General features: G+C 67.9%; 54 protein-coding genes and 2 pseudogenes (2 of these 56 only partly in view). 24 read left to right on the top strand and 32 right to left on the bottom strand.

Annotated features, from left to right (window positions below; genetic code table 11):
• A protein-coding gene (locus tag ACZ5PO_RS26595) for an oxidoreductase (RefSeq protein ID WP_464185077.1) crosses the window boundary here: on the bottom strand, window positions 1-402 show its beginning. It extends 465 nt beyond the left edge of the window; the window shows 402 of its 867 coding nt (coding positions 1-402); it begins with the start codon at window positions 400-402; its stop codon lies beyond the left edge, outside the window.
• A 113-nt stretch (window positions 403-515) separates the two neighbouring features.
• Between ACZ5PO_RS26595 and ACZ5PO_RS26590 the strand changes: the two genes are divergently transcribed.
• Complete coding sequence (locus tag ACZ5PO_RS26590; RefSeq protein WP_464185076.1) at window positions 516-1,409, top strand: LysR family transcriptional regulator; 894 nt, start codon at window positions 516-518, stop codon at window positions 1,407-1,409.
• A 177-nt stretch (window positions 1,410-1,586) separates the two neighbouring features.
• On the opposite strand, the gene ACZ5PO_RS26585 is transcribed toward ACZ5PO_RS26590, so the two are convergent.
• Complete coding sequence (locus ACZ5PO_RS26585) at window positions 1,587-2,474, bottom strand: helix-turn-helix transcriptional regulator (RefSeq protein WP_464185074.1); 888 nt, start codon at window positions 2,472-2,474, stop codon at window positions 1,587-1,589.
• A gap of 347 nt (window positions 2,475-2,821) precedes the next feature.
• Here ACZ5PO_RS26585 and ACZ5PO_RS26580 point away from each other — a divergent pair, with 347 nt between their 5' ends.
• Complete coding sequence (locus ACZ5PO_RS26580; RefSeq protein WP_464185073.1) at window positions 2,822-3,733, top strand: PaaI family thioesterase; 912 nt, start codon at window positions 2,822-2,824, stop codon at window positions 3,731-3,733.
• Between the two features lie 63 nt (window positions 3,734-3,796).
• Here ACZ5PO_RS26580 and ACZ5PO_RS26575 read toward each other — a convergent pair whose 3' ends face one another.
• The 4 genes from ACZ5PO_RS26575 to cutA all read right to left on the bottom strand — a co-directional run bounded on the left by ACZ5PO_RS26575 (window position 3,797) and on the right by cutA (window position 5,391).
• On the bottom strand, window positions 3,797-4,123 hold the full coding sequence (locus ACZ5PO_RS26575; RefSeq protein ID WP_464185072.1) for a hypothetical protein: 327 nt from the start codon (window positions 4,121-4,123) through the stop codon (window positions 3,797-3,799).
• A 187-nt stretch (window positions 4,124-4,310) separates the two neighbouring features.
• Entirely contained in the window at window positions 4,311-4,595 is a 285-nt protein-coding gene (locus ACZ5PO_RS26570; protein ID WP_464185071.1) for a putative quinol monooxygenase, read from the bottom strand.
• Window positions 4,596-4,857: 262 nt separating this feature from the next.
• Entirely contained in the window at window positions 4,858-4,986 is a 129-nt protein-coding gene (locus tag ACZ5PO_RS26565; protein ID WP_464185070.1) for a hypothetical protein, read from the bottom strand.
• 78 nt (window positions 4,987-5,064) lie between these two features.
• Complete coding sequence (cutA, locus tag ACZ5PO_RS26560; RefSeq protein ID WP_464185068.1) at window positions 5,065-5,391, bottom strand: divalent-cation tolerance protein CutA; 327 nt, start codon at window positions 5,389-5,391, stop codon at window positions 5,065-5,067.
• A 179-nt stretch (window positions 5,392-5,570) separates the two neighbouring features.
• Here cutA and ACZ5PO_RS26555 point away from each other — a divergent pair, with 179 nt between their 5' ends.
• The 3 genes from ACZ5PO_RS26555 to ACZ5PO_RS26545 are packed head-to-tail and all read left to right on the top strand — an operon-like array spanning window position 5,571 to window position 7,775.
• Window positions 5,571-6,344 (top strand): NAD kinase, encoded by a 774-nt coding sequence (locus tag ACZ5PO_RS26555; protein WP_464185067.1) that lies wholly within the window; start codon window positions 5,571-5,573, stop codon window positions 6,342-6,344.
• A gap of 49 nt (window positions 6,345-6,393) precedes the next feature.
• The gene (locus ACZ5PO_RS26550) at window positions 6,394-6,888 is read left to right on the top strand and encodes a MaoC family dehydratase (RefSeq protein WP_464185066.1); all 495 of its coding nucleotides are present in this window, start codon (window positions 6,394-6,396) and stop codon (window positions 6,886-6,888) included.
• A gap of 8 nt (window positions 6,889-6,896) precedes the next feature.
• A complete protein-coding gene (locus ACZ5PO_RS26545; RefSeq protein ID WP_464185065.1) occupies window positions 6,897-7,775 on the top strand; it encodes an HpcH/HpaI aldolase/citrate lyase family protein in 879 nt (292 codons plus the stop codon).
• A gap of 42 nt (window positions 7,776-7,817) precedes the next feature.
• Here ACZ5PO_RS26545 and ACZ5PO_RS26540 read toward each other — a convergent pair whose 3' ends face one another.
• Both ACZ5PO_RS26540 and ACZ5PO_RS26535 read right to left on the bottom strand, forming a co-directional pair.
• Complete coding sequence (locus ACZ5PO_RS26540; RefSeq protein WP_464185064.1) at window positions 7,818-8,441, bottom strand: flavin reductase family protein; 624 nt, start codon at window positions 8,439-8,441, stop codon at window positions 7,818-7,820.
• Between the two features lie 4 nt (window positions 8,442-8,445).
• The gene (locus tag ACZ5PO_RS26535; RefSeq protein WP_464185062.1) at window positions 8,446-9,015 is read right to left on the bottom strand and encodes a nitroreductase family protein; all 570 of its coding nucleotides are present in this window, start codon (window positions 9,013-9,015) and stop codon (window positions 8,446-8,448) included.
• 500 nt (window positions 9,016-9,515) lie between these two features.
• Here ACZ5PO_RS26535 and ACZ5PO_RS26530 point away from each other — a divergent pair, with 500 nt between their 5' ends.
• From ACZ5PO_RS26530 to ACZ5PO_RS26515, 4 genes are all read left to right on the top strand, one after another.
• On the top strand, window positions 9,516-11,942 hold the full coding sequence (locus ACZ5PO_RS26530) for a YfhO family protein (RefSeq protein WP_464185060.1): 2,427 nt from the start codon (window positions 9,516-9,518) through the stop codon (window positions 11,940-11,942).
• 134 nt (window positions 11,943-12,076) lie between these two features.
• Window positions 12,077-12,940: a hypothetical protein gene (locus ACZ5PO_RS26525; RefSeq protein WP_464197053.1), complete on the top strand. Its 864-nt coding sequence runs from the start codon at window positions 12,077-12,079 to the stop codon at window positions 12,938-12,940.
• A gap of 79 nt (window positions 12,941-13,019) precedes the next feature.
• Complete coding sequence (locus ACZ5PO_RS26520) at window positions 13,020-14,009, top strand: helix-turn-helix domain-containing protein (RefSeq protein ID WP_464185057.1); 990 nt, start codon at window positions 13,020-13,022, stop codon at window positions 14,007-14,009.
• A gap of 123 nt (window positions 14,010-14,132) precedes the next feature.
• On the top strand, window positions 14,133-15,098 hold the full coding sequence (locus ACZ5PO_RS26515; protein ID WP_464185056.1) for a polysaccharide deacetylase family protein: 966 nt from the start codon (window positions 14,133-14,135) through the stop codon (window positions 15,096-15,098).
• Between the two features lie 103 nt (window positions 15,099-15,201).
• On the opposite strand, the gene thrS is transcribed toward ACZ5PO_RS26515, so the two are convergent.
• On the bottom strand, window positions 15,202-17,229 hold the full coding sequence (gene thrS / locus ACZ5PO_RS26510; RefSeq protein ID WP_464185055.1) for a threonine--tRNA ligase: 2,028 nt from the start codon (window positions 17,227-17,229) through the stop codon (window positions 15,202-15,204).
• A 267-nt stretch (window positions 17,230-17,496) separates the two neighbouring features.
• On the opposite strand from thrS, the gene ACZ5PO_RS26505 reads away from it, so the two are divergent.
• Window positions 17,497-18,099, top strand: coding sequence for an HD domain-containing protein (locus tag ACZ5PO_RS26505; protein WP_464185053.1), 603 nt, complete (start codon window positions 17,497-17,499; stop codon window positions 18,097-18,099).
• A gap of 89 nt (window positions 18,100-18,188) precedes the next feature.
• Here ACZ5PO_RS26505 and yidD read toward each other — a convergent pair.
• Window positions 18,189-18,482, bottom strand: a pseudogene (gene yidD, locus ACZ5PO_RS26500) (membrane protein insertion efficiency factor YidD); the annotation flags it as partial.
• Window positions 18,483-18,668: 186 nt separating this feature from the next.
• Between yidD and ACZ5PO_RS26495 the strand changes: the two are divergent.
• Entirely contained in the window at window positions 18,669-19,523 is an 855-nt protein-coding gene (locus ACZ5PO_RS26495; RefSeq protein WP_464185052.1) for a MipA/OmpV family protein, read from the top strand.
• 71 nt (window positions 19,524-19,594) lie between these two features.
• Here ACZ5PO_RS26495 and ACZ5PO_RS26490 read toward each other — a convergent pair whose 3' ends face one another.
• Window positions 19,595-20,047, bottom strand: a complete 453-nt coding sequence (locus tag ACZ5PO_RS26490; protein WP_464185051.1) for an iron-sulfur cluster assembly scaffold protein — start codon at window positions 20,045-20,047, stop codon at window positions 19,595-19,597.
• Window positions 20,048-20,293: 246 nt separating this feature from the next.
• Here ACZ5PO_RS26490 and folE point away from each other — a divergent pair, with 246 nt between their 5' ends.
• The 3 genes from folE to ACZ5PO_RS26475 all read left to right on the top strand — a co-directional run bounded on the left by folE (window position 20,294) and on the right by ACZ5PO_RS26475 (window position 22,823).
• Entirely contained in the window at window positions 20,294-20,947 is a 654-nt protein-coding gene (gene folE, locus ACZ5PO_RS26485) for a GTP cyclohydrolase I FolE (RefSeq protein WP_464185050.1), read from the top strand.
• A gap of 231 nt (window positions 20,948-21,178) precedes the next feature.
• Window positions 21,179-21,601: a phosphoribosyl-AMP cyclohydrolase gene (gene hisI / locus ACZ5PO_RS26480; protein WP_464185047.1), complete on the top strand. Its 423-nt coding sequence runs from the start codon at window positions 21,179-21,181 to the stop codon at window positions 21,599-21,601.
• 178 nt (window positions 21,602-21,779) lie between these two features.
• On the top strand, window positions 21,780-22,823 hold the full coding sequence (locus ACZ5PO_RS26475; RefSeq protein WP_464185046.1) for a patatin-like phospholipase family protein: 1,044 nt from the start codon (window positions 21,780-21,782) through the stop codon (window positions 22,821-22,823).
• A gap of 185 nt (window positions 22,824-23,008) precedes the next feature.
• On the opposite strand, the gene ACZ5PO_RS26470 is transcribed toward ACZ5PO_RS26475, so the two are convergent.
• Entirely contained in the window at window positions 23,009-23,443 is a 435-nt protein-coding gene (locus ACZ5PO_RS26470; RefSeq protein WP_464185045.1) for a CBS domain-containing protein, read from the bottom strand.
• 335 nt (window positions 23,444-23,778) lie between these two features.
• Complete coding sequence (locus ACZ5PO_RS26465) at window positions 23,779-24,633, bottom strand: rhomboid family intramembrane serine protease (RefSeq protein WP_464185044.1); 855 nt, start codon at window positions 24,631-24,633, stop codon at window positions 23,779-23,781.
• A gap of 267 nt (window positions 24,634-24,900) precedes the next feature.
• Here ACZ5PO_RS26465 and ACZ5PO_RS26460 point away from each other — a divergent pair, with 267 nt between their 5' ends.
• The gene (locus tag ACZ5PO_RS26460) at window positions 24,901-25,533 is read left to right on the top strand and encodes a transglutaminase-like cysteine peptidase (RefSeq protein WP_464185042.1); all 633 of its coding nucleotides are present in this window, start codon (window positions 24,901-24,903) and stop codon (window positions 25,531-25,533) included.
• A gap of 127 nt (window positions 25,534-25,660) precedes the next feature.
• On the opposite strand, the gene ACZ5PO_RS26455 is transcribed toward ACZ5PO_RS26460, so the two are convergent.
• A complete protein-coding gene (locus ACZ5PO_RS26455; RefSeq protein ID WP_464185040.1) occupies window positions 25,661-26,194 on the bottom strand; it encodes a gamma carbonic anhydrase family protein in 534 nt (177 codons plus the stop codon).
• 224 nt (window positions 26,195-26,418) lie between these two features.
• Between ACZ5PO_RS26455 and ACZ5PO_RS26450 the strand changes: the two genes are divergently transcribed.
• Entirely contained in the window at window positions 26,419-26,577 is a 159-nt protein-coding gene (locus ACZ5PO_RS26450) for a hypothetical protein (protein ID WP_464185039.1), read from the top strand.
• A gap of 78 nt (window positions 26,578-26,655) precedes the next feature.
• Here the strand turns inward: ACZ5PO_RS26450 and ACZ5PO_RS26445 are convergent, their stop codons facing one another.
• Together ACZ5PO_RS26445 and cysE are read right to left on the bottom strand one after the other, a co-directional pair.
• On the bottom strand, window positions 26,656-26,871 hold the full coding sequence (locus ACZ5PO_RS26445; RefSeq protein ID WP_188610219.1) for a DUF3126 family protein: 216 nt from the start codon (window positions 26,869-26,871) through the stop codon (window positions 26,656-26,658).
• 160 nt (window positions 26,872-27,031) lie between these two features.
• Window positions 27,032-27,880 (bottom strand): serine O-acetyltransferase, encoded by an 849-nt coding sequence (cysE, locus tag ACZ5PO_RS26440; RefSeq protein ID WP_464185037.1) that lies wholly within the window; start codon window positions 27,878-27,880, stop codon window positions 27,032-27,034.
• A gap of 112 nt (window positions 27,881-27,992) precedes the next feature.
• On the opposite strand from cysE, the gene ACZ5PO_RS26435 reads away from it, so the two are divergent.
• Complete coding sequence (locus tag ACZ5PO_RS26435; protein ID WP_464185036.1) at window positions 27,993-28,796, top strand: enoyl-CoA hydratase; 804 nt, start codon at window positions 27,993-27,995, stop codon at window positions 28,794-28,796.
• Window positions 28,797-28,826: 30 nt separating this feature from the next.
• On the opposite strand, the gene recJ is transcribed toward ACZ5PO_RS26435, so the two are convergent.
• The 8 genes and pseudogenes from recJ to ACZ5PO_RS26395 all read right to left on the bottom strand — a co-directional run bounded on the left by recJ (window position 28,827) and on the right by ACZ5PO_RS26395 (window position 40,119).
• Window positions 28,827-30,740 carry a single-stranded-DNA-specific exonuclease RecJ gene (gene recJ / locus ACZ5PO_RS26430; RefSeq protein ID WP_464185035.1) on the bottom strand — a complete coding sequence of 638 codons (1,914 nt, stop codon included), beginning with the start codon at window positions 30,738-30,740 and terminating at the stop codon, window positions 28,827-28,829.
• Between the two features lie 215 nt (window positions 30,741-30,955).
• Window positions 30,956-34,144, bottom strand: coding sequence for an autotransporter family protein (locus ACZ5PO_RS26425; RefSeq protein WP_464185034.1), 3,189 nt, complete (start codon window positions 34,142-34,144; stop codon window positions 30,956-30,958).
• 517 nt (window positions 34,145-34,661) lie between these two features.
• Window positions 34,662-35,111 carry an N-acetyltransferase family protein gene (locus tag ACZ5PO_RS26420; RefSeq protein WP_464185033.1) on the bottom strand — a complete coding sequence of 150 codons (450 nt, stop codon included), beginning with the start codon at window positions 35,109-35,111 and terminating at the stop codon, window positions 34,662-34,664.
• A 78-nt stretch (window positions 35,112-35,189) separates the two neighbouring features.
• The gene (gene glpX / locus ACZ5PO_RS26415; RefSeq protein ID WP_464185032.1) at window positions 35,190-36,185 is read right to left on the bottom strand and encodes a class II fructose-bisphosphatase; all 996 of its coding nucleotides are present in this window, start codon (window positions 36,183-36,185) and stop codon (window positions 35,190-35,192) included.
• A 222-nt stretch (window positions 36,186-36,407) separates the two neighbouring features.
• Complete coding sequence (locus ACZ5PO_RS26410; RefSeq protein ID WP_464185031.1) at window positions 36,408-37,730, bottom strand: homoserine dehydrogenase; 1,323 nt, start codon at window positions 37,728-37,730, stop codon at window positions 36,408-36,410.
• Window positions 37,731-37,841: 111 nt separating this feature from the next.
• Complete coding sequence (locus ACZ5PO_RS26405) at window positions 37,842-38,066, bottom strand: hypothetical protein (RefSeq protein WP_464185029.1); 225 nt, start codon at window positions 38,064-38,066, stop codon at window positions 37,842-37,844.
• 356 nt (window positions 38,067-38,422) lie between these two features.
• Window positions 38,423-39,639, bottom strand: a pseudogene (locus tag ACZ5PO_RS26400) (LL-diaminopimelate aminotransferase).
• 144 nt (window positions 39,640-39,783) lie between these two features.
• Entirely contained in the window at window positions 39,784-40,119 is a 336-nt protein-coding gene (locus ACZ5PO_RS26395; RefSeq protein ID WP_464185028.1) for a hypothetical protein, read from the bottom strand.
• Between the two features lie 257 nt (window positions 40,120-40,376).
• Here ACZ5PO_RS26395 and ACZ5PO_RS26390 point away from each other — a divergent pair, with 257 nt between their 5' ends.
• Entirely contained in the window at window positions 40,377-42,206 is a 1,830-nt protein-coding gene (locus tag ACZ5PO_RS26390; RefSeq protein WP_464185027.1) for a PHA/PHB synthase family protein, read from the top strand.
• Between the two features lie 265 nt (window positions 42,207-42,471).
• Here the strand turns inward: ACZ5PO_RS26390 and argC are convergent, their stop codons facing one another.
• The 3 genes from argC to ACZ5PO_RS26375 form a co-directional block, all read right to left on the bottom strand.
• Entirely contained in the window at window positions 42,472-43,452 is a 981-nt protein-coding gene (gene argC / locus ACZ5PO_RS26385; protein ID WP_464185026.1) for an N-acetyl-gamma-glutamyl-phosphate reductase, read from the bottom strand.
• Between the two features lie 153 nt (window positions 43,453-43,605).
• The gene (speB, locus tag ACZ5PO_RS26380; protein WP_464185025.1) at window positions 43,606-44,565 is read right to left on the bottom strand and encodes an agmatinase; all 960 of its coding nucleotides are present in this window, start codon (window positions 44,563-44,565) and stop codon (window positions 43,606-43,608) included.
• A 9-nt stretch (window positions 44,566-44,574) separates the two neighbouring features.
• Window positions 44,575-45,519, bottom strand: a complete 945-nt coding sequence (locus ACZ5PO_RS26375; protein WP_464185024.1) for a hypothetical protein — start codon at window positions 45,517-45,519, stop codon at window positions 44,575-44,577.
• 146 nt (window positions 45,520-45,665) lie between these two features.
• Between ACZ5PO_RS26375 and ACZ5PO_RS26370 the strand changes: the two genes are divergently transcribed.
• Both ACZ5PO_RS26370 and ACZ5PO_RS26365 read left to right on the top strand, forming a co-directional pair.
• Window positions 45,666-45,959: a hypothetical protein gene (locus ACZ5PO_RS26370; protein ID WP_464185023.1), complete on the top strand. Its 294-nt coding sequence runs from the start codon at window positions 45,666-45,668 to the stop codon at window positions 45,957-45,959.
• 25 nt (window positions 45,960-45,984) lie between these two features.
• Window positions 45,985-46,284, top strand: coding sequence for a hypothetical protein (locus tag ACZ5PO_RS26365; protein WP_464185022.1), 300 nt, complete (start codon window positions 45,985-45,987; stop codon window positions 46,282-46,284).
• 129 nt (window positions 46,285-46,413) lie between these two features.
• Here the strand turns inward: ACZ5PO_RS26365 and ACZ5PO_RS26360 are convergent, their stop codons facing one another.
• Entirely contained in the window at window positions 46,414-47,061 is a 648-nt protein-coding gene (locus ACZ5PO_RS26360; protein WP_464185021.1) for a TetR/AcrR family transcriptional regulator, read from the bottom strand.
• A gap of 86 nt (window positions 47,062-47,147) precedes the next feature.
• On the opposite strand from ACZ5PO_RS26360, the gene ACZ5PO_RS26355 reads away from it, so the two are divergent.
• A complete protein-coding gene (locus ACZ5PO_RS26355) occupies window positions 47,148-47,987 on the top strand; it encodes an N-acyl homoserine lactonase family protein (protein WP_464185020.1) in 840 nt (279 codons plus the stop codon).
• 65 nt (window positions 47,988-48,052) lie between these two features.
• On the opposite strand, the gene rpsI is transcribed toward ACZ5PO_RS26355, so the two are convergent.
• The 3 genes from rpsI to ACZ5PO_RS26340 all read right to left on the bottom strand — a co-directional run bounded on the left by rpsI (window position 48,053) and on the right by ACZ5PO_RS26340 (window position 49,634).
• A complete protein-coding gene (gene rpsI / locus ACZ5PO_RS26350; RefSeq protein WP_464185018.1) occupies window positions 48,053-48,535 on the bottom strand; it encodes a 30S ribosomal protein S9 in 483 nt (160 codons plus the stop codon).
• A gap of 2 nt (window positions 48,536-48,537) precedes the next feature.
• On the bottom strand, window positions 48,538-49,002 hold the full coding sequence (gene rplM / locus ACZ5PO_RS26345; RefSeq protein WP_464185016.1) for a 50S ribosomal protein L13: 465 nt from the start codon (window positions 49,000-49,002) through the stop codon (window positions 48,538-48,540).
• Window positions 49,003-49,202: 200 nt separating this feature from the next.
• A complete protein-coding gene (locus ACZ5PO_RS26340) occupies window positions 49,203-49,634 on the bottom strand; it encodes a PaaI family thioesterase (RefSeq protein ID WP_464185015.1) in 432 nt (143 codons plus the stop codon).
• Between the two features lie 157 nt (window positions 49,635-49,791).
• Between ACZ5PO_RS26340 and ACZ5PO_RS26335 the strand changes: the two genes are divergently transcribed.
• Entirely contained in the window at window positions 49,792-50,604 is an 813-nt protein-coding gene (locus ACZ5PO_RS26335; RefSeq protein ID WP_464185014.1) for an enoyl-CoA hydratase, read from the top strand.
• A gap of 302 nt (window positions 50,605-50,906) precedes the next feature.
• On the opposite strand, the gene ACZ5PO_RS26330 is transcribed toward ACZ5PO_RS26335, so the two are convergent.
• Entirely contained in the window at window positions 50,907-52,775 is a 1,869-nt protein-coding gene (locus ACZ5PO_RS26330) for a chloride channel protein (protein WP_464185013.1), read from the bottom strand.
• A 181-nt stretch (window positions 52,776-52,956) separates the two neighbouring features.
• Between ACZ5PO_RS26330 and ACZ5PO_RS26325 the strand changes: the two genes are divergently transcribed.
• Together ACZ5PO_RS26325 and ACZ5PO_RS26320 are read left to right on the top strand one after the other, a co-directional pair.
• Complete coding sequence (locus ACZ5PO_RS26325) at window positions 52,957-53,559, top strand: CoA-binding protein (RefSeq protein WP_464185011.1); 603 nt, start codon at window positions 52,957-52,959, stop codon at window positions 53,557-53,559.
• A gap of 113 nt (window positions 53,560-53,672) precedes the next feature.
• On the top strand, window positions 53,673-54,692 hold the 5' portion of the coding sequence (locus ACZ5PO_RS26320; protein ID WP_464185009.1) for an FAD-dependent oxidoreductase. The gene runs 225 nt beyond the window's last position; the window shows 1,020 of its 1,245 coding nt (coding positions 1-1,020); its start codon is at window positions 53,673-53,675; its stop codon lies beyond the right edge, outside the window.

Below are 54,692 nucleotides of genomic sequence, written 5' to 3'. Positions count from 1 at the left end.
CGACGTGATGTTGACGATGTGCCCGGAGCGGCGCGCGCGCATGTGCGGCAGGACGGCCTTGGTCACGCCGACGGCGCCGAAGACGTTCACGTCGAACTGGCGGCGCAGATCCTCGAGGCTCGATTCCTCGAGCGTCCCCTCGTGCCCGTAGCCGGCATTGTTGACCAGGATGTCGATCGGGCCGACCTCGCGTTCGATGCGATCGACCGTCGGTCGGATCTTCGCGTCGTCGGTCACGTCGAGGATCACGCCGAACGACCGGCCCGGGGCCAGCGCCGCGAACGCCTTCCGCTGGTCGTCGTTGCGCAGCGTGCCGACGACGCGATCACCGGCAGCCAGTGCCGCGTCGGCGATGGCCCGGCCGAAGCCGGAGCTCACGCCCGTGATGAACCAGGTTTTCATGGGAAATCCTTTGTTGCATTCCGGCGGCTTCCGCCGTCGTCCAAGATGTAGCGCGGCTCGATTGCTGAGATAACAGGCTGGATCATTCGCGAGGTATTGAGTAAAATTCAGCAATGGTGCGCATTGAGCCCAACGATCTCGCCACCTTTCTCGCCATCGCCCGACACCGGAGTTTTCGGAAGGCGGCGGATGAGATGGGCGTCACGTCGTCCGCCCTCAGCCATGCCCTTCGCGCCCTGGAAGAGCATCTGGGCGTGCGGCTCCTCAACCGGACGACGCGTAGCGTCGCCCTCACCGAAGCCGGCGAACGGCTCCGGGCCCGCATTGCACCGGCCTTTCGCGATATCGCCGACGCGCTGGACGACCTCAACACCTTCCGGGATACGCCGGCCGGCACGTTGCGCATCAACGCCGCAAGGGCATCGACGCAGATCGTTCTTCTGCCGACGGTGACGCGGTTCCTCGCAGCCTACCCCGCCGTAACCGTCGACATCGTCGTCAACAACGCCTTCGTCGACATGGTATCGGAGGGCTTCGATGCCGGTGTCCGCTTCGGCGAGGTCATCGCCCACGACATGATCGCCGTGCCGCTCGGCCCGCCTCAGCGTTCCGCCTACGTCGCCTCGCCCGATTTTCTCCGACGCTATCCGAAACCCACGATGCCCGCGGAGCTCAAGGGCCTGCCCTGCATCCGCTTCCGCTTCGAAAGCGGTCGGTACTACGCCTGGGAGTTCGAGCGCGACGGCGTCGAGCTGTCGGTCGAGGTCGATGGGCCGCTCACGCTCGGAGAGCAGGATCTGGCGATCCAGGCGGCGCTCGATGGCGCGGGGATTGCCTTTGCCTTCGAAGCGCAGGTCGAGGAGCTCCTCGCCCAAGGGCGGCTGGTGCGGATCCTCGAGGACTGGTGCCCCTCCTATCCCGGGTTCTATCTCTACTATCCGAGCCGGCGTCAGTTGCCCGCAACCCTGAGGGCCTTTGTCGATTTTGCCAGGACGGCGAGGGTCTAAAGCACGATCTCAAGAAGTGGACACCGGTTTTTGGAACCGAAGGTCCGCGTCAGCGAATAGATCATGCCGAGAGAACGCCATAGAGCGGGATGATTCGAAGAAAAATCATCCCGCTCTAGACCTCGAACGGATGACCCTTGATCCGCGCCGTTGGCCTCCGCCTTCGACGGGCGGCCGTCAGCGCAGGCCGCTGGGCTGGACGCCGAAGCGCTTGCGGAATGCGGTCGACAGGTACGCCGGCGTGTAGCCTACCTCATAGGCGGCCTCGGCCACGGTGAGCTCGCCGCTGGCAATGATCTTGTAGGCCATCTGCAGCCGCTGCTCCTGCAGCACGGCCTGCACCGTGCCCCCGAAGGCGCGGCGGAAACCGCTGTTCAGCTTGCGCACGTTGAGCCCCACCCGTCTGGCCAGTTCTTCCACGCCCGGCGGCTCCCGCAGGGCCCCGAACAGGATGTCGCGGGCCGCCTGCACCTGCTCCAGCTCCGACGCGCGCAACCGCGTCGCCAGCCGCTGCCGCTGAAGCTCGGGCGCAAACTGCTCCAGCGCGAGCGCGACGAGCTCCAGGGCCTTGCCCAGGCGATATAGGCGGTGGGTTGGCCGTTGCGCCACCGACGAGGCAATCTGGGTCGCGGCCGAACGGGTCGCGGCGTCGAGGGCGCCGGTGAAGACCATGGCGCTTCCGCCGGCGCCGTGGCCCAGGTCGCCGATCCAGTCCGACAGATCCACGCCGATCTCGGCGCGCACCACCTCCGGGTCGACGTGCACGATGGCATAGCGGTCGGGCACGGCGTCGTCGAACTCCTGGTAGCGGCGGTGCTCGCCGCGGCTCAGAATCATGACCACTGCGGGCGCCTGCACCGAAACCGGCGGGCGGTCGTCGATGCGCAGCGTGGTGCCCCCGGACAGCTTGACGACGATCTTGAGGCCTTCGCCCAACGGCGTCTCGACATGACGCCGCGGACGACACGCGATCTCGCCCGCGGCAACGACAAGCCGGCCGTCGAGGTGGACCGACACCTCGCGCGAACGATGGGGAGGTAATTCTTCCGGCTGAGCGGCGAGCATGAACTTTGGTAGTGCTGAGCGCAGCTGAATGAAAGCCCTTTGATATTTTATTGGAACGATTCAAATTCCATATCTATATTCGACGATGTGAACACTGTACTCGGCGCCGTTCCGGCGGGGAGGTCGGCGACGACTGCTCGTCGCACCGATAGGCCGTCCGGCGCGACCGCAGCGCCGGACGCCGGTTGCCGCTCCCGCGGAAATAAGCCAGTACGTCGGGCACGCTGGAGCGGCCTCGCCATCCTGGCATGGTCCGTGCGCCCGCGTGGGCGTCCGGCTGCCGAACCGCTGACCGGCGCGGTGCGATCACGCCCCTGGGCGGGAGTTGCTGAAGGACCGAGCACGCGATGACAACGTCCGAGACCGCCATCCCCGAGGCCCTGACACCGGAGCGGATCGAGCGGTTGCAGCGCCACATCGCCGAGGGCACGCCCCATGCCAGGGCGATCGGCCTCGCCCTTGAAAAAGCCGCGCGCGGCCACGCCTGGCTCACCCTGCCCTATCAGCCCATGTTCGTCGGCGACAATCGCACCGGTGTCATGCACGGCGGCGTCATCACCGCGCTGCTGGATCATACCGCCGGCGCCGCCGTGCAGGTGACGCAGCCGGTGCAGGCGGCGATCGCCACGCTGGACCTGCGCATCGACTATATGAAGCCGGCAACAAGCGGGGTCGCGGTCCACGCCCACGCCCACTGCTACAAGATGACCAAGAACATCGCCTTCGTCCGGGCCATCGCCTACCAGAACGGCGAGGACGACCTCATCGCCAACGCGGTGGCCACCTTCATGCTGTCCGCCAACCGCACGGTCATGGGTCGAGACGCTCCAGCGACGCTCCCCGCTCCGTCGCCGCGCACCGCGCCATCGGGCGACACCCTCGATCTCATGCCCTATGCGCGGTTTCTGGGCGTCGAGGTCGAGCAGGACGGCCCGACCGTCACCTCGATCCTGCGCTTCGGGCCTCACCTGATCGGCAATCCCGTGCTGCCGGCCCTGCACGGCGGCGCCATCGGTGCCTTCCTCGAGACGGCCGCCATGCTGCAGGTCGCGGCCGAGATGGGCGGAGGCCGCTCCCCCAAGCCGATCGGCATCACCGTCAACTACCTGCGCTCGGGCCGGCCCGTCGATACCTTCGCCCGCACCACGATCACCAAGGAGGGCCGGCGCGTCGCCGCCATCGCCGTGGAAGCCTGGCAGGACGACCCGCAAAAGCCGATCGCCAGCGCCTACGGCCATTTTCTGCTCAAGCCCGATTGAACCCGGACCGCGTGGGATCACCCGCAATGCAGTGGGGATGCTACGGCCGCGACTCACCCGGCATCAGGGCGACACTTTGCGGGCGTCGCGCGCCATGGTCAGGCAGACCAGCAGTTCCACGTAGCTGTTGGGCGCATCGCTGCTGCCGGCCGTCCGCCGACACGTCTCGCGATCGGCCGGGCTGAAGCTGCCCCATTGCTTGGTGATGCTGGCCTTGGCGGCGCGCTCGTCGTTCATGCACCCGCTGGGCACGCCATTCGCCGTGTTGCCCGAGTCGGCGGCCGTGCGGCAGGTCTCCCGCAGATTGAACGAAGGAACGCCCACGGGTGCCGCCAGCGCGCCCGCCGCGCCCAGGCAGAGCGCCATCACGCCTAAAATCAGAGATTTCACGCCGGCCTCCTCGACCCTTGGAGTCGCCCGACGAAATCTTGCTCGCATTCCCGCCGAATTTGCGGCGGAAACGGTATGACGCGACCGGGTGGACCCACCCGATCGCCGGCAGCGCACCAGATCCAACAACCTGGAATGGGATTGTTCGGGCCGATGAGCCGACCCGATCGGGACGAAGCTCGAGGACTCAGGCTTCCTGGAGGATGAGCACCTGAGGCGGTCCATCCATGAATTGCCCCATCTCCTTGCCGAGCGCCCGGAAATGGTCGGTCTTGCGATGCTCGTCGATCGCCGCCTGGTCCTTGTAGCGCTCGATGAACACGTAAGTCGCGGGTTCGGGCGAGCGGTGCAGGCGGTAATATTCGCAGCCCGGCTCATTGGCGGCGACCTTGTCCTGCAGCTCCTTGGCCACCTTCTCGAAGCCCGCCTCCTGGCCTGGCTTCACCTTGATCGTGGCGACAATCGATACCATGCGCGTTTCCTCCATCTTGCCGAGACCGTGAGCCATAGCGCAAGGCTGGAGCGAAAGCGACGGGGCCGCGAGCAGCGCGGTGATGCGCCAAACGAAAGGCCCTCCCTCGGCCTAGACCGAAGAAGGGCCAGCTCATACGCGAGCAGAATGTCGAGGCGGGGCTGGGGGGGCTTTGGTGCCTCGACATTTGCTCAACGGCCGAGGCGGCCCATGGTTCCAATGCGCCGAAAAATTTTATGCGGCGTGGGCAGGCAGCCATTCCTCAGTGAAGACCGCCGAGCGCCCAGATCAGGATCAGGATCGGAATCGGCACGCCGAGGAGCCACAGCAGACCGTAGCGGAACATGAGCGAGTCCTTCCTCCACACAACTACATGTGTGTGGAGAACCACGCCGCCGCGCCCAGGTTCCGCAGCGTGGGCGCGGCGCGGTCAGCCGTCTCTATCAGCTCTCTCGCTCAGCCGTCGCGATCAGCCGTCGCGATCAGCCGTCTCTTGGGCGATCCAGGCAGCCGTCGCATCGTCGGCGGTCGCCTCCAGGACCATGATCGCCGGCGTTTCGTAGGGGTGCACCGCCTTGAGCGCCGCCACGAGCGCGTCGCGCCGGGCCGCCCGCGTCTTGAGGACGACCACCGCCTCGCGGCCCTCCTCGATCTCGCCCTGCCAGGCGTAGACCGATTGCATGCCCGGAATGATGTGGACGCAGGCGGCCAGCCGGCGGCTCACCAGGTCGCGCGCCACGTCCGCCGCCAGCCGCTCATCGGGAAAGGTCGTGTAGACGAGAAGCGGCTTGTCCATTTATGTCTCCATCGCGACCCGACGGGGCTCGAGCGCTTCTCGTGCGATTGGGCGGATTCATCCAATCGCACGAGAAGCGCTCCGGAATCAAAGAGTTGGGAGCATATCCTGCAATCGGACGATCGCATCCGACGGCAAGACGTGCTCCAGACGGAGCCCACCGGGCGCCAAGGCAGGCCATGCACCAGCGGTATCCGACCATCGGCTTCGTTTCCAGCGACACGCCCGAGGCGCGCGCTTCGCTGGAGCGGCTTGAGGCCCGCTACGGCGGCATCGACCCGGTCGAGGCGAGCGTCGTCGTCGCGCTCGGCGGCGACGGCCTGATGCTGCAGACGCTGCATCGCTTCATGGATTCGCGGAAGCCGATCTACGGCATGCATCGGGGCACCGTCGGCTTCCTGATGAACGACTATTGCGAAGACAATTTGATCGAGCGGCTCGATGCCGCCCAGCGCAGCATCATCCATCCGCTGCTGATGACCGCCCGTGACGGCGACGGCGGGGCGCACCAGGCACGGGCCATCAACGAAGTGGCGCTGCTGCGCCAATCCTACCAGGCCGCCAAGCTCAGGATCACCGTGGACGGCAAGGTGCGGCTGGAGGAACTGACCGCCGACGGCGTGCTCGTCGCCACCCCGGCCGGCTCCACCGCCTACAACCTCTCGGCCAACGGGCCGATCCTGCCGCTCAATGCGCCGCTGCTGGCGCTCACGCCGATGGCGCCGTTCCGGCCGCGGCGCTGGCGCGGCGCACTGCTGCCGGACTACGCGCGGATCGGCATCGACGTGCTGGAGGCGGACAAGCGGCCGGTGTCGGCCGTCGCCGACGCCGCCGAGGTCCGCGCCGTCGCCCGGGTCGACGTGCAGATGGACCACAGCACCGATCTGGTGCTGCTGCACGACCCGGGCCACAGCCTCGACGAGCGCATTCTGCGCGAGCAATTCGGCTACTGACGCCGCGACAGCAGCCCTGGCAATATCACTGAGCGAGGAGACGACGCCCATGGCAGAGACGGCCAAAGCCCACGCACCGCATCCGCGCGGCGGGCTCTATTTCGAGGATTTCACCGTCGGCCAGGTGTTCCAGCATCGCCTGACCCGCACCGTCACCCAGATGGACAACATGCTGTTCTCCAACATGACGCTCAACCCCCAGCCGCTACACATCGATGCGCACTTCTGCGCCACCGAGACGGACTGGGGGCAGCCGATCATGAACTCGCTGTTCACGCTCGGGCTGATGATCGGCATCTCGGTCAACGACACCACGGTCGGCACCACCATCGGCAATCTGGGCATGTCGGACGTGAAGTTCCCGGCGCCGCTGTTCGAGGGCGACACCATCCGGGTGACCAGCGAGATCGCGGCGACCCGCGAGTCGCGCTCGCGCCCCACCGCCGGCATCGTCGACTTCATCCACCGCGCCTACAAGCAGGACGGCACGCTGGTGGCCGAGTGCCGGCGCCAGGCCTTCATGCTCAAGCGCCCGACCGCCTGAGACGCCCCATGCGCTCCTATCTGTTCGTGCCGGGCGACAGCCCCCGGAAAATGGCCAAGGCGATGGAGTCCGGCGCCGACGCGCTGATCCTCGATCTGGAGGATTCGGTCGCCGCCGGCGAGAAGGACAAGGCCCGCGTGGTGACGCGCGACGTGCTGAAGGAGGCGCGCGGCGCCGCGGGCGGGCCGCGCCTCTTCGTCCGCGTCAACGCGCTCGACACCGGCCTGACCGACCTCGACCTCGCGGCGGTCATGGCCGAGGGGCCGTATGGCATCGTCCTGCCCAAGTCGGGCGGCGGCGCCGATATCTCCCATCTCGGCGCCAAGCTCGCGGTGCACGAGGCCGAGAACGATCTCGCCGACGGCGCCACCCGCATCCTGCCGGTCGCCACCGAGACCGGCGCCAGCATCTTCGCGCTCGGCACCTACGCCGGCTCGAGCCGGCGGCTGCTCGGCCTCTCCTGGGGCGCCGAGGATCTGTCCGCCGACATCGGCGCGCAGACCAACAAGCGTGACGACGGCCAGTTCTCCGAGCCTTTTCGCCTGGTGCGCTCGCTGCTGCTGTTCGCCGCCGCGGCCGCCGGCGTCGATGCCGTCGACAGCGTGTTCACCAACCTGAAAGACCTGGACGCCCTCGATCGTGAATGCCGCGAGTCGGTGCGCGATGGATTTGTCGGCAAGCTGGCCGTGCACCCGGCCCAGATTCCCGTGATCCACGAGCGCTTCACCCCCTCGCCCGACGCCATCGCCCATGCGCAGGCCATCGTCGACGCCTTTGCCGCCGACCCGACGCTCGGCGTCGTCGCCATCGGGGGCGATATGATCGACCGCCCGCACCTGGTCCGCGCCGAACGGGTCCTGGCGCGGGTGGGGCGGCGCGAGCCTTAGGGGGACGCCGCCGCCGATCGCGACGGCGAAACCGCGCGCCGCCTATCGCGGCCCGGAATCGCCGCCGCCCGGCGGCCGGACGATGGAGAATACCTCGTCGACGACCGAATAGTCGCGGTAGCCGAGTCGGGCGATCGGCTGCATCGCCGCGGTGTCGACGATGCCGTCGGTGATGAAGCGGTCGTCGATATAGACGCCGACGACCTGGCCGAGCACCAGCCACCAGTCGGTCGGGCCGCCAGCCAGATCGTCGAGCTCGACCGTCCTGAGCCAGCGGCATTCCAGCGCCGCCGCGATGCCCTTGACCCGCGGCGGCCTGACCATCCGCGACGGCTCCATGCCCAGCCCGGCGACCTCGAACTCGCTCTCGCCCCGCGGCAGCGGCGCCGAGGTCTCGCTCATCGCATGGCGCAGGTCGAAGGTGGCGATGTTGCAGACGAACTCGTGCGTCTCGTCGATGAAGGCGACGCTGTCCTTGTAGCCGTTGCTGGAAAAGGCGACGATGCCGGGATCGGTGGCGACGGCATTGAAGAAGCTGTAGGGCGCCAGATTGATCTCGCCCCTGGCGCTCACGGCGCTGATCCAGCCGATCGGCCGCGGCACGATCAGGGCCTTCAGCGGATCGTGGCGGATGCTCGGCGGACGGGCGGCGGCTTCATAGAACACGAGATCAACCCCGGTAGTGGGAGACGATGGCGGCGAGCTCCGGACGGTCGCGGTCGGGCGGGACAGCCGTGGCGCGGCCAATATGCACGAAGCCGGCCATCCGCTCGTCCGGCGCCAGCCCGATGGCGTCGAGGATGCGGCGGTCGTAGGCGATCCACTCGGTCAGCCACGAGCTGGCAAAGCCCATGGCCTGGGCCGCGACGACGAGCGTCATGCACACCGCGCCGGCGGAGAGCTGCTGCTCCCAGATCGGGATCTTGGCGTGCAGCCGGGCGCGCGACACCACGCCGACGACCAGCGGCGCGCGGGCCAGCCGCTGCCGCTCCAAGGCGATGCGCCCCTCGTCCGCCCCAGGCGCGTCGGCCCGGAACGCGGCTGCGATGGCATCACCAATGCGCAGCCGCTCGTCGCCCTCGAACAGGATGAAGCGCCAGGGCGCCAGCTTGCCGTGATCGGGCACCCGGCTGGCGATGCGCAGCAGGGTTTCGATCTCGGCGGCCGAGGGCCCCGGTCCGGCGAGGCCCTGGGGTGGGACCGATCGGCGCAGCTTGAGAAGATCGAGGGTATCGGTCACGAATTGGCCTCCGGCGCCGGCCAACAGGGGCCGCGCGGCTCCTCCGCACATAATCCATGCCCAGGGCATTTCGCAATTGGACGAACCTCATCCGATTGCGGAGAAAAACCCCAAGCCTTTGAATCTGGAGCGCTTCTTTCGCGATGGGGTGAGTCCGCCGAATCGCGAAGCGCCCCAGGCGCAGGTTAAGCCTCTCGCCGCACGGGCGATGCCCGCGACCCACCGACGGCCATGCCATTCACATTCGGTTCATTTGCCCTCAGCACAAATGCTAAAAATTCAAGCTTCCGCTTAGCCGTTTTGCCGAATTGCACAGCAGGGCGGCCGGGGGCTATCGTCCATCGAAACGGCCGCGATCAAGATCGGCCGAGGCGGGACGAGGACACCGGGGGCAACCTCGGCAGGGGGCCAGAGGCGTGATGCGTTATCTTCGGCGCGAAGCTCACCCGTCCGGGCGGGCAGTCGCGATATCCAGCCTTTTTGAAAGCGGCACCGAGACCATGACGCCACGGCGGTGGACGGCACAGCAGACCGTGGCTGCCCTCGTCTGTGTGCTGGTGTTCTGGGCGTTGGCTGCGTCGGTCTGGCCGCTCTCGGGCTCGGTGGTGCCCTGGGATTCGAAGAACCAGTTCTACCCGATGCTCCGCTATCTGGGCGGCTCCCTCGCCAATGGCGAATGGCCACTCTGGAATCCCTATCACTTCAGCGGCCACCCGGCCGTCGCCGATCCGCAATCGCTCCTGTTCACCCCGACCATGCTGCTGTTCGGCTGGCTCGACGCCTCGCCCAGCCTGCAGCTCTTCGACGTCGTCGTGTTCGCTCACCTTCTGCCGGGGGCGTTCGGCATCGTCGGCCTGTTCCGCCGCCGCGGCTGGCACTGGTCGGGCGCGGTCGTCGCGGCGATGGTCTTCGTGCTCGGCGGCTCCGCCTCCTCTCGCCTGCAGCATACCGGGATGATCGTCAGCTACGGCTTCTTCCCGCTCGCCTTGTTGCTGCTGGAGGAAGCGCTGGCGCGGCGCTCCTATCTCTTCGGCTTCGCCTTCGCGCTGGTCGCGGTGGTCATGGCCATCGGCCGCGACCAGGTCGCCTTCCTCTGCTGCCTCACGCTCGTCGGCGCTGTGGTCTACGAGGCGCTGAGCTCGGGGCGGGCGCTGTCCTATCTGCGCGAGCGAGCGCTGCTGCTCGGCTTCATGGGCGCGACGGGCGGCGCGCTGATCGCCGTGCCGGCCTTGCTCACCGTCCAGTTCCTGTCCGATTCCAACCGGCCGTCGTTCGATCTCGATATCGCCGCCCTGGGCTCGCTGCCGCCGAGCAGCCTCGCCACGGTGCTGTTCCCCAACATCTTCGGATCGCTGCGCACGACATACGACTATTGGGGCATGGCCAACGGCGCCGTCGATCGGGCCGTGAACTATCTGTTCGTGGGCACTCTGCCGGCGCTGCTGCTGCTCTGGCACGGCATCGCCGGCGGCCGGCTGTTCGCGCGCGAATTCCGCTTCTTCCTGATCGTCGTGGCCGGCATGCTGATCTACGCCGTCGGCAGCTACACGCCGATCTACACGCTGGCGTTCGACCTGGTCCCGGGCCTCGACCTCTACCGCCGGCCCGCCGACGCCACCTTCCTGCTCAACGTCGGGCTGGCGCTGGCCAGCGGCTATCTGGTCCACCGCTTCGTGACCGAGGGGCTGCCGCGCATCGAGACGCGCCAGCACGTCCTCCCGGCGGCGCTGGCGCTAGCCGCCATCGTCCTGGTGGTGGCAGCGCTCGCCAGTGGCATCGACTACGCCATCAAGGCGCAGCATCTCGCCGACGCGCTGGCCGACGCCGGCCTCGGCCTCGCCATCGCCGCCGCCGCGGCCGTGCTCGCCTTGTTTGTCGCCGCGCGCGGCGAGCGCCCCGGGCTGCGCGCCGCGCTCGCCTGCGGCCTCATCGCCGTCACGGGCGGCGAGCTCATCGCCCGCAACGCGGCCTCCGCGCTCAATGCGGAGCCGCAGCAGCGCTACGCCGTGTTCGAGAACCTGCCGCCGGAGCAGGTCGCCGGGCTCAAGGTGCTCAAGACCGAGCTCGACATGCGTCACGCCCGCGGCGAGCGGCCGCGGGTGGAAATCCTCGGCCTCAGCGGCCCGTGGCAGAACGCCTCCATGGTCTTCGGCCTGGAGGACACGCTGGGCTACAACCCGCTGCGCATCTCCGACTACGAGCGCGCCGTCGGCCCGGGCGAGAACTCGGAGGATCCCAACCTCCGCCAGTTCCCCGTCACCTTCCGCGGCTATCGCTGCCGTCTCGCCTCGCTGCTCGGGCTCGAATATCTCGTGCTGAACAAGCCGATCGAGAAGATGTCCAACCGCTTCCCGCGGCTGCCCAACGCGACGCTGCTCTACGGCGCGGGGAGCATGTGGATCTACAAGATGCCGCCGACCATGCCGCGGGCCTATCTCGCCACGCGCCTGGTCCCCGTCGACAGCGAGAGCGTGCTCGACGGCGAGGAGCTGCCGGACTTCGACCACACCAACTCGGCTCTCGTCGAGGAGGGCGAGGCCGAGCTGCTGGCCGGCGACTACGGCCTCAAGGATCAGACGACGGCGCCTGCGGCGGCGAGCGGCAGCGTGATCATCCGCGGCTACCGGCGCAACGCCATCGTCATCGACGTCGAGACCGACCGCAATGCCCTGCTGGTGCTGCACGACATCTACTATCCGGGCTGGGAGGCGATGGTCGACGGCGAGGAGAAGCGGATCTTCCGCACCAACCTGCTGTTCCGCGGCGTCGAGATCCCGCCGGGGCGTCATCGGGTGCGGTTCGAGTTCAAGCCATTGTCAGTCCACAATTTGGTCGCAGCAGCAAGCGAGCTGGTGAATCGCGACAGCGATGAGCCCGATGGACCCAGCGAGGCGCCCGTCCAGCCGGGCATGACGCTGACACGCTGAGAGCCGGTTTGACTGCGATCGATACCTTGCGAGCGACGCTCGTTGTCGTCGGCCTAGCCGTGGCCACGGCGGCTGAAGCCCAGACCCCGCCCGCCGCCGACGCGCCGGCCACCCGGGCGCAGCCATCGCTGACGCTGCCGGCGCCAGCGCCCGACGTGCCCGCGGCCGTCACCAATCCGGCCGACGCCAGGCAGCCGGCCCCGGCCGCGCTCGTCGCGCCGCCTGTGCTCCCCGCGCCGCAGCCGACCGGCAAGCTGCATCTGAGCGCGGTGCTGGCGGGTGATTCGCGGCCGCTGCGCTCCGGCGTGACCTGGCGCGTGTTCTCCCAGGCCGCAGACCCCGATGGCGATGCCGCCGCGCCGGTGGCCCGCTCCGACGACCCGGACCCGACGTTCTCCCTCAAGCAGGGCGCCTACGTCGTGCACGCCGCCTATGGCTATGCCAGCGCCATGCGGCACGTGACGATCGGCAACGACGCGACCGAGCGGCTGACCATCAGCGCCGGCGCGTTGAAAATTTCGGGCGCCATCAACGAGATGGCGATCCCGCCGGCCAAGCTGGTGTTCTCCGTCTACGTGCCGGTCGGCCAAAATCCAGAGGGCCGTCTCGTGGTCGGCAACGCCCGGCCGGGCGAGATCGTGCGCCTGCCCGAGGGGACCTACCACGTCGTCTCCACCTACGGGGATTCGAACGCCATCATGCGCGCCGATCTCAAGGTCGAGACCGGCAAGATCACCGAGGCGACGCTCAACCACCGGGCCGCCACGGTGACGCTGAAGCTCGTGCGCAAGGAGGGGGGCGAGGCCTTCGCCGGCACCGCCTTCAGCGTGCTGACGCCCGGCGGCGACGTGATCCGCGAAGCGATCGGCGCCTTTCCCTCGTTCGTGCTGGCCGAGGGCGACTATGTCGTCATCGCCCGCCACGAGGGCCAGGTCTACACGCGCGAGTTCAAGGTGCAGTCGGGCCTCGACCGGGACATCGACGTGATCGCCAAATAGGCTGCGGCCAAGGGCAGTTCCAAAGGTCGGATCCAACTGCCCTCAGGCCGGCCATCAGGCTTGCTCCGAGGTGCCCGCCATGGCGACGATGAGTTGCACGCTGGATCGAGACCATCTCTCCACCAAGGCCATCGATCCTTTGCGCCGGCTGTCCCAATGGGAGCAATGGGTCGTCGGCCTGCACGGGAACCTGTCATTTCACCGCTCGCTGCCGCGCAACTATGACGGCCGGCTATCCACGATCGGGTTCGACAAGCAGCGGATCGTACGCTTCGAGGCGGAGCCCGCGTCGATGGTACGATCACAGGCGCACATTCGATCGGATGAATTCCGCCACTACGAAATCGTGCTGCCGTTGTCGGGCGACGTTTGCATAGCTCACAGCCAGAGAAGCTCCATCCTGCGTGTCGGCCAGTTCATGCTAATCGACATGTCGAGGCCCATCATCTTCGAGCACGGCGGCCATCTGGCCTGCGTCACGTTGGGCTTCTCGCGCGAAGAACTGGATCGCGATTTTCCAGAGTTCCAGGACGCCTGTGGCCAGGTCTTCGCCGAACACCCGCTGATGGGGCCTGCCTTGGCTTACGCAGCCGAGCTCGCGCGCGAGCCCATGGGCATGGACGGCCTCTCGTTTTCACTCGCGCGACGACACCTCGCCGAGCTGTTCGCTCTGATCGTGCGGGACAGAGGCGATATCCGATCGACGGCGTCGCCCGTGGCGGCCGCGACCCTGCGCCGGATCATGCGGTTTATCAGAGCCGAGCTCGCCAATGAGGACCTCGACCTTCCCCTGATCGCCGGAGCCAACGGCGTCTCCATCCGCTACGTCCAGGTCCTGTTCGCCTCGGCCGGAACGACGGCGCGCGCCTTCATTTGCCGCGAGCGCCTGAAGCGGGCGGCCGATCTACTGAGCGACACGCACAAACGTGCGACGATCACCGAGGTGGCGCTCGCCTGCGGCTTCTCCAGCTCCAACCACTTCGGTGTTGCCTTCCGAAAGATGTTCGACTGCACCCCGAGTGAATTCCGCCGGAGGTATCGGCAAGGATCGAGTGCTTCCGAAGCGTGAACTGACTGCGTTTTGGAAGGAGGGATTGTGCGCTTCCGGAGGAGACGCGCCTGATATCGCTGCCTACGCTCACCCAAAATCAAGCACCGCGCCTCGCATCGGTGCTCATGGGAGGAGCAGGAAATGGACATGATATCGCCGGCCGGTCCCGTTGACCTCGCGGTCACGGTCGATGACCTGCTCATTTGGGAGGGCACGCCGATTCCCTCCGGCTACTCGCAGGAGAAGATCGTCCGGAGCATCCTCGATACGTTCGAGAAGCACAACCTGCGAGGAATATACGGGTTTCCGCACACATCCCGGCTGGCCGATGATCCGGGGCTCCATGCGATCCTGGAGGACTGGGTGGAGAGCGGCCATCACATTGCCAACCACACCCATTGCCACGCCTGCCTGAATTGGCTTTCGGCCAAAGGCTATTGTGACGACATCAGGCGAGCGGAAGACTACATCGGCGATCTGATCGCGCGAGCTCCCAGGCGCTACTTCCGATATGCCATGGACATGTCGGGCGAATCCGAGGCCAAGCGAGGCGAGGTCGAGGACTTCCTAAGTGAGAACGGCTACGTCAACGCCCCGATCACCGCCTGGTTTGGGGATTTCGCGTGGATTGTGCCCTACTATCGAGCGGTCGAGAGCCGCGATGCCGACGCGTTGAAGATGCTTCAGCAGAGCTTCGTCAGGGCCGCCGTCGACCAGCTGCGAGGCCATTCAGCGGCTGCCCGGGCGATGTTCGGACGGGATATCCCTTACATCTGGCTCATCCACGCGACGGCCATCGTTGCCGATACGCTCGACACGATTCTGACGACGTTCGCCCGGATGGGCGTTCGCCATGTCTCGCTGGAAGCGGCCATGCGGGACCCGATTCACAACGCGATGCCACGGGTGTCGCCCAAGTTCAGGAACCATCTCCAGCGCTATGCCCTGGCGCAGGGCGTGGAGTTCCACGAGACGCCGCCCGCGACCTTCGAGGCCGTGCTCAATGCCGCCCCCATTCAGGGATGGGAGAGCATTCCGGTGTACGAGAATGTCATGAAGACGCTCTGCCGGCGCGCCGGCGGCACCTATTCATGGGACTGGAGCTAGAGCGCTCTGCGATTGGGTGGAATCACGCAATCGCAGAGCGCTTTAGCTCCAGATTCAAAGAGTTATGAGCGGCGGGCGTCGTCGCCCCGGCGCGTACCGGCCATCACCCCGCCGTGCCCGCCACCACGTGGTGGCCGTCGAGCTCCACGTGGCTGGTGTCGAGCCCCCGGTCGTCGTCATCAGCCTCGCCCCGGGCACGCTTCAAGTCGGGCGCCTCGGCCTCGGCCCTGAGCTGGGCGATGGCCTCGCGCAGCGTCACCGAGCGCTGCTCGTTCGAGCCCAGCCGACGGATCGACACGGTGCCCTCCGCCGCCTCCTTCTTGCCCACCACCAGGAGCACCGGCACCTTGGCGAGCGAGTGCTCGCGCACCTTGTAGGTGATCTTCTCGTTGCGCAGGTCGAGCTCGACCCGCAGGCCGGCCCGCGTCGCCGCCTTGGCGACAGCGCGGGCATAGTCGTCGCCATCCTGGGTGATGGTGGCGACGACGATCTGGAGCGGCGCGAGCCAGAGCGGGAAGTGGCCGGCGAAATGCTCGGTCAGAATGCCGGTGAAGCGCTCCATGGAGCCACAGATGGCCCGGTGCACCATGACCGGCGTCTTCTTCTGCCCGCTCGCATCGATGTAGAAGGCGCCGAAGCGCTCCGGCAGGTTGAAGTCGACCTGGGTGGTGCCGCACTGCCAGTCGCGGCCGATGGCGTCGCGCAGCACGTACTCGAACTTGGGCCCGTAGAACGCCCCCTCGCCCGGGTTGACCGACGTCTTGATCCGCCCCTGCGACTGCGCCTCGATCTCACCGAGCACGCGCCCCATCACCTCCTCCGCGTGGTCCCACAGCTCGTCGCTGCCGACGCGCTTGTCCGGCCGGGTCGAGAGCTTCACCACGATACGGTCGAAGCCGAAATCGGCGTAGGTGGAGAGGATCAGGTCATTGATCTTCAGGCACTCGTCCGCCAGTTGTTCCTCGGTGCAGAACACATGGGCGTCGTCCTGGGTGAAGGCGCGCACCCGCATCAGCCCGTGCAGCGCGCCCGACGGCTCGTAGCGCGACACGGAACCGAATTCCGCCAACCGCAGAGGCAGATCGCGGTACGACTTGAGGCCGTGCTTGAAGATCTGCACGTGGCCCGGGCAGTTCATCGGCTTGATCGCGAAGACCCGCTCGTCCTCCGTCTGGGTGACGAACATGTTCTCCCGGTACCAATCCCAGTGCCCGGAGGTCTCCCACAGGGACTTGTCGAGGATCTGCGGCGCGTTCACCTCCTCGTAGTCGCCGGCGAGCCTGCGGCGCATGTACGAGGTGAGCTCACGGAACAGCGTCCAGCCCTTGGCATGCCAGAAGACGACGCCGGGCCCCTCCTCCTGGAAGTGGAACAGGTCCATCTCGCGGCCGAGCCGGCGGTGGTCGCGCCGCTCCGCCTCCTCGAGCTGCTTCAGATAGGCGTCGAGGTCGTCCTGGCTGGCGAAGGCGGTGCCGTAGATGCGCGTCAGCATCGGGTTGTTGCTGTCGCCGCGCCAATAGGCACCCGCCACCTTGAGCAGGCGGAAGGCCTGGCCGACCTTGCCGGTCGAGGTCATGTGCGGGCCGCGGCAGAGGTCGAGCCACTCGCCCTGCCGGTAGATCTTGACGTCCTCGCCGGCCGGGATCGCGTCGATCAGCTCGACCTTGTACATCTCGCCCTTGTCGCGGAAGAAGTCCTGCGCCTTGTCACGGCTCCAGACCTCCTTGGCGAAGGACGCGTCGCGGGCGATGATCTCCCGCATCTTCTTCTCGATGGCGGGAAAGTCGTCCGGCTTGAACGGCTCGTTGCGCGCGAAATCGTAGTAGAAGCCGTTTTCGATCACCGGGCCGATGGTCACCTGCGTGCCCGGCCACAGCGACTGCACCGCCTCCGCCAGCACGTGGGCCGCATCGTGGCGGATCAGCGTCAGGGCGCGCGGGTCCTCGCGCGAGATGAACTCGATGCGGGCATCGCGCTGGATCGGATCGGCGAGATCGATGATCTCGCCGTCGAGCGCCATGGCCACGGTGCGCTTGGCGAGCGAGGGCGAGATGCCTTTGGCAATCTCGAGCCCGGACACGCCTTCGGGAAACTGGCGCGCGGCGCCGTCGGGAAACGTCAGGGTCAACATCGTCGTGTCTCCGGCTCACTCCTGCAAACGCAGCAGGTAAGCGTAAGGGTTGTCATAGCATGCGCCCGCTCGCCGTCGTCTCCCTCGGGAACGGACGAAGCCATGGACGCAGCGGCTGCGCTTAGCGGACAAGGCGGCCGATGGCAATTGCGCTCGTCGGTCGTCCGAAACGCGGCCGTGTGTCGAGCTTGCGTGGAACCGGTGGCCCTCCCGCGCGTCAGATCGACGACGATGTCGCGGCAAAGCGGCGCCAATGAGGAGCATGTCATGCGCGATCTGGAGGACCCGCACCAATGCAGCGGCCCAGCGATCAGCGACGCCGACTGGAGCGGGCTGGCCGTTGCGGCTCACGTGCTGCACGCGGCCGTGTTCGCCGCCGACTGCCACGCCGCGCAGGTCGGCAAGGGGCGGCCGCCGCGACCTTACATCAACCACCTGCTCGAAGTGGCCCAGTTGGTCGCGGCGGCAGGCGGCGGCGACCCCGCCCTGCTGTCCGCCGCCCTGCTGCACGACGTCGTCGAGAAGACGGACGTGACCGCCGCCGCGCTGCGCGGCGCCTTCGGCGACGAGGTCGCCCGCCTGGTGGAGGAGGTGACCGACGACCCGCGGCTGTCGGACGACCAGCAAAAGCAGGCGCAGATCGACCATGCCCCGCAGCTCACGCGCCGGGCCAAGCTGGTCAAGCTGGCCGATAAGATCAGCAACCTGCGGGCTCAGGCCACCGAGCCGCCCGCGGACTGGCCCCCCGAACGCCGAGCCGCGCAGCTCGCCTGGGCCCGCGCCGTGGCGCGCGGCTGCCGCGGTGTCTCGCCGGTCCTCGATCAGGCCTTCGATGCGGCTGCCGCAGCGTTCGAAGAGGCCGGCGGCTGATCGGGCCGCCCCTCCGGCTCGGCCTCGGCGCCGGCTTGGTCGATCGATGTTTGGCCAGTCGACGTTTCGCCGGATGCCGATTCGAGGGCGGGCGCGAACTCGTTGGTGCCGCGCCAGCGGCCGTAGGACCACGGCCGCCACCAGGCAGCGGCGACCGGAAGCGTAGCCGGCACGAAATCGAGGCCGCTCGATCCCCAGGGATGGCAGCGGCAGATCCGCGCAACGCCCATCCAGCCGCCGGCCCACAACCCGTGCCTTGCGATCGCCTCATCCGTGTAGCACGAGCATGTCGGCAGATAGCGGCATTGGCGGCCGAGAAAGGCCGACAAGGTCAGCTGATAGCCCTGAATCAGGTAGCGTGCGCCCCGCGCCGCCAGGCCGATTCGCTCCGGGTCAACGGCCCGAAAGGAGACGCTCATGTCCCAGACCTCGCAATGGAGCGTTTCTGCCACAGTCAGCCGCGCTCTGCCGCGCGACCACTGCCAATATGCGCCGATGGGTTGAGCTGTTAACCCTTTGTGGCGTATCCAGAGCTAATAGTGCCGTATTTCCAACGCGCGAAAGATCCCGTGTCCAGCAAAAGCTCACTCGCAGCTCTTCTCGCCTCCGCCGCGCTCCCGGCAATTGCCGCTGCGTCTCCTGCTGCCGCCGCCGATGCCGCCGACCGTTCCGCCATTGTGTTCGATTCGACGCCAGTCGGCGCCGACGAGTGGATCGTGACGCTCAAGGGCACGATCGGGGTCGGGCCGAGCTGGACCGGGTCGGACCGCTACAGCGTCTTCGGCTACCCGTCCATCAGCTACCGTCGGCCGGGCGAGCCCCGGCGCTTCACCTCCCCGGACGACAGCGCCAGCTTCGCCCTCTACGACACCTCCTGGCTGCGGGCCGGCGTGGTCGCCGGCTATGAAGGCGGGCGCTACTCCGGGTCCCAGCGCAAGCTGTTCGGCATCCACGACGCCGGCTGGTCGGTCCAGCCCGGCTTCTTCGTCGATATCTGGCCCACCGAATTCCTGCGGGCGCGCTTCGAAGGCCGCTATGCCGTCGGCAACGTTCACGGCCTGGTCGGAACGGTCGGCCTGGACTTCGTGCTCCCTTACGACCGCTTCACCTTCGCTGTCGGCCCGCGCATGGAGTGGGGCAGCAAGAGCTACGTCCAGGATACGTTCGGCGTGCGGCCCGAGGATGCAATCCTCAACAGCTTCGTGACGCCCTACAAGGGCTCCGCCGGCGTGACCTCGGTCGGCGCCGTGGCCTCCGCGTCCTACACCTGGTCCGACGCGTGGACGACGACCGTCTTCGGCGGTTACAGCCGTCTCGTCTCGTCCGCCGCCGACAGCCCGATCGTGCGCAACATCGGCTCGCGCGACCAGTTCAGCGCCGGCGTCAGCGCCGCCTATTCCTTCCACATGAAGGCGCTCTGGTAACGGCGCAGAGCATTCCCGATCACCGGGCGTCCCCGATCAGATGAGTTCACCTGATCGGGTAGAAAGTGCTTTCAGCCCGCCGCCACGGCGGTGCCTTGCGCCGTTTCGATTTGTTCGACCGCGTCCACGACGGCGTCGAAGGTGAGCATGGTCGAGGCGTGCCGCGCCTTGTAGTCACGGACCGGCTCGAGCACGGTGAGGTCCGCCCACCGGCCATCAGGCGGCGGCCCATTCTCCTTCAGCATCGCCAGCATGGCCTTGCGCACGGCGCGCAATTCGTCGCCGCTGGCGCCGATCACGTGCCGGGCCATGAGCGAGCTCGACGCCTGGCCGAGGGCGCAGGCCTTCACCTCATGGGCGAAATCAGCGACGCGCCCGTGCTCCATGACGACGTCGACCGTGACCTTCGAGCCACACAGCTTGGAATGCTTCGTCGCCGTGGCCTGGGCCGCCTGGAGCCGCCCGATGCGCGGGATGTTGGCTGCCAGCTCGAGAATTCGCTTGTTGTAGACGTCGTTCAGCATGGAGGCGACCTGTTGCGGCGATCCCCGGCGCGACTGCCGGACGTGCGCCGTCATAGCTGCTATGACCCGCATCAAATCTGCGCCGGCCTTGGGACGAGCGGAGACGGCTCATATATAGGTCGGGCATGAGGCTCTCGAAAGTTTCCTCACCGGAGCCGGCGGGTCGCGCAAGCCGCCGGGTGTGTGCCCGTCGCTTGCTTGCCCCGAGGATGAAGATACACGATGATCGACGGCGGGAGGCCCCACATGGATGCTGTGGTTAAGTCCTTGTCCGCGCGGTTGGCCCCGGCCAACGCCGACAAGAAGAGCACGACGAAGTCCCTGATCACCAAGCCCTCGCGCGAGGAAGCCGAGGCGGCGGTACGCACCTTGATCGAATGGTGCGGCGACGATCCGGGACGCGAAGGCCTGGTCGACACGCCGCGGCGAGTGGTCAAGGCGTTTGAGGAACTCTACCGCGGCTACGGCGAGGCTCCCGAGGAGCAACTGGAACGCGTGTTCGAGGACGTCAGCGGCTACAACGACATCGTCCTGGTCCGCAACATCGAGTTCTACTCCCACTGTGAGCACCACATGGTGCCGTTCGTGGGCAAGGCGCACATCGCCTATTACCCGGATGGCGGCGTCGTCGGGCTGTCGAAGCTGGCGCGCGTCGTGGACAGCTACGCCCGGCGCCTGCAGACGCAGGAGACATTGACGGCGCAGATCCTGGAGACCATCGAGAACGGCCTGAAGCCGCGCGGCGCCGCCGTGATGCTGGAAGCCGAGCACATGTGCATGTCCATGCGCGGCGTGCAGAAGCACGGTGCCTCGACGATCACGACGCAGTTCAGCGGCGTGTTCAAGACCGATCCGGGCGAACAGGCCCGCTTCATGACGCTGGTGCGCGACTACCGCTGAGCCTAGCCTCCCGAACCGGATCATCCTGCGAGGCACGTTGCCCCGTCCTGCGCCGGAGCGCCCTGCTCCGGTCCGCCGGAAAGAAGCGCTCCGGCTTCAAGACCACGGAGCATTGCCGATCGGACGATCACATCCGATCGGCAATACTCATAACCTTTTGAATCTGGGGCGCTTCTCTTGCCATTGGGCGAGCCCCCCAATCGCGAAGCGCTTTTGCCGCCAGGCCCTACGATGAACGAGACTGCCGACGTGTTTGCGCCGCCCGGCCCTCACCACGAGGTCGAGGAGGGCGCGCGCCTGACGCCGGCCTTCGATGCCAACGGCCTGATCACCTGCGTCGTGACGGATGCGGCCAGCGGCGATGTGCTGATGGTTGCGCACATGAACTCGGAAGCCTTGGCCAAGACCATCGAGACCGGCGAAGGTTGGTTCTGGTCGCGCTCCCGCCGCACGCTCTGGCACAAAGGTGATACCTCGGGCCAGATCCTGACGGTGGTCGAGATGCGCATCGATTGCGATCAGGACGCCGTCTGGTTGCGCGTTCGCGTCGGCGGCGACGGCGGCTGCTGCCATACGGGCCGGCGGTCGTGCTTCTATCGCGCCGTGCCGGCTGCAAACGCCGCTGCCGACGTCGAATTGATCTTCACAGAATAGGTCAAGCTCGCAACAAAGCTCAGTCGACGGTGTTGGATGTTGCAGCGCATGGCCAAGCCCTCGTAAGGTCACGTTTGCACGGCACAACATGCTGCATAGCACAGCATGCGTTCGTCATGAACCGCATGCATACGTGCCTTGATCGGGCGTGTCGCAGTGGCGATTCGGATGTGAGCTCATGTTCGATGGTCTCAATTTCAGGAGCTTCGGGTTCGGCGCCTTCGGCGAGGCCGAGCCGCCGGCGCTACCACCGGAGCCGGCGGCTGGGCGCAAGCGGCCGCTGCTCGGCCTGGCTCTGGGCGGCGGCGCGGCTCGCGGCTGGGCGCACCTCGGCGCGCTGCGCGTTCTGGCAGCCGAGGGCTACGTCCCCGACATCATGGTCGGCACCTCCATCGGCGCCGTCGTCGCCGGCTGCTACGCCACCGGCACGCTCGACACCTTGGAGGACTTCGCCCGCAACCTGAACAAGCGGCGCATGGTCGGGCTGATGGATTTCCACATCGGCGGCTCCGGCCTGATCAGCGGCGACCGGCTGCGGCTGCTGCTCGACAAGCACCTCGGCCGCACACGCATTGAACAACTGCCGGTTCGCTTCGCCGCGGTGGCGACCGAGCTCGGTACCGGGCATGAGGTCTGGCTGACGCGCGGACCTGTGGCGGATGCGGTCCGCGCCTCCTACGCCCTGCCCGGTATTTTCAATCCGGTGAAGCTCGGCGGCCGGTGGCTGATGGACGGTGCCCTGGTCAACCCCATCCCGATTACCGTGGCGCGGGCGCTCGGCGCCGAGTTCGTCATTTGCATCAATCTTTCCGGCGACCTGCGCTCGATGCGGGGCACCACCATCCCGTCCCATGGGCCGGACGAAGAGGAGCTGGCCGCGCTGACACCGGAAGGCTCGGACGGCCGGCGCCTGCTCGGCGCGTTCCAGGCCGCCCGGCGTATCGGCCGCTTCGGCCGCCGGCCGGACGGCGCGCCCGGCATCGGCACGGTGATGATGGACGCGTTCAACATCACTCAGGACCGCATTGCCCGCTCGCGCCTCGCCGGCGACCCTCCCGATGTGATGATCTCGCCCAAGCTCAGCCGCATCGGCCTCTTCGACTTCCATCGCGCTGTCGAGGGCATCGAACTGGGAGCCGAGGCAGCACATCGTGCGTTGCCGGAGCTCAAGGAGCAGCTCCAGGACGCCACCGCGGCCCTCGAGCAATTCCCGACCAGATGACGTCATCCGACCGGGTCGACGTGCTCCAAGCGCTCTAGAGCATTTCGCCATTGGATGAGATCATCCAATGGCGAAATGCTCATAACTTTTTGAATCTGGAGCGCTTTCTCGCGATTGGGTGGTTCCACCCAATCGCAAAGCGCCGCCGCGAGCACGAGCTCCCGCCCCAGGGCGGGAGGCGATGCTCACGCGGTAGCGATGTACTCGCGCAGGGCCTGGTGCTCCGACTCGATCTCCGCCAGCCGGTGCTTGACGACGTCGCCGATCGAGACGATGCCCGCAAGCCGGCCGTTCTCGATCACCGGCAGATGCCGGAACTTGCCGGTCGTCATGGTTTCCATCAGAAAATGGATCGGCGAGGACATGGTGCAGGTCACCACATCCCTGGTCATATGGCCGGACACGCGATCCTCGAGCGCCTGCGGCCCCGCGCGGCCCACGGACCGCACGATGTCACGCTCTGACAGGATACCGGCGATGGAGCCCTCCGGATCGATGACGACGACAGATCCGATGTGCCGGTCGGTGAGCAGCCTGGCGGCCTCCTGCAGCGTGTAATCCGGGCCGATCGTGGTCACATCTCTGCCCTTCTGAGCCAGGATGCGGGCAACGGTGGTCATGGCAATGTCTCCCTGATAGCCCGGACACGACCTGCTCCGGGACGCGGCACGACCGCCTGGGGACGGATCTTGATCTCCGCGCTCGATTAAATGTGGCAACCTGCGACAATAAGGCAAGCGCCGGCCCGGGCCGCAACGGCACGAAACGTGCGCGGGCGAGCGCTTCTCGGCCTTAATTATTTGGAATAGTTCGAAGTTTCAGACCGGGCCAATTCCATCAGCCGTTCGTATCACACCGGAATTCGCCGGCCGGATCGCCGCCGACCGCGTGCGCCCGTCGCGATCTGACGAGGCGATGCAATCGACGCGAGAGGCCCGGGCGCCCGGGCGCAGCCTCACCGGTCTGGTGTTTCGATCCGGCCGGACAACGCCTCGGGCGCCTCGTCGCGGGGCACCGGGTCGAACAACGGAAACAGCAGCAGCCCGGCAACGAAGCCGCCGATATGCGCCTGCCAGGCGATAGCGGAATCGGTGATGCCCAGCGGCGCCGCGGCGATGCCGAACAGCAGATTGATGCCGAACCAGGACAGCACGAACAGCAGCGCGCGCCGGTCCCTCAGGAGGGCGAGCAGCGGCTCGGCTCGCGCCCGGTGCACGCTATCCCGCGCCGTTCCGAAGAGCATGACGCCCGGCTGGAAGATGAAGCGGGCGGCCGCGGCCATGCAACCGGAAATGGCCCCCGACGCGCCAACCATCGGCGTCACGTCCATGTCGTGCCCGATCAAGTGGGCAAGCGCCCCGGCCACCGCGCAGACCGCGAAGAAGACGAGGAAGCGCGCCGCGCCGAACCGGCGTGCGACAGGACTGCCGAACGCCAGCAGCCAGGCCGAGTTCAGCAGCACGTGCATCCACGACGCATGCAGCAGGGCGTAGGTGAGCAGCGTCCATGGCTTGAGCCCGCCATCGGCATAGACGAGCTGGCCGAGGGCGGCGCGCATCTCCGCTGCCTCGCGCGGCAGATCGCGAAGCGACGCCGCCAGAGCGCTGGCGAACTGCTCGGGCGACAGGCCGAGATCAAACCTGGCCGGCACGAACGAGAATTCGAAGATCAGCCTGAAATCCAGTTCCGGCGACAGCAGCGACCGAACGAAGTGGATACCGATGAAGGTACCCACCAGGGCCGCAACGATCGTCGGCACATTGAAGACGGGCTCGCGCAGGCGCGGCGCCTGGACAATCGGGACGCTCATGGCAGGCACCTTGGCCGATCTGGCGGCCGACGCAAGCGCGTTGCGACGAATGAACGCCGACATGCGGCCGCACCGCACCTGCCCCCACCCGCCAGACGGACGAAAGGCACTCAAATGCCTCGCGGTCCGGGCCCAAGGTCCAGCCCCCTGCATGTTGCAGCAGGATCGCATTTACCATTCATTCATATTTGGCCTCCCGGGAGGCTTGTGCGCCGCAAGCGGCCGTGAAATCGTTACCAAAGAGTTAATCGCCGGCTGGGGTGTCGGGTGTACAATCGCTTCAGGTCGATCGTCGTCGCGGCTGCCATCCTGGCGACGGGAGCAGCATCTGCGCAGGATTTGCGGACCGCGTCGCTCCCCGCCGATCCGGCCGAGGCCTTCGCGCCCGTCACCGGCAAGACCACGGCGCCCATGGGCTGGGTCGGCTTCTGCAAGGAATATCCGGCCGACTGCAACGTGGCGCCGCTGGAGGCGACCGAGATCAAGCTGACGCCGGTGGTCTGGCGCCTGCTCGTCGCCGTCAACACACGGGTCAACCGTGCCATCACTCCGGTGACCGACGAGGAGCACTGGGGCGTCGCCGAGCGCTGGAGCTATCCCGACGACGGTCGTGGCGATTGTGAGGATTTCGCCTTGCTGAAGCGCCGCACGCTGATCGAAGCCGGCCTGCCCCGGCAGGCGCTGCTGATGACGGTGGTGCGCGACAACATGGGCGAAGGTCACGCCGTGCTGACCGTGGTCACGGATCGGGGTGAGCTGGTTCTCGACAACAAGCGTTCGCGCATCCTGTCCTGGGACAAGACCGGCTTCACCTTCATCAAGCGGCAATCGGCCGAGACCCCCAACGCCTGGGTATCGATCGGCGAGCCGCTGCCGGCCACCGCGACGGCGGCGCGCTGATCGCGAGCCCGGCTGGGCGCTCAGCGCTCTGAACACCGACGTCGACCAAAGCATGCCGCCATTGGATGAGATCATCCAATGGCGGAGAAATGCTCAAACTCTTTGAAGCTGGAGCGCTTCTTCTGCCTTAGCCGGCGACCGGCCGCAGGCCTGCGACGAAGCGCTTCCAATTGGCGACGTAGTGTGCCGCCGATCCGCGCGTGCGCGCCACCTCCTCGCTCGACAACGTGCGAACGACCCGGGCCGGCGCGCCCAGGATCAGGGAGTTGTCGGGAAACTCCTTGCCCTCCGGCACCAGCGAATTGGCACCGACGATCGAACCGGTCCCGATGCGGGCGCGGTTGAGCACCGTAGCCCCCATGCCGATCAGCGAGCCGGCGCCGATGGTGCAGCCGTGCAGGATGGCGGTATGGCCGATGGTGCAGTCTTCGCCGATGGTCATCGGTGCACCCGGATCCGTATGCAGCATGGCGAGATCCTGGATGTTGGACCTGGCGCCGATATCGATCAGATCGTTGTCGCCGCGGATGACGGCTCCGAACCACACGCTCGCCTCGAGCCCGAGCCTGACGTTGCCCATCACGTGTGCGCCCGGCGCAATCCAGTAGAGCCCCTCCTCCGGCAGCTGCGGCGAGCGGTTGTCGAGTGTGTAAACGGTCATGAAGTCCTCCCGGCTGGCCGGGAACCTGGCCGATGCAGGCCGATTTCGTCAAGCTGCGCGCAGGCTTAACCGGACGTTAACGATAGCGGGCAGCATACTTGCACCGTCGGCCGGCCGGCGGAATCGCCCGGGCTGGCCTTGAGACGCTGGAGCGTGGCGGTCGCGCACGGCATCGACTGCGCGCGATCACGCTCCAGGCAGCCGTCTGCTCCATGGAGGTGCACATGCCACGCGCCCAAACCGCAGCGTATGCTCATCAAAGGTACGAAAGGGAGGCTCTTCGCCCGAACGACACCCGGGAAGGCTCCGTCTCGAGCTTCCTGCTGATGTTGTTCTTCTCGTCCGCGCTCTTTGCCGTCGGCCTGACGATCACGCTCTCCTGAGCTGCCGAAGGCCGGAACCGTCAGCGGAGAGCGGAGCGGCTCGACCCTGCCAGTGGACATGGCAGGGCCGCTGCTTCGTCACGCGTCCTCGAGATCGGTATCCAGGATCGCCATCTGGAAGCTGTAGGAATTGTCGCCGTCCTCGTCGTCGACGAACAGCACGCCGATGAACTCCTCGCCCACGTAGACCTCGGCGGAGTCCGACTTGCGGGGCCGTCCGACGACCCTGATCGAATGATTGGCAAAGGTCCGGCGCAGGTGCCGTTCGATCTTCGCGAGTTCACTTTTGTCCAATTGCCGTCTCCTCGGATCAAGCCGATTCGAAATCGTGAGCGCGATCACAGCCGCCGCACATGCCAGCCCGGATAAATTGGGGGCACGGGATGCGCCGGAGCCGCAACGCGCATTGACTCCCGCTTGCCACGAATGGCGGCGGCCGCGCAAGGGCGATGGGTCAGATGGTGAAGTCCGTCGCCCAATCGGCGAGGATCTGGTCCATGCTGCGCGACGGCTCGGCACAGCCGGCAGGGCCGACGACCTTAGCCGGCACGCCCGCGACCGTGACGTTGCGCGGCACCGGATGCAGCACCACCGACCCGGCGGCGATGCGGGCGCATTGCCCCACTTCGATATTGCCGAGCACCTTGGCGCCCGCGCCCAGCAGTACGCCCTGGCGGATCTTGGGATGACGGTCGCCACGCTCCTTGCCGGTGCCGCCGAGCGTCACGCCCTGCAGGATCGATACGTTGTCCTCGACCACCGCGGTCTGCCCGACGACCAGGCCGGTCGCGTGATCGAGGAAGATGCCCTTGCCGATGCGCGCCGCCGGATTGATGTCCGTCTGGAACACCTCCGAGGAGCGGCTCTGCAAATGCATGGCGAAATCCTTCCGCCCCTTGTCCCACAGCCAGTGGGCCAGGCGGTGGGTCTGAATGGCGTGGAAGCCCTTGTAGTAGAGCAACGGCTCCAGGAAGCGCACGGTCGCCGGATCGCGGTCCACCACCGCGGCCAGATCGGCGCGAAAGGCCTCGGCGATCGTCGGGTCGGAGTCGAGCGCCTTGCGGAACGCCCGTACGATGGCGTCACGGCCGACCAGCTCGTTGGCCAGCCGCGCGGCGACCCGATGCGAGATGGCAAGCTCGAGGGTGTCGTGGTCGAGTACCGTCGACCGGATCAGCGGGGTGAGATCGGGCTCACGTCCAACGGCAGCCTCCGCCTCGTTGCGGATATGGCCCCAGACCGGATCGATGGTCGTGAGCTCGGCCTCGAGCAGGCCGTTCTGACGCACGGACGCAAGTGCCATTGTGTGCCTCCTGCCTACCCGACGAGATCGCGGAATAGCGCATTGCCGCGAACTTGCTAGCACAGCTATGTAGCGAGCGAGAAAAAAACACCCTGCCCCAGCGGATCCGACCATGAAAACATTTCAGAGCGCGACGCCGAAGCTGGTGGCCCATGCTGCCGACGGCGTCGGCGTGTTGGCCATCAATAATATGGATAAGCGCAACGCCCTCGACCTGTCCATGTGGCAAGCCATTCCGGCGGTGATCGGCGCCATGGCCGCCGACCCTGCCGTGCACGTGCTGATCATCCGCGGCGCCGGCGACAGCCCCTTTGCCTCCGGCGCCGACATCAGCGAGTTCGAGACGGTCCGCGCCAGCGCCGCCGGCGGCCGGGCCTACGAGGAGGCCAACGAGGCGGCGTTCGAGGCCATCGCCAACTGCCCGATGCCGGTGATCGCCATGATCCGCCGCTTCTGCATGGGCGGTGGCATCGGCATCGCCGCCGCCTGCGACCTGCGCGTCGCCTCCGACGATACGCTGTTCGCCGTGCCGGCCGGACGCCTCGGCGTCGGCTACCCGCCCCGCGCCATGCGCATGGTCGTCGCCTCGTTCGGCGCCGCCGGCGCCAAGGACCTGTTCTTCACGGCGCGGCGCATGGACGCGACCGAGGCCAAGGCGCTGGGCATGCTGCACCGGCTGTTCACGGCCGAAGCGCTGGAGGCGGAAACCATGGAGCTGGCGCGGACGATCGCCGCCAATGCGCCACTGGCGCTGCGCTCGGCCAAGGCGTCGATCGCCGCCGCAACCGGCCTGCCGGGCGCTCCCTCGGAGCAGGAGCTGGTGGCGCTCGCCGATGCCTGCTTCGACAGCGCCGACTACGCCGAGGGCCGTGCCGCATTCCTGGCCAAGCGCGCCCCTGTCTTCAAGGGACGATAAAGCGGCACCGTGACATCGAAGGCCCCCACTCTACGAGTCGGCGGCCGCTAGATCCTGCAGCCGCAGGTCGACGCGCTCGCGGCCGCCCCACCGGTCCACCGTAAGGCTGCCCGCCGCGTGCACGAAGCGGCCGACGTGCGCCTTCAGCGCCTGCCCCAGCGGCTGTCCCGCGGCCCGAAACGCCACGCCGCCGATGGCGCTGCCGTCGCCGCTCTTGAGCTTGAAGCGTACGTGCGACGTGCCGACGTCCGCAGCCTCGACCAGGCGATGGCGGGCGAAGACGAAGGTCGGCTCAGGGTTGCCGGAGCCGAACGGGCCGGCCCGCTCGAGCAGCTCCACCAGCTCGGACTGGGCGCCACCCGCCGTCAACACGGCGTCGACGGCCAGTTCGCCGGCGCTGCCCAAGCCCGCGTCGTGGGCCAGCCTTGCGCCGACGAAGGCGCGGAAGTCGCCGATGGCGCCGGGGGCGACCGTCACCCCCGCCGCCATGGGATGGCCGCCGCCCTTCACCGCGGCACCTGTGTCGACCGCCTGGCGCACCGCGCGGCCCAGATCGATGCCCATGACCGAGCGCCCGGAGCCGGTGCCGCCCCCATCCGCGTTCAGCGCGAAGGCGAAGGCCGGACGGTTGAACCGCTCCTTCATCCGCGCTGCGACGAGCCCGACGATGCCCGGGTGCCAGGCGGCCGAAGCCGCAACGAGCACACCGCAATCGGGGTCGCGGTCGAGCGCCGCCGCCGCCTGGGCCAGCGCCTCCTCCACCGCGAGCCGCTCGATATCCTGGCGCTCGCGATTGAGCCCGTCGAGGCTTGCGGCGATGCGGGCCGCTTCCGCCGCATCCGCCGTCAGCAACAGCCGCGCGCCGAGGCCGGCGTCGCCGATGCGGCCGCCCGCATTGATGCGGGGGCCGATCAGAAACCCCAGGTGCCAGGGCAGCGGCGGGCCCTTGAGATCGGCGACGTCGAGCAGTGCGGTCAGCCCCGGCCGACGGCGCTGGCGCATGATCTGGAGGCCCTGGCGCACCAGCGCGCGGTTGAGCCCTTCGAGCCGCACCACGTCGGCGACCGTCGCCAGCGCCACGAGATCGAGGTCGACCAGCAGGTCCGGTTCGGCGCCTCGGCTTGACCAGAAGCCGCGCCGGCGCAGCTCCCGGCTGAGCGCGACGAGAGTCAGGAACACGACTCCCGCCGCAGCCAGGTGGCCGAGGCCCGACAGATCGTCCTGCCGGTTCGGGTTGACGACCGCCACCGCAGGCGGCAGCGCCTCGGGCGCCTGGTGGTGATCGAGCACGATGGTGTCGAAGCCGACGGCCTGCGCCACGGCCAACGGCTCGTGGCTGGTCGTGCCGCAATCGACCGTGACCAGCAGACTGGCGCGGGAGGCCCGGAGCGCGCGGATCGCTTCCCCGTTGGGGCCGTAACCCTCGGTGATGCGGTCCGGGATGTGGACGGTGTAGGGCGTGCCGCAGCGGCCGAGATAGCCGGCCAGCAGGGCGGCGGAGCAGGCGCCGTCGACGTCGTAGTCGCCGAAGATGGCGACGTGCTCGCCGGCAACCACCGCGTCCGCCAGGCGCGCCGACGCAGCGCCCATGTCCTGCAGCACCGCCGGATCGGGCAACAGATCACGCAGCTTCGGCTCGAGAAAGACCGGCAGGTCGGCGGCCACGACGCCGCGCCCGGCCAGGACGCGCGCCAGGAGGTCGGGCGTGCCATGGGCCTGGGCGATGGCCAGCGCATGGGCCTCGCCCCGGGCATCGCAGCGGCTGCGCCAGGCGCGGCCGAGGGCAGAGCGCGTCACGCCGAGCAAGGGAGCAGCGGACGCTGGAGCAGACTGGCTTCCACTGCCGGTGCTCGGTTCCGCGCCGTCGTGTCGGCCCTCGCCCTCCGCAACGGCCAGCCGCCAGCTTCCGGGGTCCCGCTCAAACTCGACGACCGATTCGCTCATCCCACACTTATACCGCATGCGGCTGGAGCGCTTCACGATTGGATGGAAACACCCAATCGTGAAGCGCTCCAGATTCAAAACGTTATGAGCATTTCTCTGCCATTGGATGATCCCATCCAATGGCGAAATGCTCTAGCGGGATGGCGCATGCGGTCAACGGCAAAGCCCCGGGCGGCTCGCCCGGGGCTCTCGCAGGCGTTCGAGGCGGAATGCGATCAGAAGTTGATCTTCAGGCTGGCCTTGATCTTCTGGTCCTGTTCCTGGCGGGCGAGCTGGCCGGTGTAGGAGACCTCGAGGATGGTCGCCTGCGTGATGTTGAGGCCGAGCCCCGCCTCGATCACCGCCGCGTCGCGGGCGATCGGCGCGCCGGACACCACGAAGGGCGAGCCGCCGGCGAAGGCGAGCAGCGAGTCCGGCGTGACATCGCCGAAGGCGTGGCGCCAGCCGAGCCCGGCCCGGGCCGTCAGCGCCATGTTGCCGATCAGCCAGTTGCCGCCGATGCGCGCGCCCAGCGTCGTGAACGTCACGCTCTGGCTCTTGCTGCTGCCGGCGAGGGCCGCAGGACCGCCGGCTTCGGCGAAGCTGTCGCCGTTGACGTTGACGAAGGCCAGGCCGGCGAAGGGCTCGATGGCGATGGCGCCGTAGCGCATGTCGTAACCCGCCTCGGCGAAGGCCTGCGTGGTGCCAAGCCGCAGGCTGCCCCTGGCGGCGTCGGAGAAGCCCGGGAAGGAGACGATGCGGCTGGCATCGAAATCACCCCAGGTGTAGGCGGCGCCGAGACGCAGCGCGAAACCGCCGAAGCGGCCGCTGCCGTAGACAGCCGCGGTGTAGTTGTCCAGGTCGCCCGAGGACAGCCGGCCGTCGACGTCGATCTTCGAGCGGCTGTAGCCGCCGGCCACACCGGCCCGCCAGCCGTCGGCGACCGCGGCATCGGCGCCGATGATGAAGCCGCCGGTGTTCTGCTTCACGCCGGCCGCGTTGTTGTTGGAGTCGATGTGGCCGAAGGCGTCATATGCCTGTCCCCACAACGCGAAGGTGGGCGGCGCCACGACCACGGGCACCGGCGCTGGCGCGTCGTAGCCCTTGCGGACGATGGTGCGCGCAGCCGGGTCGGCCATCACCACCGGGTTGACCGGCGCCAGCCCGGCGAGGGCTGGATCGGTCAGAGCATCCTGGCGCAGGCGGCTGTTGATGGCGTCGCGGACGTCACCGCTGCGCTCCACCGCGACCGACTTCGCCGAGGCGTAGATCTCGCCCGAGAGGCTGTCGAAGGCGGTGCGGGCCGCCTGTGCGGTGGCCTGCCCGTCGATGGCGTTCCAGAGCGGGTTGCCGTAGCCCAGGCTGTCGGCGCCGGCCGCCACCTGCATCTGGTTGGCGCTGAGCGCCACGGACTGGAACGGCAGGCGGGTCAGCGTCAGCGTCACCCAGTTGGGATTGTAGCTCAGCGTCGGGCTGACGAAGAGCCGGCCCGTCGAAACCGAGTCGAAGGAACCGAAGCGGCCGCCGTCAGCCGTCAGGATCGTGTAGTTGGTCGAGCCGCTGTACGGCTGCGAGCCGGTGAGCACTTGCAGGTTGCCACCGAGCGACGCCGTCTTGGTGACGTGGACGCTGTCGCCTGCGCCCGAAGTGCTCGTCTCGACCTGATAGGTCGAGCCCGAGGCGAGCGCGAGATTGCCGTTCACCGTGAGCGTACCGATGCCGTTGCCCGGCGCCAGCGTGCCGCCGGCGCGGATGGCGACGGTCGGCCCAACCGAGCCGATACCGGCCAGGTAGCCGCCTGCGTTGACATTGACGCCAGCCAGCGACGTCAGCGAGCCGTTGACCTCGAGGGCGGCGGCGATCGGGCCGCCGCCGACGTTGGTGGCCCCGCTGAAGGTGTTGGTGTTGGTGAGGGAGACCAGGCCGCCGGCGACGTTGAGGCCGCCGAAGCTGTTCTTGCCGGCGAGCGTCAGCCAGCCCGTGCCCGCCTTGGTCAGTACGCCTCCGCCACCGATGTCGTTGTACCAGGTGTCGACCGCGTTGAAGCCACCCAGCGAGGCGTCCATGGCGACGGTGGTGTTGGCGCGGATGGCGCCGTAGCCGCCGGACGCCGCGAACAGGTTGAGGCGGGCCCAGCCCGTGCCGTTGTCGAGCGCAGCACCCGACGGCGCCTCGGTCGTCGCGAGCACTTCCCGGCGCTGGTCGGCCGAGAGGTAGGGGAAGCGCGTCGAGAGCAGCACTTCGGCGCCGACCGGCACGACCGGCGCCAGGTTGGTCGGGCCGGTCGGCGTCAGGCCGTAGGTCATGCGGAAATTGTAGGTGGCCAGGTCACGCTGGTACTGGGCGTAGCCGTAGGGGCTCGACTGCGCGACGCAGGCGGAAACGCTCATGCCGCAGGTGCTGGAGATCAGCGCGCGGAAGTCGGTGGTCGCTGCGGCGAACAGGTTGGCGTAGTTCGACGTCGTGGTGACGTTGCCGACCGCGAACACGCTGATCTGCTGGTTCATGTAGGCGGGGTTGTTGTTCAGCAGTTGCGCCATGTCATAGGTGGCAATGATGCGGCCGCCGATGACGTCGAGCGGGTAGTGGGCGCCCAGCACGACGCGGCTGTAGCCGTAGTCGGAGGCCCGCAGCAGCATCTGCGAGTAGAGCTCGGGCACCATCATCGCGAACATGATGCTCTGCGTGAACCCGTAGGTCGTGTGGCCGCTGGGGAAGGCCGCGTTGGAGCCGAGGCCGGAGAGGATCTGCGTGTTGGTCGTCACAGCGCCGTTGATGCCGGCCGGATTGCCGCCGGGCGCGGGCGAGACGAAGGTGGTGCCGGCGAACGTGGCGATCTGGCCGGGGCGCACCTGGTAGGGGCGCGAGTCGCCCGACAGATTGGCGCCCGGCGAGGCGGGAATCGGCGCGTAGGCCTTGTCGTAGACGTTGGCCTGGCCGCCCGCCGGGAAGGCGATGCCGGTCACCGGCGTGAAGCTCGGCGAGCCGCTGCTGGTGCCGCTGCCGAAGAAATTCTTGGCGAAGCCCGAATCGGCCTGGGTGATGCCGTTGGCCTGGCGGAAGGCCTGGACGACGTTGCTGTTGGCGGGTCCGATGAGCGGGTTGTTGGCGTAGATCGCAGAGAAGTAGAGGCTCTGGATCTTCGAGCCGAAGCCGTTCGCCAGCACCGTGCCGCGGTCGGTATCGATGGTGTTGTCATGGATGGCGAGCGAGCGCGTCGCAGCAGACGACGCGTTGTTGATCCCCAGCGCTCCCGCCAGATTGCCTTGCAGCGCCGACTGACCCGCGGACGAGTTGAGCAAGGTGCTGAACGGCATCAGCAACTGCGTCGCGGCGATGTTGTTGGCGGTCTGTGCGGCACCGGGCCCCGCCCACAGCAGAGCGGTCGCGAGGGCCGCAACAGAAACCGAATTCAGATGGCGCATGTCTAAGGTCCACTTCCGGGGGGATTTGGAGCTCGTTCGGCGGAACGCGCCCGCGATCTCAGATTGGCTCTGCTCGTCTTTGTTGAGCTTCTCTCGGCGCGAATACACGCGAATCTATAGATGGGCGCGGCGACACTGCCGCGATCCCTTCAGATCACGCCCAGCACATCAGTCGCATCCCGGGCCCGATTCCTCAGCGGAGACTCGAGCCAGGCGGCCTGTTTGCTTTCGATTGCTTTATGATGATGACTGGCGGCACCGCAACCTTGAAGGCGGCGTCACGAACGCTTCAAGTATTCATCGAAGCGTAGCCAATCTGTCAGAAAATCGTCATCGCCCGCGCGGAGCGCCAGTGCCGCTTGGCGTTACCAGGAGCGCCGCGAGCCGCTCGGCTGCCCCATGGCATTTTCATGGCCGGATGACGACGGCGCGGGGGCGCCCGCCTGTGGCGCAAAGGTCACGCGCATGTGCCCGCGGCGCCACGGCCGGGCCGGGCTCGGCTTCCGGTACGGAAGGTTCAGCCGACCGTCTTGCGATACTGAATGAAGCCGGCGAACTCGGCCACTTGATCGTAGAGAAGGCGAGCCGGCTTATTGGTCTCGTGGGTCAGCCAGTAGACGCGCGTCGAGCCGTGCGCCCGCGCCTGCTCGTAGACCGCCTCGATCAATGCGCGGCCGACGCCGTTGCCCCGCGCCTCCGGGCTGGTGAACAGGTCTTCGAGATAGCAGTAGTCGGTCGCGCTCCAGGTGGCTCGATGGAACACGTAGTGGACGATGCCGACGATGCGGCCATCGAGCACGGCGGCGAGCCCGTGGATGGGCTCGCCCACGTCGAGGATGCGCTGCCAGACCAGCTCCTTGAGCTCGGGCGTCTGGCTCGTCCGGTAGAAGTCGAGATAGCCCTGCCACAGCGGCTCCCAGGCCGCCCGATCGTCGGAGCTCAGGGCACGAACGGTGATCGGCGGCATGGGCACCCTCCCCTGCATCGCAGGCGGATATGAAGACGGCCTGTACGGCCTATGACGCGACGGCCAGCGCTGCTGCCGTCATTCCATATGGAACTTCGAATGGTCGCGGTGCTCGGCGCTGATCTTACGGACCGTGCCGGTCACCGAGCGGTAGACGATGGTCTCGGTCTCGATGACCTCCTTGCCGAACTTCACGCCCTTGAGCAGCGCGCCGTCCGTCACGCCCGTCGCCGCCACGATGACGTCGCCGCGCGCCAGGTCCTTCGTCTCATAGAGCCGGTTGGGGTCGGTCACGCCCATGGCGGCAGCGCGCTTGCGCTTCTCCTCCGTGTCGAGGATCAGCCGGCCCTGCATCTGGCCGCCGATGCAACGCAGCGCCCCGGCGGCGAGCACGCCCTCGGGCGCGGCGCCGATGCCGAGATAGATGTCGATGCCGGTCTGCTCCGGCATGCTGGTGAAGATGACGCCGGCGACGTCGCCGTCGGAAATCAGCCGCACCGCCGCACCCGTGCGCCGGATCGCCGCGATCAGGTCGGCGTGGCGCGGCCGGTCGAGCACCAGCGCGGTGATCTCGTTGGCGGGAACGCCCTTGGCCTTGGCCAGCGCGTTGATGTTGTCTTCCGGCTTGGCGTCCAGGTGCACCACGCCGGTCGGATAGCCCGGGCCGATCGCGATCTTCTCCATGTAGACGTCGGGCGCCGCGAGCAGCGTGCCGCCCTCGGCCATGGCCATGACGGCGATCGAGCCCGGCATGTCCTTGGCGCAGAGTGTCGTGCCCTCCAGCGGATCGACGGCGATGTCGACGAGCGGCCCGTTGCGGTTGCCGACGCGCTCGCCGATGTACAGCATCGGCGCCTCGTCGCGCTCGCCCTCGCCGATCACCACGGTGCCGTCGATCGGCAAGCGGTTGAGCTCGCGCCGCATGGCGTCCACCGCCGCCTGGTCAGCCGCCTTCTCGTTGCCGCGGCCCCGCAGGCGGGCGGCCGCGACCGCCGCCCTCTCGGTGACGCGCACCAGTTCCAGGCTCAGGATTCGCTCGATGACTTGGCCTGCTGCGACGGTGATCTCGGTCATGGCGCTCGGGTCCCTGCTGGTGGCTACGGCTCGTTGTCGTCGTTATCACGGACGGGCGTGAGGGTCGCCGTGTCCGCCGCCCTATTTAACGTCAGTGTGGCGGATTTGGGCTCTGTCTTCGCACATCGAAGCCGCGCCCCGCCCGCTGGAACCGAAGCCGCCGCTCCATCTCCCGGCATCGGCTCAGCCCCCAAACCGGGCCCGGCTTCGTGAGCGACGCGGTCAGTCGCGCTCGATGCGGATGACCTGCGGCGTGGCCTCGACGAAGCCGTCGGCGATGACCAGGTCGAGGGCGCCGCGGAGGGCCGCCTCGGTGGTCGCGTAGGTGATCAGCACCACCGGCACGGGCGCTCCCGAGCGGCCGCCCGGGTCGCGGGCCGCCGCATCGGCGGACCTGTGCTGGACGATCGATTCCAGCGAGATGTCGGCCTCCGCCATGCGCTTGACCAGGGAGGCGGCCGCACCTGGCTTGTCGAATGCGGCGACGCGGACGTAATAGCCGCCCTCGTGCCGCTGCATCGGCGCACGCTGCAATGGAGCGAGGTCGCGGATCGGCAGGCCGAAGGGCGCACCGACGACGCCGCGGGCCACGTCGACCAGATCTGCGACGACCGAAGAGGCGGTCGCAGCACCGCCGGCCCCGGGCCCGACCAGGGTCAATTCGTCCACCGCGTCGGCATCGATGCTCACCGCGTTGGTGACGCCCATGACCTGGGCCAGCGCTGTCGCCTTCGAGACCATGGTCGGGTGGACCCGCTGCTCGATACCGGCCCGGGTGCGTTCCGCCACGCCCAGCAGCTTGATGCGGTAGCCGAGCTCGTTGGCCATGCGGATGTCGAGCGGCGTGATCGAGCTGATGCCTTCCACGTGCACCGCATCGGCATCGACCCGCGTGCCGAAGGCCAGGCTGGTCAGGATCGCGAGCTTGTGAGCGGTATCGAAGCCTTCGATATCGAACGTCGGGTCCGCCTCCGCGTAGCCCAGGCGCTGGGCGTCCGCGAGGCAGACGTCGAACGCCAGCCCGTCGGCTTCCATCCGCGACAGGATGTAGTTGCAGGTGCCGTTGAGGATGCCGTGGATCCGCCCGACCGCATTGCCGGCGAGCGACTCCCGCAGCGCCTTGACCACCGGGATGCCGCCGGCGACGGACGCCTCGAAGGCGAGCGCGACGCCGCGCGCCTCGGCTGCCGCCGCAAGCTCCACCCCATGGTGCGCCAACAGCGCCTTGTTCGCGGTGACGACGTGCTTGCCGGCCGCGAGCGCCGCCTCGACGGTGGCGCGGGCGGCCCCCTCGCTGCCGCCGATCAGCTCGACCACGCAGTCGACGTCGGCGCGTCCGGCCAGGGCAGTGGGATCATCCAGCCAGGCAAGATCGTCGAGGGCAACGCCGCGCTGCCGCGTGCGGTCCCGTGCCGAAACGGCCGTAACCTGGATCTCGCGGCCGCAGCGCTCGGCCAGCGACTGCCGGCGCCGTTGCAGCAACTGAAGCAGAGAAGCACCGACGGTGCCGAGCCCTGCCACGCCTATCCTGAAGGGAGCGTTCATGATCGTGCGGATGGCACGCGTCCGAACACCCTGTCAATCGCCGTGCCCGCCGCGGGGCGGCGCAGGTGACGCTCGGCCGGCAGCCACGCGGCCGACGGCGACACCGCCGGCTCAGCCGCGCAGCAGGACGTCTTCGAGCGAACAGCGGACGCGGCTGACGGGACCGACCGCTTTGGGAGCCACAACCTGGCGCACCGCCTCGCGCCCGCCCCGCTCGGCAGGCGCTGCCGCGGCGGCCGGATGGGCCGCGTTGAGAAGGGCGCGATAGTCCTCTTCCGGCAACACCACGAGGCGTTCACCGGTCAAGGCGACGATCGTACGAACCTGAGCGTCCATTGTCTGTCCTCTGCGAGTGCGGGTTCCAGCCTAAAAGAGACGTCATTCTTGGCTCTCTCTCGGTGCCGGCCCGCACATAGCTCCCCTTTGACCCGACTAAAGCACACCGAAGTTAATCGAGTGAGAATCGGGGGCGATCCCATCGCTGTCCGATCCCCCAACGGCCGAGCTAAGTCGACCCGCCCATGGGAATTATCGAACGCGCCGAGACACCGTTGTCCCAGCGCCACAGAACAGATGGATCGGGGCGGCGGCATGGCCCGACTGCGGCTCGAGCGCCCTATTTGCGGCGATTTTGCTGCACTGCGTCGGGCGAGGATCGACCGTTGCCGAAAGGCAACGGTCGGCGACCTCCGTCAGCCGGCGCGCGCCAGCGGCACCACGTTGTGGAGCTTGCTGTCGGCGCTTTCGAAGAAGCGGCGGATGTTGCGCGCCGCCTGACGGATGCGCTGCTCGTTCTCGACCAACGCGATGCGCACGTAGTCGTCGCCGAACTCGCCGAAGCCGATGCCCGGCGCCACCGCCACGTCGGCATTCTCGACGAGCAGCTTCGAGAACTCCAGGCTGCCCAGCCCTTGAAGCGGTCCGGGATCGGCACCCAGGCGAACATCGACGCGGTCGGAGACGGCAGGGGCCAGCCGGCCCGCGCGAACGAATCGACCAGCGCGTCGCGGCGCTTGCGATAGGTGTCGCGCATCTCCTTGATGCAGTCGTCCGGCCCGTTCAGCGCCGCGGCGGCGGCGACCTGGATCGGCGTGTAGGCGCCATAGTCCAGATAGGACTTCACCCGCGCCAACGCCGCCAGCAGCCGTTCGTTGCCGACCGCGAAGCCGATGCGCCAGCCGGCCATGGAGAACGTCTTCGACATGGAGGTAAACTCCACGGTGACGTCCACGGCGCCGGGCACCTGCAGCACCGACGGCGGCGGGTTGCCGTCGAAATAGACCTCCGAATAGGCGAGATCGGACAGCACGATCAGCTCGTGCTTCTTGGCGAAGGCGACCAGGTCCTTGTAGAAATCGAGCGAGGCGACATACGCGGTCGGATTCGACGGATAGCAGACGACCACCGCCAGCGGCTTGGGGATCGAGTGCTGGACCGCACGCTCCAGCGCCGGAAAGAAGGCCGGCGTCGGCTCCGCCGGCACCGAGCGGATGGCTCCGCCCGCCATCAGGAAGCCGAAGGCGTGGATCGGATAGCTGGGATTGGGCACCAGCACGACGTCGCCCGGCGCGGTGATCGCCTGGGCCATGTTGGCGAAGCCTTCCTTGGACCCCAGCGTCACCACGACCTGGGTGTCGGGGTTGAGGCCGACGCCGAAGCGGCGCTCGTAGTACGCGGCCTGGGCCCGGCGCAGCCCGTTGATCCCCTTGGACGCGGAATAGCGGTCGGTGCGTGGGCGCCCGGCGGTCTCGACCAGCTTGTCGATGACATGGCGCGGGGTGGGCAGATCCGGATTGCCCATGCCGAGATCGATGATATCGGCGCCATTGGCGCGGGCGGCGGCCTTGAACCGATTGACCTGCTCGAAAACGTAGGGCGGAAGACGCTTGATGCGATGAAAGTCGGTCATGGTTCCAGGTCCTTGATCTCGCGCCGATCGATCGCTCACAGTCGATAGTTGCGAGTGGAACGTGTCGTTTAACATTTCGAGGGTCCGTTGCCAGTCTTTTTCGGCGACATCGCGCCGAACGAAAGCGCGTGCCGCGCGAAAGGCTCAGTTGCCGGAGGCCGCGCCGGTCGGCGCGACATAGTCGGGTGGCGCCACGGCGGGCGTGGGCGCCGGCGTCCGGCCGGCGAGCTGCGCACTTTGTCCCGCCGCGGTATTGGCCGTGCGCGTGTCCTCCAGGCTCTTCTGCAGCGCCTGGACCTCGCCTGCCGATTTAGGCTGGGTCGGCCGGGCCGGCTGGGCCACCCCGACGGGCATGTAGTCGATCTTGTCCGGGCGGGCAGCGGTAACGAACCCGGTTGGCTGCGGGGCGTCCGTGGCGAACCCCGTGAGCTTGGCGGCGCCCTTTACCGGCGCACCGAGCTCGGCGGCGCAGCCACCCACTGCAAGCAGGGCCCCGGCGGCAGCCGCTGCCGTGAGGACAGGCGATCGTGTCGCAATGTTTGGGCGCTTGGATGAGGAAACGGGGCTTCCCCGGGTCGCCGAACGCATGTAGCACCTGATGGTTCAGGACGAGGCCTGAATGGCAATGGGATTTTTGCTGGGTAAGGCGTTAATATGTCGGAAAAGCGCCGCCCTGCACACGCCTCCTCGCGAGGCACGGCCGAGCGCGACCGAAGGCGGCGGTTCGGAGGGAACGAATGACCAAGAACAGTAAGACCGACGCCCCGGCCGGCGACGGGTCGTCGCCGTTTTCGCTCCCCGATTTCGAAGCTATGTCCGAGAACATGGCGCGCCTGATCGAGGAATCGGGCAAGGCGACCGCCGCCTATCTCAAGCCGATCGAAGAACGCCGCGGCGTCGACGGGGCCGGCGGGGAAGCGGCCGAGGTCGTCAAGACTCTGGGACAGGTGGCGGAGCGCTGGTTTTCCGAGCCGAGCAAGGCCATCGAAGCGCAGTCGAAGCTCGCCAACAGCTTCGTCGACCTGTGGGGATCGACGCTGAAGCGGCTGCAAGGCGAAACGACGGAACCCGTCGCGGCGCCCGACCGCAAGGACCATCGCTTTGCCGATCCGGGCTGGAGCGAGCTGCCCTACTTCGACTTCCTCAAGCAGGCCTATCTGCTCACCAGCAAGTGGGCCGAGGATCTCGTCGAGAACGCCGAAGGCCTGGACGACCACACGCGGCTCAAGGCCCGCTTCTACGTCAAGCAGCTCGCCGGCGCGTTGTCGCCGTCGAACTTCCTGCTGACCAATCCGGAGCTGATCCGCGAGACCGTGCGTCAGAACGGCGCCAATCTCGTCCGCGGCATGAAGATGCTGGCGGAGGACGTCGAGGCGGGGCACGGCGAGCTCAAGGTCCGGCAGACCGACGCCACCAAGTTCGAGATCGGCGTCAACGTCGCCGTCACCCCGGGCAAGGTGATCTTCCGCAACGACATCATCGAGCTGATCCAGTACGCGCCGGCCACCGAAACGGTGCTGAAGCGGCCGCTCCTCGTGGTGCCGCCCTGGATCAACAAATATTACATCCTCGACCTGAACGCCGAGAAGTCGTTCATCGGTTGGGCGGTGCGCCAGGGGCTCACGGTCTTCGTGGTGTCGTGGGTCAACCCGAGCGAGCGCCACGCGGACAAGGGCTGGCAGGCCTATATGCAGGACGGCATCCTCGCCGCGGTCGACGCCGTGCAGCGGGCGACCGGCGAGGAGAAGATCACCGCGATCGGCTACTGCGTCGGCGGCACGCTGCTGGCGCTGACGCTGGCCTACATGGCCCAGACCGGCGACGACCGGATCGACGCAGCCACCTTCTTCACCGCCCAGGTCGACTTCACCCACGCCGGCGACCTGATGGCGTTCGTCGACGAGGAGCAGCTCAAGAACGTCGAAGCGATGATGCGGCCGCGCGGCTTTCTGGAAGGCTCGCGCATGGCGACGGCCTTCAACATGCTGCGGCCGAACGACCTGATCTGGCCGTACGTGATCAACGTCTACCTGAAAGGCAACGATCCGTTCCCCTTCGATCTCCTGTACTGGAACTCCGATTCGACCCGTCTCACCGCCGCCAACCACTCGTTCTACCTGCGCACCTGCTATCTGGAGAACCAACTGGTGAAGGGCGAGGTCGAGCTCGGCGGCATCAAGCTCGACCTCAAGCGCGTGACGATCCCGATCTACAATCTGGCGACGCGCGAGGACCACATCGCGCCGGCGCGCTCCGTGCTCAGGGGCTCGGCGGCGTTCGGCGGTCCGGTCAAGCTGGTCATTGCCGGCTCCGGCCACATCGCCGGTGTCGTCAATCCGCCGTCGCTCAAGAAGTACCAGTACTGGGAGGGCCCCGCGCCGACGGGCACGCTGGAGGAGTGGCTCGCGGCGGCCACCGAGGTGCCGGGCTCCTGGTGGCCCAACTGGTTCGCCTGGATCGAGGCCCAGGCGCCGCAGCGGGTTCCGGCGGCCGGCCGCGAGCCCGGCGCGGGACCGTTGAAGGCGATCTGCGACGCCCCGGGCGAATACGTCAAGGTGCGGGTGTAGCGGCAGACGGTTGACGGGTTTCGGCTTGTCGGCCTGTGGCGGAGCCCGCCCGGCGCGTGAGCGAACCCCGTCGCTAGAGCATTTCGCCGTTGGATGGACCCATCCAACGGCGAAATGCTCATAACCTTTTGAATCTGGAGCGCTTCTCGTGCGTTTGGGTGATTCCACCCAAACGCGAAGCGGTCTAGGTGCCGGTTACGGGCCGATCGGCACAGGCAGCCCTCCGGATGACGGCGGACCGGATTATGGCCGCCGACCTCGAAGGCTACATCCCCAGCATCAAGGCGATGTTCTGGACGGCGGCGCCCGAGGCGCCCTTGCCGAGATTGTCGAGGCGGGCGACCAGCACCGCCTGACGCGCGGCTTCGCTGGCGAAGACGAACAGCTCGAGCCGATCCGTGTCGTTCAGCGCCTCGGGCTCGAGGCGGCCGGCCTTGATCGCCGGATCGTCGAGCGGGCGGACGTCCACCAGTTCGCGGCCGGCGTACCACTCGGCCAGCACGCGGTGCAGGTCGGCCGCCTTCGGCTTGCCCGCCAGGTTATCCAGGTGCAGCGGCACCGAGACCAGCATGCCCTGGCGGAAATTGCCGACCGACGGCACGAAGATCGGCCGCCGCGCCAGGTTCGCATAGACCTGAATCTCAGGCAGGTGCTTGTGGGCGAACGACAGCCCGTAGAGCTCGAAGGCCGGCGCCGTGCCGGCCTCATAGGCTTCGATCATCGACTTGCCGCCGCCGGAGTAGCCGCTGACCGCATTGACGCTGATCGGGAATTCGGCCGGGATATAGCCCAGGTCGACCAGCGGCCGCAGCAGGGCGATGGCCCCCGTCGGGTAGCAGCCCGGGTTCGAGACACGCCGCGCCACCCGGATCGAGGCCTCCTGGCCCGGCGCCAGCTCGGCAAAGCCATAGGTCCAGCCGGGCGCCACGCGGTGCGCCGTCGAGGCGTCGAGGATCTTGGGCCCGTCGCCTCCCATGGCATCGACCAGCGCCACCGTTTCCTTGGCAGCCTCGTCCGGCAGGCAGAGCACCACCAGGTCGACCTCGGCCAGCAGGGCCCGCTTGGCCGCGGCGTCCTTGCGCAGTTCCGCCGCGATGCTGCGTACCGCCACCTGAGGTATCGCAGCCAGGCGCTCGCGGATGCCGAGGCCGGTGGTGCCGGCCTCGCCGTCGATGAAGACGGTGGGGCGGTCGGCGCGGGCGCGCGGGGCGGACCGGGCCAGGGTGTCGTCGGCAACGGCGGCCATGGAAGCCTCCTGCGTGTCGCCTACGCGCACGGGCGGCAGGCGGGGAGCGAGTGAAGACGCGGTATCGAGGATCAGATGGGAACCGCCGCGCGGCTCATCAAACGGCGCAACGCTCTATCGCAGATCGGAGCCCAAACCAATCGATTCCGCGGCTCACCGTGACGCGTCCCGGCGCCGCGCCAGAATCTGCAGATAGTGCTGCACGACCGTGGCTCCAGCGATGGCCGTAATGTCGGCGTGGTCGTAGGGCGGCGAGACCTCGACCACGTCCATGCCGCGCCAATCGAGGTCCCGCAGGCCCCACAGCGTCATCAGCGCCTGGGCGCTGCTGAGGCCGCCAGCGACCGGAGTGCCGGTTCCCGGCGCGAAGGCCGGGTCGAGCGCGTCGATATCGAAGCTCAGATAGGCACCGCCCTCCCCGACCCGGTCCACGACGCGCCGGATCAGCCCAGGCGCGCCGAGCGCCTGGGCTTCGTAAGCGTCGATCACGGCGAAGCCGCAATCGGTCGGCGCCGTGGTGCGGATGCCGATCTGGATCGAGCGCGCGGTGTCGATCAGCCCTTCCTCGGCGGCGGCGGTGACGAAGCTGCCGTGGGACAATGTGCCGATGTCCTCCCAGGTGTCCTGGTGGGCGTCGAACTGCACCACGGCCAGCGGCCCGTGCGTCGCCACATGGGCGCGCAGCAACGGCAGGGTGATCGAATGGTCGCCGCCGAGCGTGATCAGGTGGCAGCCCGCCGCGATGATGTCGCCCGCCTGCCGCTCGATCAGCATCTCCACTTCGTCGAGGCGGCGATAGTCGAAGGCGCAATCGCCCCAGTCGACGACCACCATGTGCGCGAAGGGATCTCGGGCGGACGGGAACTGCGGATCACCGTCGAAGATGGCCGACGCACGCCGCATCGTCTGCGGCCCGAAACGGGTGCCCGGCCGATTGGACGTGGCACAGTCGAAGGGTACCCCCCACACGACCGCATCGACCCCGGCGAGATCACGGCTGTAGCGCCGGCGCATGAACGACAACGCGCCGGAGAAGGTGGGCTCGGGCGAGCCGCCCACCAGCGGCCCCAGGAAGGCGTTGTCGGAACGGCGGGGATCGATCGGATCGGTCATGGCAATGATCTATGGCGATGGTCTATGCACGGTTGAAGGCGGCCGCGTGACGCCGCCCGGCTCGTCGGCACGGACCACGCCGGACGCGGCCTTGACGGCGTCGCGGGCTGCATCGGCGTGGACGATGAAGATGGCGGCCAGGAAGTCCGAGAGCGCCTGGCGAAGCGGCGGGGCCAGGAGGATGCGGCGGTCGGCCTCCCGCGTCAGCAAGCCTTGGGCCTCGGCGCTACGCAGCACGCCCAGAACGTGCGCGCGGGACACCGAGAAGCGTTGGGCGAGCTTGACGATGGACAAGCCGTCACCGGCATCGTCCTGCGCCAGGAGAACGGAGAACAGGACCATGATGCCGGCGTCCCGCTCGGCGAAGGGGACGAGCGCCGGCGCCCAGGCCAGCACGCGCATGCCATCCCGGTAGCGCTCGGCCAGCGCGTGCACGAACGCCGCGAAGAAGGCGTCATCGCCGAGCCGTTCGGCGGCCACGGCAGCGACCGGCAACAGGTCGCCGGTGGCGGCCAAGGCCATGCGCCAGCGCTCGCGGTGGATCGCCAGCAGCCGCTCCGTCGGCACCAGGCGCTTGCGCCGGAGGTCCGGTCCGGCGGCGGGCGCGAGCAAGCCGAACAGGCGCATGGCCGCCAGCATGGCGCCGGCACGGCCGCGGCTGCACACGTTCTGCTCGACGCACAGGTCCTTCAACCGGCCGGCGGTCAGGCCGGCCGAACCGTCGGGCGAGCCGTAGAAGTGCAGATCGAGGACCATCACCGAGAGAATGAACCGCCCACGGTCGTTCATGATGCGGTTCAGCAGCCAACTGTCGCGATAGTGCTCGACGAGAGCCGCGGCGCAGCGCTGCTCGGCAGCCGCAAAGCGAGAATCCGCCTGCAGCGCCGCGATCGCTGCCGCATCGGGATTGCCTTTACCGGCGTCGCGCCCGTCTGCTGCCCTCGGCTCGATCACATCGCTCCCTCGATCTTGTCGACCGCTTTAGCATCGAATGCCGGGAACGGACCAATAATTGACATTGTTCGTAAGCTCGGCCGCGGGCAATCGGGCGTCGCATCACGCTACGACGCCGCAAGCGTCGGCTAAATGGGGGAGCGACCATGAGCACGTGGAACCTGGCCGGTCTCGGCCTCCTCGCCGCAGGGATCTGGGCTGCAGGCACCGTCCCCGGCGGGGCGGTGGTCTATTGCAACGGCCCCGGCCTGCCGGCCGGCTGCGTGGCCCGGCCTGTCGGCGTCGGTGCACCCGGGCTCGGCGTGCGCCCCGGCGTCGGCGTCGGCGCTCCGGGCGTCGGCGTGCGTCCCGGCGTAGGTGTCGGCGCCCCCGGCGTGGGCGCCCGCCCCGGCCGCGCCATGAACCGCGGTGGTCCCGTCAATCGTGTCGGTATCCGCTGATTTCCACCGTCGAGGAGTGGTCTCCATGTCGTATCGTATCGTCGCCGCTGCCGCCGCTCTCGCCCTTGCCGTCGGCGCCGGGCCGCTGCTGTCCGGCGCCGCCCGCGCCGACGCCGCCGGCGCCACCGCCTGCGCCGCCAAGCTCAGCAAGCCTGCACGCATGATCTACGACGCTTCGGCGCCGAAGGCGGCTGGCGCCGGCGACCTGAGAGGGCTGGTGACCGACCAGACCAAGGGCCTGGTGATGTCGGGCAAGCTCGACCGGGCGGGCGCACGCCCGGCGGCGGAAGCGGCGGGGCAATGCCTCGTGATGCTGAAGTCGTAGCAAGGCCCGGCCCTCCAGTTGCGGCCGGAGGGCCGGCATCGACGCCTGCGCCGCCGCTCGACCAAGTCGGCAGCCAAGTCGACAGCCAACAGCCAAGTCGACGCGATCATCCGCTCGGATCGACATGCGTCAGCGCTTTGAAGCGGGCATCCCGATCGGCACCTCGAGTCCCGGCTGCGATCTGCCGAACTCCAAATCGCGGAGGCCGGCGGCGATCGTCTCGGGGGCAACGTCGCCGAGGATGGCGGCCTGCACCACATACCCCAGCGCCACGGACAGCAGCGTTGCAGCGACGGCGTGTGGCTCCGCCGCCAGATCGAGAACGCCCGCGCGTTGCCACGACCGCACCGCGGCGGCGAGATCGTCCCGAAAGCCCACATAGAAGCCGCGCATCAGCGTCCGCAGCCGCTCGCTGCGCTGAGCCTCACTCCAGCCGAGCAGCGCCACCCGCTTCAGATCGAAGCCGTCCCGCTCGGAGAAGCCAGCGATCGTCGCCATCACCTCGCACATCAGCGCGTCCGGGCCAGGTAGCGGCTCGCGGTGCAGCAGCGGCCGCACCAGATCACCGATCCCCGTCAGCGACGTGGTGAGCGCGGCGACGATCAGGTCCTCCTTGGCCTTGAAGTAGCTGTAGACGGCGCCCGCCGACAGGCCCGACGCGCGGATGATGTCGTCCATCGTCGTCGCGTGCAGACCTTCACGCTCGAAACAGGTCCACGCTGCGGTGAGGATTTGCAGGCGGCGCTCGGCGCGCCGTTCGTCGGAGATTTTGGGCATGGCGCGATATAAAACGAACGGTCGCTCTTTACCAGAGCATCATTCTATAATAAAGAACGGTTATTCGTTTTATGGAGTCATCGCCCATGATCAAGGTGACGGCCATCGAGACCGGCAAGGCTCGCATGAAGACAGCCCAGCGCACGGGCCGCGATGGCCGCGGCGCTCTTGGCCGCAAGATCGACATCTTCAGGGACGCCTCCTGGGTCGACCCGGTTCCCATCCTGTCGTTCCTGATCGAGCATCCGGAAGGCCGCTTTCTCGTCGACACCGGCGACACCTGGAGGAACTCCGTTCCCGGCTACCTGCCCTGGTGGAACCCGTTCTTCACCAAGCAGGTGGTGATCAAGGTGGCGCCGCTGGAGGAAATCGGGCCGCGGCTTGCCGCCATGGGGATCGATCCCGCTTGCGACATCGCCGCCGTGATCCTCACGCATTTTCACCATGACCACGCCGGTGGGCTCGACCACTTCCCGCACAGCCGCATCATCGCGCCACGTGAAAGCTACGAGGCCTCGCGCGGCCTCAAAGGCAGGATCATGGGTTGCCTGCCGCAGCACTGGCCGACATGGCTCAAGCCAGAGCTCGTCGATATGGACGGGCCGGCGCTCGGTCCGTTTCCGGCGTCCCATGCGGTGACCCGCGACGGACGCATCGTCCTGGTGCCGACACCCGGCCACGCCCAGGGGCATGCCTCGGTGGTCGTCCGCGGCGGCGACATCACCTACTTCCTCGCCGGCGACGCGACCTACGACGAAGCCAACCTCCGCGCTGAAAAGGCGGACGGGGTCACCAACGATCCTCCCCTCTCCGTCGCGACGCTCCGCACCATCAAGGCGTTCGCGGCACAAGAACCGACGATCATCCTGCCGGCGCACGATCCGCACGGCCCCGCGCGGCTCGCGGCGCGGCAGGTCTTCATCTGAGCAACAAAAAAGGGCGGCCGGAGCCGCCCTTCTTGCGATGGCCGGGCCGCCGAGCGGCCCGCAAATCAGCGCTTCGAGAACTGGAAGCTGCGGCGGGCCTTGGCGCGGCCGTACTTCTTGCGCTCGACCACGCGGCTGTCGCGGGTGAGGAAGCCTTCCTTCTTCAGGATGGAGCGCAGCTCCGGCTCGAAGTGGGTGAGCGCCTTGGACAGGCCGTGGCGCACCGCGCCGGCCTGGCCGGAGAGGCCGCCGCCGGCAACCGAGATGATCACGTCGTACTGGCCGACCCGGTTCACCAGCTGCAGCGGCTGATTCAGGATCATACGCAGCACGGGCCGTGCGAAATAGACCTCGACCGGCCGTTCGTTGACGACGATGGTGCCGGGACCGGGCTTGATCCAGACGCGGGCCACCGCGTCCTTGCGCTTGCCGGTGGCGTAGGCACGGCCGTACGCATCCACCTTCTTCTCGCGCAGCGGGGCGTCGCTGGGCGTGGCAACCTTGGCCTGCTGGCCGAGATCGGCGAGGCTCTGGAGGGTCTCGGCCATGGTCAGGCGCTCCTCGTGTTCTTCGGGTTCAGCGCGGCGACGTCGAGCGCCTCGGGCTGCTGGGCGGCGTGCGGGTGCTCGGCGCCCTTGTAGACGCGCAGATTGCCGAGGATCTGGCGGAACAGCGGACCGCGCGGCAGCATGCGCTCGACGGCCTTCTCCAGAACGCGCTCGGGGAAGCGGCCTTCGAGAATGAACTTGGCCGAACGCTCCTTGATGCCGCCGATATAGCCGGTGTGGTGGTAGTACACCTTGTCGTCGCGCTTGCGGCCGGTGAACACGACCTTGTCCGCGTTGATGACAATGACGTTGTCGCCGCAGTCGACGTGGGGCGTGTAGGTGGGCTTGTGCTTGCCGCGCAGACGCATGGCGACGACCGACGCCAGTCGGCCGACGACAAGGCCTTCAGCGTCGATGAGCACCCACTTCTTGTCGACGTCGGCGGGCTTGGCCGAGTAGGTCTTCATGGATCTGGTCTCATGCTGGCGGGCGCCCCGCAGGAAGCCCGAACGACAACGCGCAGGGAGCGGCGAGCGCCACCCTGCGCGGGATGAGCGGCGTGTAACCCAGGCCGGCCAAGGCGTCAAGCCGGCAACCGAATACACCGTCTGAAAAAATCAATATAAAACAATGACTTGATAGATACGGTATTCGGATACCGTCAAAATCAACGCGGCGGGATCGAATAAGTGCCGGTGGCGTGGGCCACCAGATCCGTCCCGCCGTCGGAAAACACCGAGACGTCGCCCACCGCAAGCCGCTTGCCGAGCTTGATCAGGCGGCAGTCGGCAAGGAGATCGCACGGCTCGGGCTTGCGCAGGAAATTGCACGACAGGTTGGTGGTGACGGCCAGCGTCTGCGGCCCGATCGATGCCAGGATGGCGACGTAGATCGCCGCATCGGCGAGCGCCATCACCGTCGGCCCCGACAGCGTGCCGCCGGGCCGGATCTGCCGCGGATCGTAGATCGAGCGCAGGCGGCAGGTGAGCGGCCCGACCGCCTCGATGACGAAGGTCGGCTCGTCGCCGAAGGTCTGCGGGAACTCCTTCTCCAGCAGCCGTTGCACTTCCTCGCGCGTCAGCACCGGCGCTTGCGTCATCGTGCGGTCCCTCCCTCGAGCGCTTCACGATCGGATGGAATGCTCCAGCCGTTGGCGCCGGTTGCAGCACGGACGCCCGCGGCCGACAATAGCGCCGGCGCGCACCCCCGCTACCATCCACAAGCGGGCTGACCAGCCTGAACGAGGAGAGAGGCCCATGACCCTGCACGTGACGCCGCCGGATGCGCTGCTGGCCTGCGACGCCCGCGACGGCGTGGCCACCTTGACGCTCAACCGGCCGGCGGCGCGCAACGCCCTGTCGGACGAGATGATCGCCGCGCTCACGGCGGCGCTTGTCGACGCGGGCGGCGACCGCAGCGTCAAGGTGGTGGTGATCGCAGCTAACGGCCCGGCCTTCTCGGCCGGGCACGACATGAAGCAGATGACCGCCCGCCGGGCCGATGCCGACGGGGGTGCCGCCTATTTCGCCGACCTGATGGCGCGCTGCTCGGCCATGATGCAGGCGGTCGTCCGGCTGCCGCAGCCGGTGATCGCCGCGGTCGAGGGGGTGGCCACCGCAGCCGGCTGCCAATTGGTCGCAAGCTGCGACCTGGCCGTCGCCGGAGCCGCCGCGCGCTTCGCCACGCCCGGCGTCAACATCGGCCTGTTCTGCTCCACGCCGATGGTGGCGCTGTCGCGCAACGTGCCGCGCAAGCACGCGATGGAGATGCTGCTGACCGGCGACATGATCGATGCCGACACTGCCTGTCGCATCGGCCTGGTCAACCGGGTGGTCGGTGCAGGGGAGGCGCTCGCCGGCGCCACGGCGCTCGCAGCGCAACTCGCCGCCAAGTCGCCGCTGACGCTGAAGATCGGCAAGCGCGCCTTCTACGAGCAGCTCGAGATGGGCCTCGCCGAAGCCTATGCCTATGCCAGCCGCGTCATGACCGAGAACATGATGGCGCGAGACGCGGCCGAAGGCATCGGCGCGTTCATCGACAAGCGCGAGCCGGTGTGGGAGGGGCGCTAGTGTGGTGGATCTGAAGTTCCTGCTCCCCACATGGCATCAATGTTCAGGAACTTCAGATCCATTAAACCACACTAGAATCATAGAGTTGCTAGTGTGGCTTAGGAATCCGAAATTCGCTCCCGGCGCTGCCCCGAGGTGGTGCGAATTTCGGATCCGCCACACTAGAGCGCTTTGCGATTGGGTGGACTCACCCAATCGCGAAAAAGCGCTCCAGATTCAAAACACTATGAGCATTTCTCTGCCATTGGATGGGTCCATCCAATGGCGAAATGCTCTAGAGTGAGAACCCAATAGGGGCGCCCTCACCGCTCGCCGCTGTATTCGCGGCGGCGGCGCTCGAGCTCCTGGCTGTAGCGCTTGAGCGCGTAGGCTTCCGTCACGTAGCCGAGCACGCGCAGCGACGTGGCGTCGTCGACCACCGGCAGCGTCTCGATCTCCGCGTTCTCGAAGGCCTCCAGCACGGTTTCGATGGTCTGTCGGGGCGTCAGGAACGATGCGGGCGCCTGGCGGTACTGGCGCACCGTTGTGGTCTCGGCCGTGGCATCCATCTCCGGCGCGTGCAATTCCGGCACCAGGACGAAGCCTGCGTAACGGCCGGCCTCGTCGAGCAGGAACACCCGCTCGGTCGAACCGATCGGGAAGCGCCTGCGGAAGGCGGCGACGGTCATCGTGGCATTGGCGGTGCGCGCTTCGCGCCGCATCAGCTTGACCACGGTCAGCTCCCGCGCCCAGCCCACATCGAGCGCGCTGCGGATGGTCTCGCCGCGTAAGTGCAGGCGCCAGGTCGAGAACGAATAGCCGAAGGTGCGACGCACCAGCATCGTCGTCGCCACCACCGCGACCAGCACGCCGCTGGTCATCGACAAGTCCCCGGTCGTCTCCAGCACCAGGAAGGTCATAGTGAACGGCGCGCCGATCACGGCCGCCGCGAACGAGGCCATGCCCACCAGCACGTAGACCAGCCGGTCGCTGGCCAGGCTCGGAGCGAACTGGGTGTAGAGGGCACCGGCCAGGCCGCCGAACAGCACGCCCGCAAACAGCGAGGTGAAGAACAGGCCACCGCGGAAGCCCGAGCCGACCGACAGCGACGCCGCCAGCACCTTGGCCAGCAGCAGCAAGGCCAGCGTCGGCACGGCGAAGTCGGTCGCGAAATAGTGGTGCATGCCGCCGTGGCCGGCGCCGAGCACCGCCGGCGAATAGAGCGCCAGAAGGCCCACCAGCAGGCCGCCGACGGCCGGCCGGCTCCAGCGCGGCACGCCGGTGCGGCGCAGGCCCGTCTCGATCGCCGTCGCCGTCTTCATCAGCGCGATGCCGAGCCCGCCGGCGACGAAGCCCATGACGATGAAGACGCCGTAGTCGGTGCCCGCAAATCCGAGCGAGCCCTGCATGGGCAGAGCCGGCGTCTTCACCACCGCCTCGTGCACGATGTTCGCCACCAGAGCAGCGAGCACGACCGGCGCGAGCGTCGCGACGCTGTAGGCGCCGAGCACCAGCTCAAAGGCGTAGAAGGCGCCCGCGAGAGGGGCATTGAAGGCGGCTGCAATGGCCGCGGCGGCCCCGCAGCCGACCAGGGTGCGCAGATCGGCGCGGCGCAGCCGAAACGACCGGCCCAGACGCGAGGCGAAACCCGATGCGGCCTGGGTATAGCCTGCCTCGAGGCCGACAGAGGCGCCGCTGCCGCTGGACAGGATGGTGCCGAGCGTCAACAGCATACTGTCGATGATCGACATGCGGCCGCCGTAGAGGGCATTGGCTTCGATCGGGTCGACGGCCTCGCGCTTGCGCCAGCGGCGCACGGCCACGGTAAGGCCGCCGACCATGAGGCCGCCGATCGTCGGCGCCAGCACCGCCCGATAGGGATCGATGACGGTTTGCGCGCTCAGCCGCTCGCCCACGCCGATGCCGAACACCACCTCGTGCAGCACCTGGACGAGGGCGTTGACGGCGAGCACGCCGAGGCCGGCGACGACGCCGATGACGAGGCCGAACAGCAGCGGCGACAGCTCGTCGGCGCGCAGGAATGTGCGCCACCGCCGGCCGAAGACGACCCGGAACGCCCGGATCAACGTCGCCAGCGACCGCCGACGTGCCGCCGTCGGTGGCAGGCTCGGCTCGTCCTCACGCCCGCGTGCGCCCTCGGGTGCCGGCCGGAGCAGCGTTTCGTCCATCATCCCGTCTCGCACCGGTAGCGCCGCGGGCCATGCCGGTCGCGCGGCGGACGGACGAGCCATACGGCAAAATGCGGCGAAGAGGCGACTGAAACCTTGGACGCCCACCCTCCCGGCCGGGTCGCGCGGGCCGGCCGGGCCCCAGCGGCTTGTGCACAGGCGGCTTGCGGTGCAAACCGATGGCATGAACGCAGAACTTCATCCCGAGCCCCGCCAGGCCTTCGGTGTCCCCGTTCCGGACGGGCACGACAACTATCCCGACGAGCTGATCGGCGCGATCCTGCACAACGTGCGCACGATCGCCCTCGTCGGGGCATCGGCCAACCCGGCCCGGCCCAGCTGGATCGTGGCCAAGTATCTCGGCCAGCGCGGTTATGACGTGTGGCCGGTCAATCCGGGGCTGGCCGGCCAGATGCTGCTGGGCAAGTCTGTCGCGGCCAGCCTGGCCGAGCTGCCGGTGGCTATCGATCTGGTGGAGATCTTCCGCAATTCCGAGGCCGCCGCCGGCATCACCGACGAGGCACTGGCGCTCACGCCGCTGCCCAAGGTGATCTGGATGCAGCTCTCCGTGCGCAACGACGCGGCCGCCCGGCGCGCCGAGGCGGCAGGCGTCACCGTCATCATGAACCGCTGCCCCAAGATCGAGTACGGCCGGCTCTCGGGCGAGATCTCCTGGAACGGCGTCAATTCCCGCACGCTCTCCTCCAAGCGCCGCATACTGGCCGGCTCCGGCACGCAAAAGCTCGCTCTGCCCGTCAATCGATCGAGGCCGCCCGGCTCCGTGTGAGCGGCGTCTCGACCCGAGCATTTCTCTGCGATCGGGAGATTTCGCCCGATCGGGAAAGGCTCTAGCATCGATGTCGGCATCGTGCCGCCCAGTGGGGGCCTGGGAGATCATCGATGAATCAGACGAAGGCGACCTGCTGCATCGCGGGCGGCGGCCCTGCCGGGATGATGGTGGGCTTTCTGCTGGCGCGTGCCGGCATCGACGTGCTGGTGCTCGAAAAGCACGCCGACTTCCTGCGTGATTTCCGCGGCGACACGATCCACCCGTCGACCCTGGAGCTGATGTTCGAGCTCGGCCTTCTGTCCGAGTTCCTCAAGCTGCCGCACCAGGAGGTGCGAGAACTCGGCGCCGTCGTCGGCGGCGTCGAGCTCCACATGGCCGACTTCACCCGCGTGCCGACCCACTGCAAGTTCCTGGCCTTCATGCCGCAATGGGACTTCCTCGACTTCCTGGCACGGCAGGGCAGGCGCTATCCCACCTTCAGGCTGCTCATGCAGGCGGATGTCGAAGGCCTGGTCACCGAGGGCGACCGTGTGGTCGGGCTGACGGCGGCCACGGCGGACGGTCCGCTCGAGGTTCGCGCCGATCTGGTGATCGGCGCCGACGGCCGACGCTCCGACGTGCGGCGGCTCGCCGGCCTGACCGTCGAGGACATAGGCGCCCCCATGGATGTGCTCTGGTTCAAGCTCACCCGGCGCAACGCCGACGCCGCCGAGACCATGGGCTACGTCGACCGCGGCCGCATGCTCGTCCTGCTGAACCGCGGCGACCACTGGCAGTGCGCGTTCATCATTCCCAAGGGCGGGATCGAACAGACACGCTCGGCAGGACTGCCCGCGTTCCGGCAGAGCATCACGGCACTGATACCGTTCGTGGCCGACCGGGTCGACGAGATCGGCACCTGGGACGACGTCAAGCTGTTGACCGTCACCATCGATCGCATGCCCATATGGCACAAGCCCGGTCTGCTCTGCATCGGCGACGCCGCGCATGCCATGTCGCCGGTGGGCGGCGTCGGCGTCAACCTCGCCATCCAGGACGCCGTGGCCACGGCCAATCTGCTGGCCGAGCCGCTGCGCGCCAGGACGCTGACCGAGGCCGACCTGGCCAAGGTGCAGGCTCGCCGCGCCTGG

The sequence above is a fragment of the Chelatococcus sp. KU-N122 genome (assembly GCF_055391085.1).
The sequence above is the reverse complement of the archived record's forward strand: the minus strand, read 5'-3'. Positions and strand labels throughout refer to the sequence as shown.

Excerpts from the sequence above, each read along its gene's own strand:
- thrS (WP_464185055.1), bottom strand. The coding sequence starts at position 17,229 with ATGTTGACCCTGACGTTTCCCGACGGCGCCGCGCGCCAGTTTCCCGAA.
- ACZ5PO_RS26515 (WP_464185056.1), top strand. The coding sequence starts at position 14,133 with ATGGACATGATATCGCCGGCCGGTCCCGTTGACCTCGCGGTCACGGTC.
- ACZ5PO_RS26355 (WP_464185020.1), top strand. The coding sequence starts at position 47,148 with ATGATCAAGGTGACGGCCATCGAGACCGGCAAGGCTCGCATGAAGACA.
- ACZ5PO_RS26390 (WP_464185027.1), top strand. The coding sequence starts at position 40,377 with ATGACCAAGAACAGTAAGACCGACGCCCCGGCCGGCGACGGGTCGTCG.
- ACZ5PO_RS26490 (WP_464185051.1), bottom strand. The coding sequence starts at position 20,047 with ATGCTGAACGACGTCTACAACAAGCGAATTCTCGAGCTGGCAGCCAAC.
- ACZ5PO_RS26585 (WP_464185074.1), bottom strand. The coding sequence starts at position 2,474 with ATGCTCGCCGCTCAGCCGGAAGAATTACCTCCCCATCGTTCGCGCGAG.
- speB (WP_464185025.1), bottom strand. The coding sequence starts at position 44,565 with ATGACCGATCCGATCGATCCCCGCCGTTCCGACAACGCCTTCCTGGGG.
- ACZ5PO_RS26325 (WP_464185011.1), top strand. The coding sequence starts at position 52,957 with ATGAACGCAGAACTTCATCCCGAGCCCCGCCAGGCCTTCGGTGTCCCC.
- ACZ5PO_RS26330 (WP_464185013.1), bottom strand. The coding sequence starts at position 52,775 with ATGATGGACGAAACGCTGCTCCGGCCGGCACCCGAGGGCGCACGCGGG.
- ACZ5PO_RS26545 (WP_464185065.1), top strand. The coding sequence starts at position 6,897 with ATGCGCTCCTATCTGTTCGTGCCGGGCGACAGCCCCCGGAAAATGGCC.
- ACZ5PO_RS26435 (WP_464185036.1), top strand. The coding sequence starts at position 27,993 with ATGAAAACATTTCAGAGCGCGACGCCGAAGCTGGTGGCCCATGCTGCC.
- ACZ5PO_RS26520 (WP_464185057.1), top strand. The coding sequence starts at position 13,020 with ATGGCGACGATGAGTTGCACGCTGGATCGAGACCATCTCTCCACCAAG.
- ACZ5PO_RS26360 (WP_464185021.1), bottom strand. The coding sequence starts at position 47,061 with ATGCCCAAAATCTCCGACGAACGGCGCGCCGAGCGCCGCCTGCAAATC.
- recJ (WP_464185035.1), bottom strand. The coding sequence starts at position 30,740 with ATGAGCGAATCGGTCGTCGAGTTTGAGCGGGACCCCGGAAGCTGGCGG.
- ACZ5PO_RS26410 (WP_464185031.1), bottom strand. The coding sequence starts at position 37,730 with ATGAACGCTCCCTTCAGGATAGGCGTGGCAGGGCTCGGCACCGTCGGT.
- glpX (WP_464185032.1), bottom strand. The coding sequence starts at position 36,185 with ATGACCGAGATCACCGTCGCAGCAGGCCAAGTCATCGAGCGAATCCTG.
- ACZ5PO_RS26555 (WP_464185067.1), top strand. The coding sequence starts at position 5,571 with ATGCACCAGCGGTATCCGACCATCGGCTTCGTTTCCAGCGACACGCCC.
- rplM (WP_464185016.1), bottom strand. The coding sequence starts at position 49,002 with ATGAAGACCTACTCGGCCAAGCCCGCCGACGTCGACAAGAAGTGGGTG.
- ACZ5PO_RS26550 (WP_464185066.1), top strand. The coding sequence starts at position 6,394 with ATGGCAGAGACGGCCAAAGCCCACGCACCGCATCCGCGCGGCGGGCTC.
- cysE (WP_464185037.1), bottom strand. The coding sequence starts at position 27,880 with ATGGCACTTGCGTCCGTGCGTCAGAACGGCCTGCTCGAGGCCGAGCTC.
- ACZ5PO_RS26335 (WP_464185014.1), top strand. The coding sequence starts at position 49,792 with ATGACCCTGCACGTGACGCCGCCGGATGCGCTGCTGGCCTGCGACGCC.
- folE (WP_464185050.1), top strand. The coding sequence starts at position 20,294 with ATGGATGCTGTGGTTAAGTCCTTGTCCGCGCGGTTGGCCCCGGCCAAC.
- ACZ5PO_RS26420 (WP_464185033.1), bottom strand. The coding sequence starts at position 35,111 with ATGCCGCCGATCACCGTTCGTGCCCTGAGCTCCGACGATCGGGCGGCC.
- ACZ5PO_RS26570 (WP_464185071.1), bottom strand. The coding sequence starts at position 4,595 with ATGGTATCGATTGTCGCCACGATCAAGGTGAAGCCAGGCCAGGAGGCG.
- cutA (WP_464185068.1), bottom strand. The coding sequence starts at position 5,391 with ATGGACAAGCCGCTTCTCGTCTACACGACCTTTCCCGATGAGCGGCTG.
- ACZ5PO_RS26530 (WP_464185060.1), top strand. The coding sequence starts at position 9,516 with ATGACGCCACGGCGGTGGACGGCACAGCAGACCGTGGCTGCCCTCGTC.
- ACZ5PO_RS26580 (WP_464185073.1), top strand. The coding sequence starts at position 2,822 with ATGACAACGTCCGAGACCGCCATCCCCGAGGCCCTGACACCGGAGCGG.
- ACZ5PO_RS26340 (WP_464185015.1), bottom strand. The coding sequence starts at position 49,634 with ATGACGCAAGCGCCGGTGCTGACGCGCGAGGAAGTGCAACGGCTGCTG.
- ACZ5PO_RS26455 (WP_464185040.1), bottom strand. The coding sequence starts at position 26,194 with ATGACCGTTTACACACTCGACAACCGCTCGCCGCAGCTGCCGGAGGAG.
- rpsI (WP_464185018.1), bottom strand. The coding sequence starts at position 48,535 with ATGGCCGAGACCCTCCAGAGCCTCGCCGATCTCGGCCAGCAGGCCAAG.
- ACZ5PO_RS26590 (WP_464185076.1), top strand. The coding sequence starts at position 516 with ATGGTGCGCATTGAGCCCAACGATCTCGCCACCTTTCTCGCCATCGCC.
- argC (WP_464185026.1), bottom strand. The coding sequence starts at position 43,452 with ATGGCCGCCGTTGCCGACGACACCCTGGCCCGGTCCGCCCCGCGCGCC.
- ACZ5PO_RS26465 (WP_464185044.1), bottom strand. The coding sequence starts at position 24,633 with ATGAGCGTCCCGATTGTCCAGGCGCCGCGCCTGCGCGAGCCCGTCTTC.
- ACZ5PO_RS26450 (WP_464185039.1), top strand. The coding sequence starts at position 26,419 with ATGCCACGCGCCCAAACCGCAGCGTATGCTCATCAAAGGTACGAAAGG.
- hisI (WP_464185047.1), top strand. The coding sequence starts at position 21,179 with ATGAACGAGACTGCCGACGTGTTTGCGCCGCCCGGCCCTCACCACGAG.
- ACZ5PO_RS26475 (WP_464185046.1), top strand. The coding sequence starts at position 21,780 with ATGTTCGATGGTCTCAATTTCAGGAGCTTCGGGTTCGGCGCCTTCGGC.
- ACZ5PO_RS26365 (WP_464185022.1), top strand. The coding sequence starts at position 45,985 with ATGTCGTATCGTATCGTCGCCGCTGCCGCCGCTCTCGCCCTTGCCGTC.
- ACZ5PO_RS26425 (WP_464185034.1), bottom strand. The coding sequence starts at position 34,144 with ATGCGCCATCTGAATTCGGTTTCTGTTGCGGCCCTCGCGACCGCTCTG.
- ACZ5PO_RS26505 (WP_464185053.1), top strand. The coding sequence starts at position 17,497 with ATGCGCGATCTGGAGGACCCGCACCAATGCAGCGGCCCAGCGATCAGC.
- ACZ5PO_RS26370 (WP_464185023.1), top strand. The coding sequence starts at position 45,666 with ATGAGCACGTGGAACCTGGCCGGTCTCGGCCTCCTCGCCGCAGGGATC.
- ACZ5PO_RS26405 (WP_464185029.1), bottom strand. The coding sequence starts at position 38,066 with ATGGACGCTCAGGTTCGTACGATCGTCGCCTTGACCGGTGAACGCCTC.
- ACZ5PO_RS26470 (WP_464185045.1), bottom strand. The coding sequence starts at position 23,443 with ATGACCACCGTTGCCCGCATCCTGGCTCAGAAGGGCAGAGATGTGACC.